General features: G+C 64.5%; 39 protein-coding genes. 20 read left to right on the forward strand and 19 right to left on the reverse strand.

What is annotated here, in order from left to right:
- Positions 1–43 precede the first annotated feature (43 nt).
- Positions 44–304 carry a hypothetical protein gene (locus LB519_RS22175; protein WP_013530709.1) on the forward strand — a complete coding sequence of 87 codons (261 nt, stop codon included), beginning with the start codon at positions 44–46 and terminating at the stop codon, positions 302–304.
- Between the two features lie 40 nt (positions 305–344).
- Positions 345–1349, forward strand: coding sequence for a zinc-dependent alcohol dehydrogenase family protein (locus LB519_RS22180; protein ID WP_224621192.1), 1005 nt, complete (start codon positions 345–347; stop codon positions 1347–1349).
- 63 nt (positions 1350–1412) lie between these two features.
- Here the strand turns inward: LB519_RS22180 and LB519_RS22185 are convergent, their stop codons facing one another.
- Together LB519_RS22185 and LB519_RS22190 are read right to left on the reverse strand one after the other, a co-directional pair.
- A complete protein-coding gene (locus LB519_RS22185; RefSeq protein ID WP_224621194.1) occupies positions 1413–2411 on the reverse strand; it encodes a bestrophin family protein in 999 nt (332 codons plus the stop codon).
- Between the two features lie 56 nt (positions 2412–2467).
- Complete coding sequence (locus LB519_RS22190; protein WP_224621195.1) at positions 2468–3088, reverse strand: TetR/AcrR family transcriptional regulator; 621 nt, start codon at positions 3086–3088, stop codon at positions 2468–2470.
- A gap of 287 nt (positions 3089–3375) precedes the next feature.
- On the opposite strand from LB519_RS22190, the gene LB519_RS22195 reads away from it, so the two are divergent.
- The 7 genes from LB519_RS22195 to LB519_RS22225 all read left to right on the forward strand — a co-directional run bounded on the left by LB519_RS22195 (position 3376) and on the right by LB519_RS22225 (position 11621).
- Positions 3376–3873, forward strand: coding sequence for a (2Fe-2S)-binding protein (locus LB519_RS22195; protein ID WP_013530705.1), 498 nt, complete (start codon positions 3376–3378; stop codon positions 3871–3873).
- Positions 3870–4928 (forward strand): FAD binding domain-containing protein, encoded by a 1059-nt coding sequence (locus LB519_RS22200; RefSeq protein ID WP_224621197.1) that lies wholly within the window; start codon positions 3870–3872, stop codon positions 4926–4928. The genes LB519_RS22195 and LB519_RS22200 overlap by 4 nt, the downstream gene beginning before the upstream one ends.
- Positions 4918–7176 carry a xanthine dehydrogenase family protein molybdopterin-binding subunit gene (locus tag LB519_RS22205; protein WP_224621199.1) on the forward strand — a complete coding sequence of 753 codons (2259 nt, stop codon included), beginning with the start codon at positions 4918–4920 and terminating at the stop codon, positions 7174–7176. Before LB519_RS22200 ends, LB519_RS22205 begins: the two co-directional genes overlap by 11 nt.
- A 232-nt stretch (positions 7177–7408) precedes the next feature.
- Positions 7409–7888: a (2Fe-2S)-binding protein gene (locus tag LB519_RS22210; RefSeq protein WP_224621201.1), complete on the forward strand. Its 480-nt coding sequence runs from the start codon at positions 7409–7411 to the stop codon at positions 7886–7888.
- Complete coding sequence (locus tag LB519_RS22215) at positions 7885–8868, forward strand: FAD binding domain-containing protein (protein ID WP_224621203.1); 984 nt, start codon at positions 7885–7887, stop codon at positions 8866–8868. The genes LB519_RS22210 and LB519_RS22215 overlap by 4 nt, the downstream gene beginning before the upstream one ends.
- A complete protein-coding gene (locus LB519_RS22220; protein ID WP_224621204.1) occupies positions 8865–11162 on the forward strand; it encodes a xanthine dehydrogenase family protein molybdopterin-binding subunit in 2298 nt (765 codons plus the stop codon). The genes LB519_RS22215 and LB519_RS22220 overlap by 4 nt, the downstream gene beginning before the upstream one ends.
- Before the next feature lie 123 nt (positions 11163–11285).
- Positions 11286–11621: a hypothetical protein gene (locus LB519_RS22225; protein WP_224621205.1), complete on the forward strand. Its 336-nt coding sequence runs from the start codon at positions 11286–11288 to the stop codon at positions 11619–11621.
- A 70-nt stretch (positions 11622–11691) separates the two neighbouring features.
- Here the strand turns inward: LB519_RS22225 and LB519_RS22230 are convergent, their stop codons facing one another.
- On the reverse strand, positions 11692–12753 hold the full coding sequence (locus tag LB519_RS22230; protein ID WP_164919907.1) for an isopenicillin N synthase family dioxygenase: 1062 nt from the start codon (positions 12751–12753) through the stop codon (positions 11692–11694).
- Positions 12750–13709 carry a LysR family transcriptional regulator gene (locus LB519_RS22235; protein ID WP_013530698.1) on the reverse strand — a complete coding sequence of 320 codons (960 nt, stop codon included), beginning with the start codon at positions 13707–13709 and terminating at the stop codon, positions 12750–12752. Before LB519_RS22235 ends, LB519_RS22230 begins: the two co-directional genes overlap by 4 nt.
- Between LB519_RS22235 and LB519_RS22240 the strand changes: the two genes are divergently transcribed.
- From LB519_RS22240 to LB519_RS22255, 4 genes are read left to right on the forward strand one after another with little or no spacing between them, the layout of a single operon-like run.
- A complete protein-coding gene (locus LB519_RS22240) occupies positions 13685–15046 on the forward strand; it encodes a BMP family ABC transporter substrate-binding protein (RefSeq protein ID WP_164919906.1) in 1362 nt (453 codons plus the stop codon). The genes LB519_RS22235 and LB519_RS22240 overlap by 25 nt on opposite strands.
- Entirely contained in the window at positions 15046–16596 is a 1551-nt protein-coding gene (locus LB519_RS22245; protein WP_224621206.1) for an ABC transporter ATP-binding protein, read from the forward strand. Before LB519_RS22240 ends, LB519_RS22245 begins: the two co-directional genes overlap by 1 nt.
- Entirely contained in the window at positions 16589–17647 is a 1059-nt protein-coding gene (locus LB519_RS22250) for an ABC transporter permease (protein WP_224621207.1), read from the forward strand. Before LB519_RS22245 ends, LB519_RS22250 begins: the two co-directional genes overlap by 8 nt.
- Before the next feature lie 14 nt (positions 17648–17661).
- Positions 17662–18585 (forward strand): ABC transporter permease, encoded by a 924-nt coding sequence (locus LB519_RS22255; protein ID WP_064993944.1) that lies wholly within the window; start codon positions 17662–17664, stop codon positions 18583–18585.
- A gap of 394 nt (positions 18586–18979) precedes the next feature.
- Here the strand turns inward: LB519_RS22255 and LB519_RS22260 are convergent, their stop codons facing one another.
- The 14 genes from LB519_RS22260 to LB519_RS22325 form a co-directional block, all read right to left on the reverse strand.
- A complete protein-coding gene (locus tag LB519_RS22260) occupies positions 18980–19690 on the reverse strand; it encodes an outer membrane protein (protein ID WP_224621208.1) in 711 nt (236 codons plus the stop codon).
- Positions 19691–19906: 216 nt separating this feature from the next.
- Positions 19907–20866, reverse strand: coding sequence for an AraC family transcriptional regulator (locus LB519_RS22265; protein WP_013530692.1), 960 nt, complete (start codon positions 20864–20866; stop codon positions 19907–19909).
- 205 nt (positions 20867–21071) lie between these two features.
- Positions 21072–21953 (reverse strand): EamA family transporter, encoded by an 882-nt coding sequence (locus tag LB519_RS22270; protein WP_127370727.1) that lies wholly within the window; start codon positions 21951–21953, stop codon positions 21072–21074.
- Between the two features lie 126 nt (positions 21954–22079).
- A complete protein-coding gene (locus tag LB519_RS22275; protein ID WP_063168595.1) occupies positions 22080–23576 on the reverse strand; it encodes a sulfatase in 1497 nt (498 codons plus the stop codon).
- A 91-nt stretch (positions 23577–23667) separates the two neighbouring features.
- Positions 23668–24636: an aliphatic sulfonate ABC transporter substrate-binding protein gene (locus LB519_RS22280; RefSeq protein WP_395316700.1), complete on the reverse strand. Its 969-nt coding sequence runs from the start codon at positions 24634–24636 to the stop codon at positions 23668–23670.
- Positions 24637–24663: 27 nt separating this feature from the next.
- The gene (locus LB519_RS22285) at positions 24664–25422 is read right to left on the reverse strand and encodes an ABC transporter ATP-binding protein (protein WP_127370138.1); all 759 of its coding nucleotides are present in this window, start codon (positions 25420–25422) and stop codon (positions 24664–24666) included.
- Positions 25422–26225 carry an ABC transporter permease gene (locus tag LB519_RS22290; protein ID WP_224621209.1) on the reverse strand — a complete coding sequence of 268 codons (804 nt, stop codon included), beginning with the start codon at positions 26223–26225 and terminating at the stop codon, positions 25422–25424. Before LB519_RS22290 ends, LB519_RS22285 begins: the two co-directional genes overlap by 1 nt.
- Positions 26222–27352, reverse strand: coding sequence for an ROK family transcriptional regulator (locus LB519_RS22295; RefSeq protein WP_027160785.1), 1131 nt, complete (start codon positions 27350–27352; stop codon positions 26222–26224). Before LB519_RS22295 ends, LB519_RS22290 begins: the two co-directional genes overlap by 4 nt.
- Before the next feature lie 224 nt (positions 27353–27576).
- On the reverse strand, positions 27577–28662 hold the full coding sequence (locus LB519_RS22300) for a sensor histidine kinase (RefSeq protein ID WP_063168598.1): 1086 nt from the start codon (positions 28660–28662) through the stop codon (positions 27577–27579).
- A gap of 143 nt (positions 28663–28805) precedes the next feature.
- On the reverse strand, positions 28806–30296 hold the full coding sequence (locus LB519_RS22305; RefSeq protein ID WP_224621210.1) for an efflux transporter outer membrane subunit: 1491 nt from the start codon (positions 30294–30296) through the stop codon (positions 28806–28808).
- A gap of 11 nt (positions 30297–30307) precedes the next feature.
- Complete coding sequence (locus LB519_RS22310) at positions 30308–33451, reverse strand: efflux RND transporter permease subunit (RefSeq protein ID WP_224621211.1); 3144 nt, start codon at positions 33449–33451, stop codon at positions 30308–30310.
- 3 nt (positions 33452–33454) lie between these two features.
- Positions 33455–34726, reverse strand: coding sequence for an efflux RND transporter periplasmic adaptor subunit (locus LB519_RS22315; RefSeq protein ID WP_318011949.1), 1272 nt, complete (start codon positions 34724–34726; stop codon positions 33455–33457).
- 245 nt (positions 34727–34971) lie between these two features.
- Positions 34972–35178: a hypothetical protein gene (locus LB519_RS22320; protein WP_013530681.1), complete on the reverse strand. Its 207-nt coding sequence runs from the start codon at positions 35176–35178 to the stop codon at positions 34972–34974.
- A gap of 161 nt (positions 35179–35339) precedes the next feature.
- Positions 35340–36020, reverse strand: coding sequence for a hypothetical protein (locus tag LB519_RS22325; protein WP_224621212.1), 681 nt, complete (start codon positions 36018–36020; stop codon positions 35340–35342).
- A gap of 239 nt (positions 36021–36259) precedes the next feature.
- Between LB519_RS22325 and LB519_RS22330 the strand changes: the two genes are divergently transcribed.
- From LB519_RS22330 to LB519_RS22360, 7 genes are all read left to right on the forward strand, one after another.
- Positions 36260–36988, forward strand: coding sequence for a response regulator (locus LB519_RS22330; RefSeq protein ID WP_224621213.1), 729 nt, complete (start codon positions 36260–36262; stop codon positions 36986–36988).
- Positions 36985–38226 carry an ATP-binding protein gene (locus LB519_RS22335; RefSeq protein ID WP_224621214.1) on the forward strand — a complete coding sequence of 414 codons (1242 nt, stop codon included), beginning with the start codon at positions 36985–36987 and terminating at the stop codon, positions 38224–38226. Before LB519_RS22330 ends, LB519_RS22335 begins: the two co-directional genes overlap by 4 nt.
- 424 nt (positions 38227–38650) lie before the next feature.
- Positions 38651–38797 (forward strand): hypothetical protein, encoded by a 147-nt coding sequence (locus tag LB519_RS22340; protein WP_224621215.1) that lies wholly within the window; start codon positions 38651–38653, stop codon positions 38795–38797.
- A complete protein-coding gene (locus LB519_RS22345; RefSeq protein WP_024501681.1) occupies positions 38797–39966 on the forward strand; it encodes an acyltransferase family protein in 1170 nt (389 codons plus the stop codon). Before LB519_RS22340 ends, LB519_RS22345 begins: the two co-directional genes overlap by 1 nt.
- The gene (locus tag LB519_RS22350; protein ID WP_224621217.1) at positions 39963–41069 is read left to right on the forward strand and encodes a glycosyltransferase family 2 protein; all 1107 of its coding nucleotides are present in this window, start codon (positions 39963–39965) and stop codon (positions 41067–41069) included. The genes LB519_RS22345 and LB519_RS22350 overlap by 4 nt, the downstream gene beginning before the upstream one ends.
- Positions 41070–41072: 3 nt before the next feature.
- Positions 41073–42107 carry a glycosyltransferase family 2 protein gene (locus tag LB519_RS22355; RefSeq protein WP_224621218.1) on the forward strand — a complete coding sequence of 345 codons (1035 nt, stop codon included), beginning with the start codon at positions 41073–41075 and terminating at the stop codon, positions 42105–42107.
- 9 nt (positions 42108–42116) lie between these two features.
- On the forward strand, positions 42117–43901 hold the full coding sequence (locus tag LB519_RS22360; protein ID WP_063168606.1) for an ABC transporter ATP-binding protein: 1785 nt from the start codon (positions 42117–42119) through the stop codon (positions 43899–43901).
- A gap of 288 nt (positions 43902–44189) precedes the next feature.
- Here the strand turns inward: LB519_RS22360 and LB519_RS22365 are convergent, their stop codons facing one another.
- A complete protein-coding gene (locus tag LB519_RS22365) occupies positions 44190–45656 on the reverse strand; it encodes a hypothetical protein (protein WP_063168607.1) in 1467 nt (488 codons plus the stop codon).
- Positions 45657–46051 lie beyond the last annotated feature (395 nt).

A 46051-nucleotide genomic window follows, 5' to 3' on the forward strand; every position in this document is an offset into this window, starting at 1 on the left:
GAGGAACCTGTCGTGACTGGCATGATCATCAAGGATCAAGGCGATGAGCGATATCCACACAGGTGCCGGCGGCACGATCCCAGAAGCCACCACCCTCGGGCTGGCCGACTGGGTTTGCCTTGCCGCGGCACCGACCTTCGCCGTGATGGCGCTGCTCACCTGCATCTTCAGCGGCGATGCGGCCATGCAGTGCATGGGCACCGACGCCTCGCCCCTCACGGGCATGGCTGCGATGTATCTGCTGATGAGCGCCTTTCATCTGGCGCCCTGGCTGCGGGTGATCTCCGGCCGGCAGGCCCGCTAGGCCCTTCCAATTCTAGACACCCCACACATCGGAGAAGACAATGAGACTGGTCAGGCTGAGAGCGCCGGGCGGCTTGGGCAATCTCGACCTGGTCGAGGAAGATCCGCCCCAGCCAGGGCCGGGCGAGGTGCTGGTCAGGATCCGGGCCTGCGCGTTGAACATGCGCGACGACTTTGCCGTGCAAGGCAAGATGCCTCTCGCCGACGGCCGCGTTCCGCTCTCCGACGGCGCCGGCGAAGTGATTGCCCTCGGCGACGGTGTCGATGCACTCAGGCCCGGAGACAGCGTCGTCAGCGTCTTCTATCCCTGGTGGCTGGGCGGTGACATGACGCCCTGCACCCGGCGCGATATTCCGGGAGACAGTTTCGACGGCTTCGCCAGCGAGTATGTCTGCATGCCGGCGCACGCTTTCACCAGGGCACCGGCAGGCTATACGCATGTCGAGGCGGCGTCGCTCACCTGCACGGGCGTTACTGCCTGGCGCGGCCTGGTTGTGTGCGGCAAGGTGAAGCCGGGCGACGCAGTGCTGGTCCTCGGCTCGGGCAGCGTATCGCTGTTCGCGTTGCAATTCGCCAAGGCCGCTGGCGCCCGGGTCATCGCCACCTCATCCGACGAGCAGAAGCTGGAAAGGCTCAAGCGCCTCGGAGCCGACGCCGTCATCAACTACAAGTCCGTCCCGGACTGGGGCCGCAAGGCCAAGGATCTGACGGGCGGGCGCGGCGTCGATCACGTGATCGAGGTCGGCGGACCCGCCACGCTGGCGCAGTCGATTATCGCCTGCCGCACGGGCGGTCACATCGCGCTGGTCGGCGTCCTGACCGGCTTTGCGGCGGAAGTGTCTATCCCAGCCCTGTTTTCCAACCAGATCCGCATCAGCGGCATTTCCATCGGCAGCCGGGCCGACCAGGAGGATATGATCCGCGCGATAGAGTCCAACAGGCTGAAGCCCGTCATAGACCGCCATTTTCCGCTGCAGGACATCGCCACCGCCTTCGCGCATTACGAATCCCGAAAGCATTTCGGCAAGGTCTGCCTTGACGTTTGAGCGTTCTCCGCCAGCAGCACGATGAAGGGGACCGCCGGGGCCGCGCCTTCGTCGTGATCCTGCCTAGGTCGCGATGTCGTTGACCGGCAGCAGGGACTTGGGAAGGTCGCTCTCGCCGAGCCCGCTACGCAACTCGATCTCGATGTCGCGGCAAATCTGCGAGATCGGAACGTCGTTGGCATTGCCCTCGAACGGGTTGGCGCTGCTTTCGCCGACCTGGTCGAGAGACATGTAGGCCCAGCCGAGCAGCGTGCTGAACGGGATCGTCAGCCAGATCGCTATCGACCCGAGCGCGCCACCCAGTTTGCCCATATCGGCAAAGACGGGAACGACCCCGAACGGCAACAGTGTGCAGAAGATCATGACGAACATCGAACTGACGATGGCGTATTGCCGGGGATAGGGATTGTTCTTGATGCGATCGCAGCGCGCCTGCTGGTCATGGAAGTCGCGGATCAGCTTGGTCAGTTCGCCATAAATCTGAGGAGGGAGCTTTGTGTCCTTGAACAGCGCATTGACCTGGACAGATTGCAGTTCGAGCAGGGCTATCGCCGGCTGGGGCGATTTCAGGACGTCCTCGGCCTGTTCGGCGAGCAGCGGACGCAATTCGTCGCCGACCGAGCTCGCATCCTCATGGATACGGTAGCGCCGCCGGTATTCGATATTGGCGGCCCGCGCCATGGACTCCCATGGCATCGGCCGGCGCAGGGAAAAGCGCAATGCCGTCATCCAGGCGATGTGGCGATAGATGAGCTGTCTGGCCGTCGGCGCGTCGAGGAAATCCCTGCAGAAATTGGACCACAAACGGCTGCTGGCCGTAATTTGCGTAAAAGCCTGCAGCGCGTCGCTGCTGCGGGTGAACACCTGCGAATTCTTGAACCCGGCGACGAGTGACACGGTGGTGCCAAGCACCAGCACCACCGACCATGGCACCGAAAACCCGGCGATGCCTGGAAGACGGTAGGCCGCCACGGCCAGACCGCTCACCACCACCATGTAGATGACGCTGCGCCGCGACCACAGCGCGAAATCGATCAGTTTGTAGGAACGGCCTACATACATCGTATCCCCTCAACTCATCGATAGGTCTGGTTTTGCACGGCCGGAATCTGGTCGCCTCATTGTGCCTTTGCAGCCCCGAACCGCAACCCGTCCATCAACAGCTTGACCAGCCGGCGCGAGCGGTCGCGCCATTCGGGGGTGTCGGGCGCTGAATAGATGCCGCCCAGCGCGTGCAGCACGTCGGAAGCGTCGACGTCGCCGCGGATGGTGCCGTCGGCCACCGCCGCCTCGACCAGGCGTCGCAAGGCTTGCGACACCCGGCCGAACGTGTCGGAAAACAGCGTCGAATTGGTGGTGAGCACAATGCGCAGGCTGGTCGCCAGGCCGCGCTTGGTGGCGATGTAGTCGACGAAGCGCTGCATCCACTGTTCCAGCGCGACATCGGACGGATGTTTTTGGGCAAGCTCGCCGGCGGCCGCGCACAGCGCCTCCACCTCACGACGATAGACCACCTCGACCAGATGCTCGCGCGTCGGGAAATGCCGGTAGAGCGTGCCGATGCCGACGCCGGCGCGGCGCGCGATCTCCTCCAGCGAGCCATTGATGCCGCGCTCGGCAAAGACTGACACCGCCACCTCGACCAGCCGGTCGCGGTTGCGCCGCGCATCGGCGCGCAGCGGCTTTGCGTCTACGGCCTCGGCCTTCTGTTCAGCAATGGCGGACGGCTCGCTGGCCAATTTTTTCTCCACATCGTGTCAGGGGGCTTGAACCCGGCAGGGTCAGCCACCACGTAATAAACGGAGGCGCCTCCGTTTTAGTGGAGCACCTTTATCATATAATCAGGGGAACCGGTATGTCACGTCTTTCGAACACGCAAGCCGACATCTCCCCTGCCCGCCTGCCTCGCGGGAGATCCGCCATCTCCGCTTTCGCCGTCAAGACCTGACCCAACGGTTACCTTGCCCTTCTGCGGCAAGGCACCAGTTCAATCCCATCCGCGTCAAGCAACTGGAGCCAGACGCCCATGACCAGCCTTCCCATTACCCTCACCATCAATGGCCACCGACACCAACTGGAGGTCGATCCACGCGTAACCCTGCTCGACCTGCTGCGCGAGCGGCTCGATCTCACCGGCACCAAGAAGGGCTGCGACCGCGGCCAATGCGGCGCCTGCACGGTGCTGGTCGACGGCAAGCGCATCAACTCATGCCTGGCGCTGGCGGTCAGCCATGACGGCGCCCAGGTCTTGACCATCGAAGGCGTCGCCAACGGCGAGGAACTGCATCCGGTGCAGGCCGCCTTCATCGCCCATGACGGCTTCCAGTGCGGGTTCTGCACACCCGGCCAGATCATGAGCACGCTCGGCCTGATCGCCGAGGGACAGGCCGGCGACGATCCCGAACGCATCCGCGAGGGGCTGAGCGGCAACATATGCCGCTGCGCGGCCTATGGCGGCATCGTCGAGGCCGTCCTGGAAGCCCAGCAACAGCTTGTCAAAGCCGACCGGAGGACCGCGGCATGAGAGACTTCGATTACATCAGGCCCGCCACCATTCCCGACGCCATCGCCGCGGCAGCCGAGCCGGGCTCGGCCTATCTCGCCGGCGGCACCAATCTGCTCGACCTGATGAAAGGCGGCATCACCAGTCCCGAGCGCATCGTCGACATCTCCCGGCTGCCGGAGCTCAACCGCATCGAACGGCTGGACGATGGTGGCCTGCGCATCGGCGCGCTGGTCCGTAACGCCGACCTTGCCTACGATCCGGCGTTCGCCAAATCCTATCCGGCGGTGGCCGAGGCGCTGCTGTCGGGTGCTTCGGCGCAGCTTCGCAACGCCGCCACCGTCGGCGGCAATCTGTTGCAGCGCACGCGCTGCAGCTATTTCTACGACACAGCCAGCGCCTGCAACAGGCGCGAGCCAGGCGCCGGCTGCGATGCGCTGGGCGGCGAAAACCGCCTGCACGCCGTGCTCGGCTGGAGCGACGCCTGCATCGCCACCCACCCGTCGGATTTCTGCGTGCCGCTGGTGGCGCTCGACGCCGTGGTCGAGATCGAAGGCAAGAAGGGCCGGCGCCATGTTTCGCTGGAGGAATTTCACCGGCTTCCCGGCGAAACGCCGCAGCGGGAGAATGCGCTGGAGCCTGGCGACCTGATCGTGGCGGTGCGCCTGCCGGCGGAGGCTGCCTCCTTCTCCGCCAATGCCCGCTACCTCAAAGTCCGTGAACGCACCTCCTATGCCTTCGCCGTCGTATCGGCCGCGGCAGCGCTTGTCGTCGACGGCGGCAAGATCCGCGCCGCAAGGCTGGCGCTGGGCGGCGTCGCGGCCAAGCCGTGGCGGGCACGCTCGGCGGAAGCCGTCCTGCTTGGCGCGGACGCCAGCGAGGCGACCTTCGCCAGCGCCGCGGACGCTGCCTTGGCCGATGCCAGCCCTTCCGGCGACAATGCCTTCAAGATCGAGCTTGCCCGCCGCATCGTGATCAGGGCGCTGATCTCTGCGCTTTCGGGAACGCCCGAGCGTCTGCCGGCCCTTCCTGCCTCCCCGTTCTCGAACATTCCTGGAGCGCGCCATGACGCTTGAACTCAGCCTCAACCAGCAACCCGCCCATGCCCGGCAAGGCTCCAGCATCGGCCAGCCGCTGACCCGCCGCGACGGCTTTCTGAAAGTCACCGGAGCCGCGCGCTATGCCGCCGACAACCATCCGCCCGGCATGCTCTACGCCGTGCTCGCTGTCTCTAGCATCGCGCGCGGCCGCGTCGCTGCGCTGGATGTCGAGGCGGCCAAGGCACACAAGGGCGTGGTCGAGGTGATGACGCCCAAGAACCGGCCAGCGCTCGCCGCCGATCCGGACGCCAAGGACCATCCCTTCATGTTCCGGCTCGACCTCTTGCAGAACGACCAGGTCCGCTACCCCAATCAGAGCATCGCCGTGGTGATCGCCGAGACGCTGGAGGCGGCGACCGAGGGGGCGGCGCTGCTGTCGCCGCGCTATGAAGTGATGCCGGCGCGCGTTGGCCTCGACGGCGCCGAAAGTATCGTGCCGCGTGCTGTCGGCGTCGGCGGTCCGGCCGTGCAGCACAAGGGCGATGTCGAGGCCGGCCTCAAATCGGCAAAGACGCGGATCGAAGCCACCTACGAGACGCCGGCCCAGTACCACAACGCCATGGAGCCGCATGCGATCGTCGTCGCCTGGGAAGGCGACACACTGTCGATCGACACACCGAGCCAGGGCCTTGCCATGGCGCAGGGCCGCATCGCCGGCCTGTTCGGCATCGCGCCGGAGAACATCCACATCCGCAGCCCGTTCCTGGGTGGCGGCTTCGGTTCGAAAGGCATGATCTCCGGGCCGCAGGTGCTCGGCATCCTGGCGGCGCGTCTCGTCGGCCGTCCGGTCAAGCTGGTGCTGCGACGTGAGCAGATGTACGGGCCGGTCGGCCACCGTGCGCCGACGCGCCAGACGCTGCGCATGGGCATGGATGGCGAAGGGCGGCTGACGGCGCTCGACCATCACGCCAAGACCGCGTCGAGCACGTTCGACGATTTCTTCGAACCGGCGGCGGATGCCTCGCACACACTCTATGCCAGCCCGGCCATCGCCACCTCGCACGATGCGGTGCGGCTCGATACCGGTACGCCGCTGTTCATGCGGGCGCCCGGCGAAGCCACCGGCTCGATCGCGCTGGAGAGCGCTATCGATGAGGCAGCCTACGCCTGCGGCATGGACCCGCTGGAATTCCGGCTGCGGAACTATGCCGAGGTCGAGCCGATGACCGGCAAGCCGTTTTCCTCCAAGGCGCTGCGCGAATGCTACAGGCAAGCGGCCGAAACGTTCGGCTGGGCGAGCCGCCCGCTTCAGCCTCGGCTGATGCGCGACGCCGACGGTTTCCTGACCGGCTGGGGCATGGGCACGGCGACCTTCCCGGCGATCATGTTCCAGGCCGAAGCGCGGGCGGTGCTGAGAGCCGATGGCAGCGGCGTGATGGAGACCGGCGCTCAGGACATGGGGCAAGGCGCCTGGACCGCCTTCGCCCAGATCGCCGCCGACGGACTGGGACTGGATATCGACCAGGTCGATTTCAGGGCCGGCAGCTCCGATCTGCCCAATGCAGGCATTGCCGGCGGCTCCGGCCACACGGCGACGGCCGGCATGGCGATCCACAATGCGGGCGCCGCCGTCATCGCCAGGCTCGCCGATCTCGCCACCGGCGACGAGGGCTCGCCGCTCTACGGCGCCGGCAATGAAGGCGTGCTGGCGCGCGGCGGTCGCCTCTATCGGCGCGACGATGAAAGCCGCGGTGAAAGCTATGCCGAGATCCTCACGCGCGCGGGCCTCACCGAGATCGAGGGCCACGGCAAGGGCGCTCCCGACCCGGCGTCTCAGGAGGCCTATGCCAAGCACGCGCACGGCGCCGTGTTTGCCGAGGTGAAGGTCGATCCGGATTTTGGCCAGATCCGTGTCACAAGGCTGGTCGGCGCGTTCGCCGCCGGACGGGTCATCAATCCCAGGCTGGTGCGCAGCCAGTATTATGGCGGCATGATCTGGGGCGTCTCGTTCGCGCTGCATGAGGAAGCCATCACCGACCGGCGCTCTGGCCGGATCCAGAATGCCAACCTCGCCGAATATCATGTCCCGGTGAATGCCGACGTTCCATCGGTCGAGGCGTTGCTGGTCCACGAGGACGACCCTCACGTCAACGCGCTCGGCATCAAGGGCGTCGGCGAAATCGGCATCACCGGCACGGCCGGCGCCGTCGCCAATGCGGTCTGGCATGCGACCGGCGTGCGGCCGCGGCGCTTTCCGGTCCGCATCGAGGACCTGCTGGGGTGAGGAGTGGTCCACCTAGCGGATGGGAAGCCAATTGCTGGGCTTCCCGAACGACGAATGGTGAAGGCCCGGTCCGCCTTCGGGCGCACCAAAAAGTCCAGTGGACCTTTTTAAGGGGCTGAACGCCCGAAGGCGGGGAGCGGCAGCGAAGGGCCGCACAGCCGGCGCCAGGTCCCCGCCGGCTGCCAAAGATGAAATCAACGACTTCGCGTCAAGCAACTGGAGCCCGACGCCCATGACCAAAACAACGATCCCAGTTCATCTCGACATCAACGGCCGTGATCACGATCTGCAACTCGAGCCGCGCGTCACGCTGCTCGATGCCTTGCGCGATCGCCTCGGCCTGACCGGAACCAAGAAGGGCTGCGACCACGGCCAGTGCGGCGCCTGCACCGTGCATATCGACGGCGAGCGCGTGCTGGCCTGCCTGACGCTGGCCGCACAAGTCGAGGGCCGCACCGTCACCACCATAGAGGGGCTTGCACGGGAGGGCGAAATGCATCCCGTGCAGGCTGCCTTCCTCGAACAGGACGCCTTCCAGTGCGGCTATTGTACGCCGGGCCAGATCATGTCGGCGGTCGCCTGCATCCGCGAAGGCCATGCCGGCTCCGACGAAGAAATCCGCGAGTATATGGCCGGCAACGTCTGCCGCTGCGGCGCCTATCCGCACATCGTCGCCGCTGTCCGCCAGGCAGCATTGGAGGCCGCATCATGAGGGATTTTTCGTATGTGCGCGCCAATTCGCTCGATGCGGCACGCCAGGCGGCCGCCCTGCCCGGCGCCATGCTCTTGGCCGGCGGCACCACGCTGATCGACCTCGCCAAATGCGGCGTCGCCGAGCCCGAGACGCTGGTCGACATCGCTCATCTCAAAGGGTTGGACAGGATCGAGGTGAACGAACGCGGCGCCACCATCGGCGCGCTGGCCAGGATGAGCCATGTCGCCGACCATGCCGACATCAAAAGCCGCTTTCCTGCGGTATCGGAAGCCCTGTGGCAGGCGGCTTCCGCGCAGATCCGCAACATGGCGACTATCGGCGGCAATCTGATGCAGCGCACGCGCTGCCCTTATTTCCGCGATCCTGCGAATTTCCCAGCCTGCAACAAGCGTGAGCCCGGCTCTGGCTGTTCGGCGATCGGCGGCGTTACCCGTGGCCATGCGGTGCTTGGCATCAGCAACGCGTGCATCGCCATGTATCCGGGCGACCTCGCCGTGGCGCTGGTCGCCTTCGATGCGATCGTGCATCTGGGCGAGCGCCACATCCCGGTCGACGACTTTTTCCTGCTGCCCGGCACCACGCCGGACAGGGAGCACGCGATCGAACCGGGCGAGATGATCACCGCGATCGAGATCCCCGGCTCGGCCTCTGCCCGGCGTTCGACTTATCTCAAGATCCGCGACCGGCAATCCTATGAGTTTGCCGCCGCGAGCGCGGCGGTCGGCATAGAGTTCGAACCCGACGGCCGAACGATCCGCGATTTGCGCGTCGCGCTTGGCGGCGTCGCGACCAAGCCGTGGCGTGCGCGGGCCGTGGAAAACGCGCTGAAGGGCAAGGTGCTGGAGCCGGACACTGTGCGCGCCGCCAGCCTGCTCGCCGTCGAAGGCTCTGTCGATCATGGCGCCAACCACTACAAGGTCGAACTGGCGCCGCGCGTCGTCGCCCGCGCCATCCGCAAATTGGGAGAGACGGCATGACCGTTCACAACATCAGGCATGGGGATGCGTCCGACGGCGCTTTTGCCGAAGCCGTCGGCGGCCGGCTGTCGCGCATCGACGGCCCGGCCAAGATCACCGGTGCGGCGAAATACGCCGTCGAGCAGCAGCTCGAAGGCCTCGCCTACGCCGTCCTGGTCGAGAGCACGATTGCATCGGGCAAGGTGCGCGCGATCGACACCACTGCCGCCGAGGTGGCGCCCGGCGTGCTGCAGGTGCTGACGCCGGACACCATCATCAGCCTGAAAACCGCGGCGGACTGGTTCGGCACGCCGCCGCCCGACAAGCCGTATTGCCCGCTCGCGCGCGACATCACCTTTTCGGGTCAGCATGTCGCCGCCGTGGTCGCCGAGACCTTCGAGCGGGCGGTCGCGGCGGCGGCACTGGTCAAGGTCAGCTATGAGGAAACGCCTGCCATCGTTGACCTCAGCGACGGCAAGGCCGGCGATGGCATCGCGATCGACGCCATGACCAAGGAGTGGGGCGACGCGCAAGGTGCGTTTGCCTCGGCGCCGGTCCGCATCTGCGCCGCCTACAACACGCCGCGCGAGTACCAGGCGCCGATGGAGCCGCATGGCCTGATCGCCCGCTGGGAGGGCGACCGGCTCACCGTGTGGGAGCCGAGCCAATGGCTGGACGGCATGGCGCGCACCTATGCCGAGTGGTTCGGTGTGCCGTTCGAGAACGTGCGGCTGGTGTCGCCCTATATTGGCGGCGGCTTCGGCTCCAAGGCGCTGGCGCTCAGCCATGGCGCGGTGGCCGCCTGTGCGGCCAAAATGCTCGGCCGGCCGGTGCGGCTGGTGATGACCCGGCCGCAGACTTTTACCGGCTATGGCGGCCGCGCGGCGACGCGCCAGACGGTGACGATCGGCGCCGACGTGCAGGGAAAGATCCAGTCGATCGTGCATCGCGGCGTCAATGAAACATCCATCGACGGCATGTGGGTCGAGCCGCTCGGATCGGTCACCTCGATCATGTACACAACGCCGAATTTCTCCTCGAAGCAGAATGTCGTACGGGTCAATTCGGTGGTGCCGGGCGCCATGCGCGCGCCGGGCGAAAACCCTTCGGCCTTCGGCATCGAAAGCGCCATCGACGAGCTTGCCTACGAGGTCGGCATCGATCCGCTGGAGATCCGGCTCCGAAACTATGCCGAGCAGGATCCACATGCCAAAAAAGCCTGGTCGACCAGGCAGTTGCGCGAGGCTTTTGCTGCAGGCGCCGAACGCTTCGGCTGGTCCAGGCGCACACCCGAACCGCGCTCGATGCGCGACGGCAACCAGTTGATCGGCTGGGGCGTCGCCGCCGGCACCTATCCGGTGCGACGCGCCTATGGCGAGGCGCTCGTGCGCATCCTGGCCGATGGTTCGGTCGAGGTCGAAAGCTCCTCGATCGACATGGGCCAGGGCACCTACACGATCCTGGCGCAGACCGCCGCCGAAACCGTCGGCGTACGAGCTGACGACGTGGTGGTGAAGCTCGGTGACTCCCGCTTTCCGCGCGCCGGCGTCACCGGCGGTTCGCGGCTGGCCGGCGTGATGACGGGTGCGGTCTACAAGGCGGCAACCTCGGCCCTCGACCAGTTGGTGGGCCTCGCCATCAGCGATCCACGCTCGCCCTTCCACGCGTTGCAGGCCAACACGCTGGTCGTCGCCAATGGCCGTATCGCTTCGCCGCGCGGCGACGGCCCCGATGTCTCCGTCGCCGAACTGCTCAAGAGCGTCGGCCGCGACCACATCGAAGCCACCGGCGACACCATGCCGGCCAATTCGACGCCAGAGGATCGCTACAAGAACTACACCACCATCGCCATGTCGGTGCCGCACACCGAGGGCGACTATTCCCGCCACTCCTGGTGCGCGCATTTCATCGAGGTGCGCGTCGACGAGGACTTTGGCACGGTGCGTGTATCGCGCGTGGTGTCGGCGCTGGATTCGGGCCGGCTCTACAACCCGAAACTTGCCGAAAGCCAATGGAAGGGCGGCATCATCATGGGCATCGGCCAGGCGCTATTGGAAGAAGGCATCGTCGACCGCCGCCACGGCCGCATCGTCAATGACAACCTCGCCGACTACCTCGTGCCGACCAATGCCGACATCCCCGACATCGAGGTGATCTCGGTCGGCATCCCCGACCTGCATTCCTCGGTGCTCGGCGGCAAGGGCGTTGGCGAACTGGCCATTGTCGGCGTGGCGCCGGCGATTGCCAACGCGGTGTTCCATGCGACGGGAAAGAGGATCAGGGATCTGCCGATCACGCTGGAGAAGCTGATTTAAGGGCGGTGGCCGATCTCCCCCTTGAGGGTCCCCTTGTGGGGAGGCCAGGCCGCAGCTTCGGGCGGTGGTGCTCCCTCCACACTTTCACCTTCAGCACTCGCGCAACCATCAAGGGGTAAGACCATGAGCGACATCCATTTTGGCACCGGCAAAATGCCCCCTGAAAACATTACCCCCCTCAGCATCGCCGACTGGCTGTGCCTTGCCGCGACCATAGCCGAAACCGAGGCCCGCCACGCGATCCGAAAACCGCTGACCCGGACGACGAGCCGTGACTTCCTTATGCAGGTTTTCTGCTCCGTTGCTGCTCAAAGCCCAAATCGGCAAGACCGCGCTCCACCAAGCCCTCAAAGCCGAAAAATTAGCCACATCCACCGTCAAACCGAAATGGGTTCTTCTGGTGACGCCATGGCTAACCAGTTAACCCGACGCTACCCATCGAGGGTGCTATCATATTGATCTCGGTCAACGGACGGCGGGTATGCGATGCGCGGCCACAGGAGCGGCCGCGCATGACAGGATTATCCGCTTAAGCCGCGGTTTCGGCGCCGGCCTCGCTTTGCGCGGCATAGTGCGCAAATGTCGCCTTGAAGCGGCCGTTGACGTATTCGCCCGACGTGATCGGAGGGTACTTCGCAGGATGATCCTCATCAATGCAACTGGGAAGCACCTCGATCACGGCATCATAGTTTGGACCGAAGAAGAACGGGATCGAATAGCGTTCTTTGCCGGAACGGTTCACCGCGCGGTGGACGGTCGAGGCGAAAAGGTCATTGGTCCAACGCGCCATCTGATCTCCCACATTGACGACGAAGCAGCCGGGGACGGGATCGGCCGCAATCCACTCGCCAGTTGCATTCAGTACCTGCAAGGCTGAAATACCATCCTTCTGGGCCAGGATCGTGAAGCACTCATAGTCCGAATGCGCCCCAATGCCGATCTGGCGGTCATCGATCTCGCCAAACTGCGGTGGATAGTGGAGCACCCGCAAAGTTGCGAGCGGCTTGCCGACCAGCAGGTCGAAATATGTCTCCTCCAACCCAAGAGCCAGAGCAAAGGCATGGAGCAGGTGGCCACTCAGCGTCAGCATCTCGGCATGGTAGGCTTCCAGTGCCGTTCGGAATTCCGGCCTGCCCGCTGGCCACTGGTTGGGACCGTAGAGTACTTTGCCGGCCTTCACGTCCGGATCGTCGGCTGGCACATCCAGCGCAATATCATAGGATTCGTGCAGGTCTCCGCGCGCGGTCGGATCCGTATTCTCTTCCAATATTGCCGCATAACCGCGATTATTCTTTGACTTGGAAACGTGATTCTCCATCTTCACGTCATCGGATTCGGCGAAATACACCTCCGCCACCCCAAACGTGGCATCGATGACATCCTTCGGAACGTGATGGTTCTTGATATAGAGGAAGCCGACTTCCGTGCAGGCCTTGCGTAGTTCCTGGGCGAGCTTTCGCTTGGCCGCCTCGTTGCCTGCGAACATGGGCTCGAGATCGATGATCGGGATCTTGTCGAAGCTGACACGCTGCGGGTCGAGCCCTCCCCCTTTCATTGCACGCGCGCCATTACCGGTTTCAAGGACCTTCATTTTTCTGTTCCCTTTTCTTGCTGGCTTGCGTCGAAGATTGTTTCGACGTAGTAGCGCGGCCCCGTGAAAACGAAGCCGGGCGAGAAGTAGCGGCCGCAGACATCCATGAACGCGGTCATCTTACGCGATGGGGCGTGCGGGCGCGATATGCGGATGCTGACCCGCTTTTCCGCGGACTCCCATGTGTCGAGCAACGGAATGAGGTGGCCGCGTTCACACTCGATCGTGGTGAAGAAGTGCGGTAGATAGGCAATGCCCTCGCCCGCAACGGCGAAGTACTTGATAGTCCAGTATTCGTTGGCGATCAGGTTGCTGCGCGGCAAGATACTTTCCTGCGCGGTACCTTTCTGTAGCCGCCAGTGCTGCAGGCCCGCCGAGGTGCGATAGACAATGCCCTGGTGTTCCGCCAAATCGGCGGGTTTTCGTGGCATCCCGGCACGCTCGACATAACTCTTGCTGGCAAAGAGTGCGAATTTTGCGGTGGAGAGCGTTTCGCCGACTTCGATACCTTCGTCCCATGAAATCACGGCGTCGAGCATATCGAGGCTCTCTGGCGCGTAGAGAACGTGCGGCGAAAAGAAGGTGAGTTCGATTTCCACCTTGGGGTAGAGCTTTCTGAACGCCATGAGCATCTGCGTGTAGTAGGCCGTGCCGAACTCCCCCGTGGCGCCGATCCGCAAGGTTCCGGTCACGTCGTCGCTCAGTTCCGTCACGGCGGCCCGCGCCGTATCGCAGCTTTGCAGGATCTGCCGCGCGTGCCCGAGCAGGGTTTGCCCTGCTTCCGTGAGCAACAGGACACGGCCGGAGCGCTCGAACAGAGCGACCTTCAGATCGTCTTCAAGCTGCTTGAGCCGGAGACTGAGCGTGGATTTGGGCAGGCCGTACAACTTCGCCGCGGCCGACAATGACCGCAGTTCCGCGATTTTTACAAATGATGCCAGAGCATCGGTGTTCATTTGATCGTTCACATTTCTGCACAAAGTGCCCAAAAAATGAGCATGATTATTTTTGTTGCATGAACGAACGTAATCGGCTGTTATGCACTGCACAAGAGCCAATTCGCTTTTGCCAAATCAAAAAAGACGCTCCGGCGGCAATCGTCACCGTGCAGGGAAGCTGCATGGGCGCGGCGTGCTTCCGGCTGAGAAAATCAAAGAAAAACAAGGGGAACCACGAAATGAAAGAGCGCAACACGAAGCCGTCCGACTCGGTTCGCCTGTTCGCGGCGGCGGCCACGGTTTTCGTATTCTGTGCTACGTCCGGCGCTTATGCCTTTACTCTGGAAGGGGCGCCCAAGGTCGCGTTCATCTACGCAAGTTCAGCGCAAGACGGCGGATGGAACGAAGCCCTCGAGGCCGGGCGCAAGGCCTTGGAGGAACAGCTACAGGTGCCCGTCTCGGTGACGGAGAACATACCGGAAGAGGCCACGAAGCTGCGCGCGGCGATCGATCTCTACGTCAAGCGCGGCTTCAACATCATAATCGGCACCACCTATGGCTACAGCGCCCCAATGGCCGAAGCGGCCAAAGCCTATCCGAATGTGGCGTTTCTCAGTGCTTCGGGCACGGAGAATGGGGCCAACATGGAAAGCTTCTATGCCCGCACTTACCAGGGTTGGTACCTTGCAGGCATCGCGGCAGGACAGGCGACGAAGACAAAGAAGATCGGCATCCTCGCCGGCTTTCCGGTCGGCGTGGTGAACTGGGATATCAACAGTTTTGCACTCGGGGCCCGTTCGGTCGATCCTACGATCGAAACGGTCGCGGTCTTCGCCAACTCCTGGTGGGACCCGGTGAAGGAAGGGCAGATCGCCCAGGCCATTCTCGACCAGAAGGCCGACGTGCTCGCCACGAATCTGAGCGCGACCTCGGCGCTCGACGCCGCCGAAAAGGCAGGCGTTCCTTCGATAGGCTTTCAGCTCGACATGTCGCATGCCGCGCCGCGGACGATCCAGACCTCCGTCATCTTCCGCTGGGAGAAATATCTTGTGCCGACGATCAAGGAGATCATCGACGGCAACTGGAAACCCGAGGAATACGGCGCTTTCGAAGGCCTTGAAACCGGCGTGGTCGAGCTTGCTCCTTTTGGCCCCTCGGTTTCCGAGGAGACCAAGGCAAAGGTCGAGGCAGCAAAGCAGGAGATCATCGCCGGCAAGCTTGATCCATTCCAGGGCCCTCTGAAAAAGCAAGACGGCACCATCGTTGTCGATGTCGGCGGGAAGGTCGACGATGCGGCGCTCTGGTCGATGGACTATTTCGTCGACGGTGTCATCGGCACCATGCCGGCGAAGTAATGACGACGGCGCTTCAGCAAGCGGGCGACATGCGACAACCGCTGGGCACGCCGGCGGCTCTGTTGATGCGCGGCATAGGCAAGTCGTTTGACGGCAAAGCCGCGCTCCGCGATGCGTCCTTCTGTCTCGAATGGGGGGAGGTGCATGCCATTGTCGGTGAGAACGGTGCAGGCAAGTCCACTTTGATGAACGTGGCGGCCGGCGTCTATGTAGCAGACGGGGGCGACCAATCGATCGACGGCGAAGCGATCAGTTTGCGCAGCCCGCTGGAAGCCGCCGCCGCCGGTCTCGGCATGGTCCATCAGCATTTCCGGCTGGTCGAGAGTTTTACGGTTGCCGAAAATGTTCTCCTCGGCTTCGGCCGCAAGGCTGCTGTGAAAACGCTGACCGATGCGGCGGCGATCGTTTCCGCCAAGTCGAGCGAGATCGGCCTGCCCGTCGATCCGCACAAGCTGGTAGCGAATCTTTCGATCGCCGAACGCCAGCGCGCCGAGATCATCAAGGTCATGCTTCTGGGCGCCCGAATTCTGGTCATGGACGAACCGACGGCGGTGCTGACCGACGAGGAAGCGCGCACGCTCCTCTCTTTTGCCCAACGATTGTCGAGGCAAGGTCACGCCGTGGTTCTGATCACGCACAAGTTCCGGGAGGTTGCCGCTTTCTGCGACCGGGTAACGATCATGCGGCACGGCGAGACCGTACTTGAGGGTGCGCGGGTTGCGAACGTCACCGAAGCGGAGGTGGCGCGGTTGATGGTCGGCGATGCCTTGACGGTTGCGGGCAGGCCGTTATCTCGGCCGGGTGATGTGTGTCTGAGCGTGGAAAGGCTTTCCGCACGGGCGACCGCTCACGGGCAAAGCCTGAACGATCTCGGGTTCGAGCTGCATGTAGGCGAAATCCTTGGCATCGCCGGCGTCGGCGGGAACGGGCAGGAGGAACTCGTTGCCTGCCTTCTCGGACTCGACCGTGCCGGCGCCGGCGCGATCGTACTGGATGGCCAGGACATATCCACCGCCAAGCCAGACCAGCGCCGCGAGGCCGGCTTGCGCGTCATCCCCTCCGACCGCTTTGACAGCGGGTTGATCCGGGAGCTTTCCATTGCCGACAATCTCGCGCTCACGACCGTCGCCAGCGGTAGCTTCGGCGGCCCGTTTCTCCTGAGCCGGCGGGCGATGCGCGAGAAGGCCGCCGAGGCCATCGATGCGTTCGATATCCGCGGCGCGACGCCGGAACGGCCGGCCTCTTTGCTCTCGGGAGGAAACGCGCAGAAAGTGTTGCTCGCGCGGGAGCTCGATCACGGCCTGAAGGTTCTCATAGCGCATTCCCCTTCTCGCGGGCTGGACATGAAAGCGGCCGAGTTCGTCCGATCGGCGATCCGCGGAGCTGTGGAAGCCGGCGCGGCTTGCCTTCTGATCAGCGAGGATCTCCAGGAGGTCATGTCCCTGTCCCATCGGGTGGCCGTCATGAACAGAGGAAGGATCGCCGGCTGCCGTCAGACCGGCGACGTCACGCCTGAATGGATAGGAGGCCTTTTAGCAGGCCATGCTTGACACAGCTTTCCTTGTTCGCAGGCAAAATCCCGGCTTCTTGTTGACCAGTCTCAGTTATGTTGGCGGACTGTTGGTCGGGCTGACGGTTTCGGCGGTGCTGCTCGTGCATACGGGCGTGCCGGCAAGCGCTCTTGTGGATGAGTTCCTGATTGCAACTTTTCTGACCTCGGACGGCCTCTCCCAGACGGCGACGGCCGCTTTACCGTTGGTGCTAGTCGGCCTCGCCTCCGGCGTTGCCATGCGCGTGCGGTTTTGGAACATCGGCGTGGAGGGCCAGCTATGGCTCGGCGCGATCGCGTCAACCTGGGTGGCGCTGAACGGCAGCGGGCCTGAAGTGCTGAGGTTGCCGACGATGTTCGTTCTGGCGGCGCTTGCGGGAGCCGCCTGGATTGCGATTCCGCTTTTTCTGAAACTCAAGTGGGGCGTTAACGAGGTTATTTCGACCCTGCTGCTGGGAAGCGTCGCGTTTCTGCTCGTGCAGCATCTTCTGTTCGGGGTCTGGAGAGACCCTTCCAACAGCTTTCCCGTGACCGCCACCTTTCCCGAGGCGAGCTGGTTTCTCGTTCTGGGATGGGGGCAGTTGCATGCCGGAATCTTCCTGGTCGCCGTTATCGCATTGTCCATCTGGTTCGTCATGGAACACAGCCGGGTCGGCTTCTACGCGGATGCTGTAGGTTTCAACGCCAAGGCCGCGCTCGCCACGGGCCTGCCGGTGCTCAGCATAGCCGTGGGGCTCGTGCTGCTCTCCGGCGCTCTCTCAGGCGTTGCCGGCATGATGATCGTGGCGGGGACGGAGCACCGCCTCAACCAGTCCGTCGGCAACGGCTATCTCTTCAGCGCGATCGTGATCGCCTACCTGGCCCGCGCGAAGCCATTGTGGGTGGTCGTGATCTCTTTCGCGCTCGGCGCGGTGTTCACCGCCGGGAATGTCCTGAAGGTTTTCTACTCGATCTCCGAAGCGATGATCGTGCTGATGCAAGGCGCGGTACTGATGTCGATTTTGATGGCGCAGTTCTTCAGCTCCTATTCGCTCAAACGGCCCAAGAACTAGGAAGGGACAGTTGCATGGATTTTCTGATCGGCTGGATTGCCATCATTCCGAGCTATGCGGCACCGTTGCTGCTGGCGAGCCTCGGCCTCATTATCTGCGAAAGAGCCGGCGTTCTCAATCTTGGAGCGGAAGGGCTCATGGCGATCAGTGCTATGACCGGCGCGATGACGGTGCTTTCCGGAGCCGATCCTTGGGTTGGTCTTGCCGCCGGCTCAGCGGCCGCGATGGCTCTCGCTCTGCTGTTTGGAATATCGACAGTCGCCTTGCGCGCCAATCATACGCTCGCCGGCCTAGCCGTCGTCGCAATCGGACTGGGCATCACCGGGGTCGTGGGGCGACCCTACGTGCAGAAGACCTTTTCTGGCATTTCCACACTTGGCGACCTCTTCGGGATAGACCGCGGTTCGGCATTCGGCCGCATTTTCGCGGTGCAGGACCCGGTTACGCTGGCGCTGCCGACCCTGGTCGGCGCGCTCTGGTGGTGGCTTTCCAAAAGCCGACATGGCCTCAGGTTGAGGTCCGTCGGGGAAAACCCGGCCGCCGCGGATGTCGCGGGTATCGACGTGCAACTGGTTCAGTTCGGGGCTGTCCTGGCGTCCGGGCTGTTTTGTGGTCTCGCCGGAGCCTATCTCTCAGTCGCCACAAGTCATGTCTGGGTGGAGGGAATGGTCGCGTCGCGCGGCTGGATTGCCGTTGCGCTCGTCATCTTTTCGCGCTGGAACGCGGCTCGAGCTCTCTGGGGTGCGCTTCTTTTCGGAAGCGCGGATGCGCTTGTGCCTAGACTACAAGCCATAGGCGCCGACGTTCCTGTCTATCTCATGATGACTTTGCCGTACTTGCTGACGCTTGTCGTGCTGGTGGCAGGCTCATTGGGCGGCCGGCGCTCCGGCGAGCCGGCGTTCCTCGGCAGGGTCTATCTACGACAAGACAAACAATAAGGAACTTGCCCGGTTCATGAGCCGCGCCGCCCGCATCCTTCTGGACTTCGCGGATTTCATGGACAAGCATCAAGGATCGCCGTTGTCTGTGCCGTCCCCCCCTCGCCCGGCGCTGACCCTGCGGCTCCGCTCGACGCCTATTCGCGTGCCACTAACCGTGAGATCAAGAACAAAGCGCCGCGGAGACGACAGAGGGGGTCGCCGCGCGTAAAGCGCCAACGTCATCCGCAACAGCAGGCCGAGCCCAGCCGGACCGCCCCCTCTGGCCTGCCGGACCCGGCCCTTCGCTTTCGCTCCAGGCGTTCGTCGTTCGGAAAGCCAAGCGATTGGCTTTCCGTCCGCTGCGCGGACCACTCCTCACCCCCCTCAAGGGGAGATCAGCAGCTTCAGCGGATCAGAACTTGTAGCTGAGCCCGACCCGGATATCCTGTGTCTGGAGGTCGACATGGGTTTCCGTGGGCAGGCCGGCGGCCACCGAGAGGTCCTGGCTGCCGAAGTCCGAGTAGCGATATTCGGCTCGAGCGATCCACCTGTCGGTGAAGGCGTGCTCGATGCCGGCGCCAACGGTCCAGCCGACATGGCTGTCGCTGTGGAGCGTTACTTCGGCGGCAGGGCCACCGGCGCTGACCGCAATCAGTTCATACTTGGCCGCGGCGACGCCGGCGGTGATGTAGGGCAAGGTCCGATCGAAAGCATAGCCGGCCCGCAGCCGCGCCGACCCGGACCATTTGAGTTCGCTCTTGAGCAACGTGGTGACGCCGCCGCCGCCGGCGTCGAGGGCCGTCAGCCCATCTATATTGCTGTACATGATGTCGGCCTCGGCGCCGATCACGAAGCTGTTCTCCATCTGGTAATTGGCGCCGATATGGACACCGCCGATAAATCCGTTCGGATCGGTGGAGACATTGAGATCGGTGGCCCCGCCCAGTCCGCCGCCGGCGATGAACAGATTGGATTTTCCGGCCGCGTAGCCGATGTCGACGCCGGCATAGAGTCCGGACCAGTCGTAGCCGGATGCAACAGGCGAAACCTCATTGATATCAGCCGCACACGCCGCACCGAGCGGCGCGAGAATGAAGGCCGTTGCGAGAAGAAGAATTTTCATTGTTGTCTGCCGCCCCAAAATTGTCGTGGTCGCCGCCGCGGATGCCAGCGGAGGACCAGCTGTTGTCGAGAAATCCGGTGTTGCATTGTCCGCCGGCCGCGTCTTGGGCTGGGCCGCACCCGAATTGTCGGGGAAAGCACCACGGCGCTTTCCCGGTCGGTGTGGCTTTTCAGCCTCAGTCGATCGGCGCGCCGTGCATTCGGTGGCTGTCGGAAACTATCTGGCGCTGCCCGGCGTCGAGCCGAAGCGGCGGCGGAAGCAGCGGTTGAAATAGGACACGTCGGAAAAACCGCTGAGCAGCGCGATCTCGCTGATCCGCATGCGGTCGTTGCGCCTATCGGACAGCATCCGATGCGCCCTTTGCAAGCGCAGTTCGAGAATGCGCTCGGCAAAGCTCACCCCGGTTTCCTGCAGCAGGTCATGGACATAGCGAACGGAGAGCCGCAATTGCCCGGCAACGCCCTGCGCCGAGATGGCGGGATCGGCGAAATTGTCCCGCATCTTCTGCAGTATGGCCTGCAGCCTTGCCGCGCGCAGACCGCGCAGGCCCGCCAGTTCGGCCGCTTCGCCCTTGGCGCCGGTCGCCAGGCCGATCAGGTCGACGATGGTTTCGGTGGCGTGGCCGATGAGGTCGGGCGAGACCAGGGCCGGGCCTGCTTCCAGGAAGCTGCAATAGCGCTTGAGCATGCCGAGCGCCTCATTGTCGGCGCCGACGGTCAACGCCAGCCGATCCTCTATATGAGCGAAGGCATTTTCCAGCACGGCACGGGGAAGCACCACATTGGCCCAGACATTGTTGTCGCCGCCGGTCATCTGCAACGCTTCCGAAGCCGAGACCAGGGCGGCCTCGCCTTTGCCGACGTGATAATCGCGGCCAATCTGCGTGCCGCTGAGCACCGTATCGCCATTGTTGACCAGCAGCAGATAGCCGTCGCGACCGTCGGCGGCGATATTGCCCGCCTTGCGGCTGGCATGACGTATCGTCCCGGCCATCTGCCCAAGCACAAGCGACCCGACAGCGGTGGCTTCGATCGCGGCTTCGAACGACAGTCTTTCCGAAATCGTGTATTCGACCGACCATATCTCGGCGACATGGATGTCCTGCCAGAGCGCGAAGCGTGCGCGATGATCCAGATGCGGCGGCAGATCCGCCGATGAGAAGACGTTCTTTTGCAAGGGACGACCGGCCTTTTCTACAATCGCGTCTTCATTTCGACACGCACCGTATTGGACCAGATCACGGTCTGTCCAGAGCCGGAAATACTTGTGCGCCAGGCGACAATTTCAGTGCCGTCCTGGACAAGGATTGGCCTGATTTCGCGGATCTGGCTGGCTGAATTTCGGATTACTCGAAAATACCCAGTGCCGACGAATCGTTCCCCTACTCCGGCGATGGAACCGGCGGCCGTGATGTCAGCGCCGTGCCGAAGGCGGCGACAACAACGGCAGCGATCCCGGCCAGTTGCGTCGCGGTCAGGCTTTCATGCAGGAACAGGAAGCCGGCCAGTGCACCCAGCCCAGGCTCCAGGCAGGTCAGCGTGCCGTAGATGCGCGCCGGCATGCGGGTCAGCGCCACCATCTCCAGGAAGAACGGCAATGCGCTGGAAAACAGGCCGACGAGCAGCGCGCTGACCAGGATCGACGGCGCCAGCAGCGCGGATCCCGCCTGGGCGACACCGAAGGGCAGCACCAGCACGGCGGCGATGGCCATGCCGTAGGCGGTGGTGCGGGTGCCAAGCTCCGCGCCGGCCTTCTGGGCCAGCACGATGTAGAGCGCCCAGAAGCCGCCGGCCGCCAGCGCCAGCATCACCCCGATCGGATCAAGCGGCGCGAGGGAACGAACGAAGGGCGACAACAGCAGGATGCCGGCCACCGCCAGCGCGATCCAGGCAAAGTCGCTGGCGCGCCGCGAAGTCAAGGTCGCCACCAGAAGCGGGCCGGTAAACTCCAGCGCCACCGCGATGCCGAGCGGAATCCTGGCCAGCGCTGCGTAGAACAGGAGGTTGAGGGCGGCGAGCGTCACCCCATAAGCGACCAGCCACGGCATGGTGGCACGCGAGGGCCGCATCTGCCAGGGCCGCAGCACCGCGATCAGCATCAGCGCACCGATGACCAGCCTGAGTGTCGTCGTGCCTTGCGCGCCGATCTGCGGGAACAGGCCTTTGGCGAAGGTGGCGCCGATCTGGATCGACACCATGGCGCCCATCAGTGCTGCGACAGGCAAGGGCGCCGCTTCGCGACGGGCAATCGGCGTCGATGTCACGTGATCCCATCCTCCATATCGCCGGGTCCAAACCCGACCGGCGGCATGGAGATAGGGCGAACCGGCCGGCCTGTCGTGAGGCAGCGGCAACTGGCTGCTAGGGCACGGCCAAGTGCCGCCGGCCGGTCAGTTCAGGGATTTGCGCCGTGGCGGCGGTGCCGGGTGGCGCTGCTCGAGGGCCGCAGCCGCATCGGTGCGGCCGGTCCGGCGCAGTCTTTCGAGATAGGCCGGCAACTCGCCAAGGCAATGGAACGGCCCGCCTTCCCGGATCACCGTCACCAGCGGGTCGACATCGCTGTCGCTGCGGATGGCCATGGCGCTGCGCCAGTCCTCGAGCAGCCGGCTGGCATGATCGACCACATCGCTTCGGGAGCCTGAGAGATCATGCTGCTCATGCGGATCCTCACTCAGATTGAACAGGCTGACCGGGCCGAAATCCTTGTAGCCGTCATGATAGGTGCGCAGCATCAGCCAGTCGGCCCCGCCGAGCCGGAACCGCACGCCGCGCTGTACCGCCCACGCACCCTGGCTCAGCACCAGGAAATCGCGGCCACCTTCCTCCTTCGCGGCAAGCGCCGGTGCAAAGGAGCGCCCGTCCCAAAGCGCCGGAACGTTGCCGCCGAGCCGGTCGATCAGCGTGGCGGCCCAGTCGAAATGATAGTGAAGGCCGCCATTGACGCCGCGCATGTCCTCGGCGCCGGGCCAGCGGATGACCAGCGGCACGTTGCAGGTGAATTCGTCGGCCGTCTGATGATCACCCCAGACGTTGAGCTCGCCGAGGTTTTCGCCATGATCGGCGCCGATGACGATGATCGTGTCGTCGAACAGGCCTTGCCGCTTCAACTCCTCGACGATGAGACCGACATGATAATCGGCATAGAGCACGCCGGTGTCGTAGCCGTCGAACCAGGCCTTGACGGTGTCCATGCCGCTGATCGGCGACGGCATGCGCCGGTATTTCGATCCCCCCGGCTCGACGTCGAAGCCCGAGGGTTCCTGCGGGCTGTGCGGGCCGTAGCCGGCATGGCTCTTCTCGAACACCGCCCTGGTCATCCAGTCGGGAAGCGGCTGGTCGGCGAAGGGGTCGCCGAAAGCGTCCGGCGCGCGATAGGGCGTGTGTGGGTCCCAGACATTGACGTGCAGGAACCATTTTTTTGCCGAGCCATTGCGCTTCAGCCAGTCGATCGCCAGGCCCGAAACCTCGTCGGCGTTCTCCATGCCGGCCTTGCCCGGATTGATGATCTCGTTGAAGCCGGCATACCAATGCCAGCAGCCATGCCGTTCGCCAAAACTGCTGATGGTCGTGGTGTGGTAGCCGAGATCGCGCAGCGCCCGCATCCAGCCTTCCTCGTAGAAGGTGCCGGCCCAGGCTCGCTCGGCGCCTTCGCGGAACGGCTCGCAGGCGGTGCCGCCATGGCCGACCACGCCGGTCCGCATTCCGTGGCGGCCGCTCCACAGCGCCGTGCGCGACGGATGGCAAGGCACATCGGACACATAGACGTTCTCGAAGCGGATGCCCTCGCCGGCAAGGCTGTCGATGACGGGAGAGGTGTTGCGATGATAGCCGTAGCAGCCGAGGTGGTCGCGCCTGAGGCTGTCGATGTCGATATAGAGAACGTTCATGGATGGCTCGTCGCTGCTGTGATTGTCAGGAAACAGGCCCCGGTTCGCTGCCGGGGCTTGCGGTTTGCAAGGGGCGATTTCAAGAAGGCCGTCAGGCCGAAATGTATTGATCGCCCAGATAATAGTCCTTGGGATCGAGCGAGGTCTCGAGCTTGCCGAAGGTCTTGAACAGGTCGTTCATCGTCGAGAACCAGCCGTTCACGGTGCCGTCCTTGGTTAGCTTGATCAGTTCGGCCGAGGTCATGAAACGGCCATAACCGGCTTCCGTCTTCAGCTGGTCGGCAGGAATGCCGAGCAGCTTGGAGGTGATCTCGATCGCCTTGTCCTGGTTGGCGGCGCGAAAATCCTGCGCGTCCTTGATGGCGCGCACCACGTTGCGGACGAGATCGGGATTGCCCTCGACCAAATCGTTGCGGGCAATGAAGACGCTCGGAAATGTGGTCTGCGGATAAAAGTCGTCGTTCTTGGCCAGTTCCATCAGATCGGGAACGCTCTTGTGGATGATGCCGACGAACGGATACCAGATGCCGGCCGCGTCGACCTGCTTGGAGGCGAAGGCCGCCACGATGGTGCTCGGGTCCATCTGCACGATGTCGAGGTCGGTCATCGCCATACCGGCCTTGCGCAGCGCCAGCCGCAACAGCATGTCGCCCGAGGTGCCGGCCGCGATCGCGACCTTCTTGCCCTTGAGGCCGGCGATGGACGTGATGCCGGCTTGGGCGATCACCCGGTCCGAGAAGCCGACATCGTTGACGGCGATGATCTTGGCCTTGCCGCTCGCCGGCAGCCACAGCGCGCCCGGTCCGAGATAGCCGAATTCCAGGCTGTTGGCGCCAAGCGCCTGGACCTGGATGGGGCCGTTGGTGAAGACCTTGATATCGGCATCGACGCCGTGCTTGGCATAGAAGCCCTGGTCGGCCGCGACGCCGGCCACGCTGGCGCCCCAGAAATCGCCGTTGTAGCCGATGCGTGCCGCCGTTCCCGCCGCTCCGGCACGGATGCCAGAGGCAGCGAACGCGGCAAGTGCCGCCGATGATGCGATGAGGTTACGTCTTGTCAGTGTCACCATACTCTCCTCCTGTCACTGTTACTGGTGGTAAACGGCTTGCCAGACGCGGTTGCGGATGCTCATGAACTCCGCCGAAAGCCGGATTTCCTCGGTTCTTGGGTAAGGCAGGCCGACTTCGATGATCTCCTGCAGCCTGCCGGGCCGCGCCGCCATGACGATGACGCGGTTGGCGAGGTAGACCGCCTCGTCGACATCGTGGGTGATGAACATCACGGTGCGCCGCTCCCGGCTCCAGGTGTCGAGCAACTGGTCCTGGAGCTGCACGCGGGTCAGTGCGTCGAGCGCCCCGAAGGGCTCGTCCATCAAAAGGATCGAGGGATCGACCGCATAGGCCCGGGCGATCGCGCAACGCTGCTTCATGCCGCCCGAAAGCGTCTTCGGCAGCGCGTCGGCGAAGTCGCCAAGGCCGACGAGATCGATGAAACGCTCGGCGATCTGCCGGCGGCGCGAAGCTTCCTCGCCCTTGATGCGCAGCCCGAACTCGACGTTCTGGCGTACGGTGAGCCAGGGAAACAGCGCGTATTGCTGGAAGATCATGCCGCGCTCCGGACCCGGCCCCTCGACCGCCTTGCCATCGACCAGCACGGTGCCCTCGCTCGGCTTCAGCAGGCCGGCCGCGATGTTGAGCGCGGTCGACTTACCGCAGCCGGACGGACCGACGACGGTGACGAATTCGCCGTCGGCGATGTCGAGCGACAGCCGGTCAAGCGCGACGAAGGCATTGTCCTTGAGGTCGAACCGGCGCGTGACCTTGTCGAAGACGATCTTGGGCGGCATCACACGCGCTCCTGCCAGACGGTCAGCCGGCGCTCGATCACCAAAAGGATACGATCCATGGCAAGGCCGAGAAGGCCGATGGTGATCAGGCTGACGAAGATGGTCGGCAGGTCGTAGTAGAGTTGCGCCTGCTGCATGCGGAAACCGAGGCCGGTCTGCGCGGCGATCAGTTCGGCGGCCACCAGCGTCGCCCAGGCCGAGCCGAGGCCGATGCGCACGCCGACCAGGATGAACGGCGTCGATGCGGGAATGATGACGCGCAGGAAGATGGTCATGTCCTTGGCGCCGAGCACGCGCGCGGCGTTGATCATCATCTTGTCGACGCTGATGACGCCCTGATAGGTGGCGACGACGCTGGCCAGGAAGGACGCCAGGAAGATGACGAAGACCTTCGGCGTCTCGTCGATGCCCATCGTCACGATCGCCAGCGGAATGATGGCCAGCGGCGGGATCATGCGGAAGAACTGCAGATACGGCTCGATAAGCGAGCGCGCGACCTTGTACCAGCCCATGACGAAGCCGACCGGGATCGCCAGGATGACGCCGAGGAGAAAGCCGGTCATCACCCGAGCAAGGCTCGACATGATGTCGGTGGCGAGCTGCCCGTTTGCGATCAGATCGATAAACCTGGACGCAACCTGTGGCGGTAGCGGCAGGCCCACCGCGCCGCCCGCCGTCAACACCCACCAGATGGCGATGCCGGCGACGAGACCGCAGAGATTGAGCGCGAGACCGCGATAGTCGATACCCCGATCCTCGTTCGAGCCGCCGCCGGAGCGTGTCGTCTTCGACGCTTCGCTCATCGCGACACCCCCGAATAGAAAAAATGGTCGAGCGCCGCCGCAGCAGCACCGATGGCGCCGGCACCTGGGCCAAGGCTCGACCGCTCGACCCGCAGCACGTCGCGCATCGGCGGCAGGACGCGTGGCGGAACGCCCCGCCTTATATGATCGATGAAGCTTTCCGGGGCTTCGGCCAGGTGACCGCCAAAGACGATCAGATCGGGATTGAGCAAATTGGTCGCCGTCGCTATGGCCGTCGTCAGATGCCGGAGCGCCGCGTTCCAGACGTCGGGATATTTCTCCACCGCGGCCAGCAGGCGCCTAGGATGAGGCGTGTCGATATGGGCGGCGCGGGCCAGCGCGCGTTCGGACAGGAATGTCTCCAGGCAGCCCACATTGCCGCAGGCGCAACGCTCGCCATCCTCGACCACCTGGACATGACCGAGCTCGACGGCCCCGTAGCCGCCGGGACGGAACGGCATGCCGTTGATCACCAGGCCGGCGCCGAGGCCGGTGCGCAGATAGATGTAGAGCAGCGCGGTCGTGTCGCGCCCGATGCCGTAGCGCGATTCCGCCAGCGCCATCGCGCTGACATTGTGCTCGACCACCACCGGCATGCGCAGCGCCGTTTCGAGTTCGTCGGCGAACGGCACGTCCTTCCAGTCGTAATTGACCGACTGCAGGTTGCGGCGGCGCTTGGTGTCCACCGGTCCCGGCACGCCGAGCCCCAGGCCGATCAGGCGCGAACGGTCGACTCCGGTCTTCTTGATCAATTGCTCGACGATCCGCACCACCATGCCGATCACCGCGGCGGGTTCGCTGGTGGCGGTGTCGAAATGCTGCGAGGCCATGGCTTTCGAGGCGGCCCTGAGGTCGGTGATGGTCGCGTCGATCGTTCCCGCGCCAATGTGCACGCCAACCACGGACAGGGCGTCGGGCACCAGCGCGACGCCGATCGCCGGCCGGCCGACGGGTGCATCGCCGGCAGTGGCCTGGTTGAGCTCGACCACGGTGCCTTCCCGCAAGAGATGGGCCGTCAGATGGGTCAGGGCGGTGGGCGACAGCGAGGTGCGCCGCGCCAGTTCGGCGCGCGACTGCGGACCGTCGTCGCGCAGGATTCGCAGGATCGCTCCGTGGTGCGCGCCCATTCTTCCTCCCTATTATTTTCTAATGTTAATAAATTAATTAAGCCTGTCAAGCACGGCAAAGCGCGGCTTGCGACTGGCGTCGATGCACCTGGGTTTCACCCTCCCCTGCCGCTGGAGTAGGGGCATTGGCGCGAAGGGAGATAGCGGGGAAGGCAAGGCCGGCATGAGTAGGTCGAAGATCAGCCAAGCGGAGACGGCCACCTATGCCGCTTGGCTCCCGCGCGCTAAGGGGCGGTGGCAGCCGAGCGCTTGAACAGGATGGTCACCCGCGTGCCCTCGCCGGCGCTCGACGTCACGTCGAACTCCGCCTTGGCATTCTCGGTCAGCGAGCGGGCGATCAGCGCGCCGAGTTTGCCGCGCTTGGGCCAGCTCTCGCCGTCCGGCAGGCCAATGCCGTCATCGGCGATCACGATGCGGCAGCCATCGCCGTCAACGATGCTGTGCAGCGTGATCGTGCCGCCGTCACGTCCCTGGAAGGCATGTTTGAGCGCATTGGTCAAAAGTTCGTTCACCACCAGCCCGGTCGGCATGGCGACATTGATCGACACCGGATAGGTGTCGACCTTCATGTCGAGGCGGATGCCCTCGACCGCATGCGAGTTCATGACCGCCGACGCGATCTGGCTGAGATAGACACCAAGATCGACCTCATCCTTGCCATCGTCCCCCGACAGCGTCTGGTAGAGGATCGCCAGCGCATCGACGCGCCCCGCCAGCCTCTCGAAACGCTTCTGGTCCGGTTCGGCCGCGTTGCGCGTCTCCATCCGGATCAGCGCGGTGATCATCTGCAGATTGTTCTTCACCCGGTGCTGCAGTTCGCGCAGCAGCGTGTCCTTCTCACGGATGCGCTCGTCGATCGATCGCGCATCTTCGGTTTCGCCATGGGCCGAAACGTCGACCAGCGCCACCAGCCGGAAGCAGGCCTTGCCATTGTCGTCCTCGATGACGTTGGAATAGACGTCGACGATAGTCGGTTGGCCTTCCTTCCGCTCCAGCCGGAACGTGCCGATGAAATCAGTGTCCTCGACCACGGCCTCGAACAGCGGCCGGTCCTTCTGCTTGTGCAGGCCGGTGCCGGAAAGCGCCGCCCAGTGTTGGCGAGCGAGCATCGCCGCCTTGAGGCCGGACAGTTTCTCGAATTCCGGATTGGCATAGACGACACGCTCCTTCGAACCCAGGTCCGAGACGGCAATGGCGATCGGTACCTGGTCGAGGAACTTCTTGAACTGTTCGCTTTCGAGCGCGCTGGCAAGGTCCGGCGTTTCGAGCAGCTGCCCGACCGCTTCGGCCTTCTGTGTATCGGATGTCATCTGCGGCGCCTGTGCTGTGTGGGCACCATCAATAACAGCGATGCGATCACCCCGCCATCGCCAAACATGGAGTCCGCATTTTCACGCCCCGCATCGGCGATGGCGGCGTGTCTGCCGAATTGACGCCGCTGCCTGAGAGTGCCTCAGGAGGCCGGCTTCGACGCCAGCCGTGGACCGGTCTTGACGTCGACGATCTCCGGCTTGGCGCTGTCGACCGCGCCATCCCAGCCGCCGCCGAGCGCCTTGTTGAGGGCGATGTAGTTGGTCGCCAGCAGGACGCGGCTTTGCAGCAGCGAGTCCTCGGCCGAATAGAGCGAGCGCTGGGCGTCGAGCACGTCGAGGAGGCTTGTCTCGCCGGCCTTGTAGAGCGAGCCTTCGAGACTTGCCGCCTCGCCATAGGACTTCGCGGACGAGGCGAGCTTGGCGATCCGGATGCGCTCCTGCGACAACAGCACCAGCGCGTTCTCGACATCCTCGAGCGCCGTCAGCACCGAAGACCGGTAAGCGATGAAATACTGATCGCGTTGCGCCTTGGCGACCTCGACGGCCGCCTGCAATTGGCCGGCATTGAACAGCGGCACACTCAGCGTCGGCCCGAACGACCAGCCGATCGACGAATTCTTGCCGAGATCGCCAAGCTTCAGCGCCGCCGTGCTGATGTCTCCCGTCAGGCTGACCGAGGGATAGCGGGCGGCTTCGGCCTGGCCGATCTTGGCGGTATATTGCGCATATTGGCGCTCCGCCATGCGCAAATCGGGCCGCGATAGCAGGAGGTCGGCGGGAATTCCGGTGGGCATCGGCAGGCGCGGTGCAGGAATGGGCGCGACCCGCTTCAGCCGCTCGTTGAGCGAGGCAGGCGGCCGGCCGGCCAACACCGCGAGACGATGCACGGCCTGCGCATAACTTGCCTCCAGCGTCGGAACGGCGGCTTCGGTGCTCGCTGCCTGCCCCATCGCCTTGGCGACATCGGCGGCGGTCGCCGTGCCCGCCTGCGCCATGGTGCGGGTAAGTTCGGCGGTCTGCCTTTGCGACGCGGCCGAACGACGGGCGAGCGCGATGCGGGCCTGGTAGCCGCGCGCCTGGGTATAATAGGATGCGACATCGCCGACCAGGGTGAGAAGCGTCGAGCGCAGTTCCTCCTGCGAGGCGTTCAGCCCGTAGCGCGCGGCCTCTACGCCCCTCCGGTTGGCGCCGAACAGGTCGAGCTCCCAGCTTGCATCGAAGCCGTCCTGGTACTCGCTGTAGGTGGCGTCAGAGCCTGATGTGGTCTCGGCCGACTTGTTGCGGGAGGCCGAGCCGGAGCCGTCGGCCGAAGGAAGCAATGTGCCGGCACTCTGGCGATAGCTGGCGCGCGCCTCGCGGATTTTTGCCTTGGCGGTGGCGACATCGAGATTGCCGGCAACCGCTTCCTCGACAAGCGTGTTCAGCTCGGGATCGCGTAGCCGCTGCCACCATTTTGACAGTCGTGCCGGCTGGGCAGGCTTTGTCGGCTTCTGGCCGCTCCAATTCGCCGGCATTGCCATTATCGGTGTCTGATAATCCGGACCGACGACGCATCCCGCGAGCAGGACAGCGGTGAGCATAGGCGCAAGAAGCCGCCTCGCGGCCACCGAGCCACGTTCCAAACCTGTCATGTGAAGTTTCCTTATTGCTGGGTGGCCGTCACCGGCGTCTCGCCCGTATCTGGTTTGGCCGCCCTGCCCTTGAAGATGCGCCGCACCGTGACGAACAATAGCGGCACCAGGAAGACGCCGATCACCGTCGCCGCGATCATGCCGCCCATCACGCCGATGCCGACCGAGTTCTGCGCGCCCGAGCCCGCACCGCTGGCGATCGCCAGCGGCAGCACACCGAGGATGAAGGCCAGCGACGTCATCAGGATCGGCCGCAGCCGTTGTCGCGCCGCCTCCAGCGTCGCCTCGACCAGCCCCATCCCGGCGGCTTGCCGCTCGATGGCGAACTCGACGATGAGGATGGCGTTCTTGGCGGCGAGACCGATCGTGGTCAAAAGGCCGACCTTGAAATAAACGTCGTTGGACTGGCCGAACAGGCTGGCCGCCAGCAGCGCGCCGAAGATGCCGATCGGCACCGACAGCATGACCGCGAACGGGATCGACCAGCTCTCATAAAGTGCGGCCAGGCACAGGAACACCACAAGTGCCGAAATCGCATAGAGCGACAGCGCCTGGTTGCCGGAAAGCTTCTCCTGGTGCGACAGCCCGGTCCACTCGTGCGAATAGCCGGCGGGCAGTTGCGCGACGAGCTTGTCGATCTCGTCCATGGCGGCACCCGAGCTGACGCCCGTGGCCGCCGCGCCCTGGATCTCGACCGCCGCCGAACCATTGTAGCGCTCCAGCCTGGGCGAGCCGAATGTCCAGTGGCTGGAGGCAAAGGCCGAGAACGGCACCATGGCGCCGCTGGCGTTGCGGACCTGCCATTTGTCCAAATCTTCCGGCTGCATGCGGAAGTTCGGGTCCGACTGCAGATAGACCGGTTTCACCCGCCCGCGATCGATGAAGTCGTTGACGTAGTCGCTGCCCCAGGCGGTGGAAAGCGTGTTGTTGATGTCGGCCAGGCTGACGCCCAGCGCGCTGGCCTTCTCCTGGTCGATGTCGACCGAGAATTGCGGCTGGTCTTCCTGGCCGTTGGGCCTTGTGTTGGCGAGCACCTTGCTCTGCCCGGCCAGGGCCAGAAGCTGGTTGCGCGTCTGGATCAGCGCGTCATGGCCGGCGCCGTTGACGTCCTGCAGGTAGAAGTCGAAGCCGTTGGTGTTGCCGAAGCCCTGGATGGCGGGAGGCGCGAGCGCGAAGACCTGCGCGTCCCTGATCTTCGAAAACGCGCCCATCGCCCGGCCGGCGATGGCCTGCGCGGCGGAAGCCGGCGATTTGCGCAGGTCGAAATCCTTCAGCCGCACGAAAGCGATGCCGACATTCTGCCCTGCGCCGCCGAAGCCGAAGCCGGAGGCGGTGAACACCCCGTCGACGACGTCCTTCTCCTGGTTGAGATAATGGTCGGTCACTTCTGCCAGCACGCGCTCCGTGCGATCCTGCGTCGCGCCGACCGGCAGCTGCACGCTGGTGATCAGGATGCCCTGGTCCTCTTCCGGCAGGAACGAGCTCGGCAGCCGGGCAAACATCCAGCCCACGGCAACGACGATGGCCAGGAACATGACGAGGAAGCGCCAGGATCGGTTGATGATGCCGTGCGAGCCGTCGCGGTAGGCAAGCGTGCCGCGGTCGAAGACACGGTTGAACCAGCCGAACGGGCCGGTCTGCGTCGCATGGTCCTTGGGCGGCCGCAGGATGGTGGCGCAAAGTGCGGGCGTCAGCACAAGGGCGACCAGCACGGACAGCACCATCGCCGAGACGATGGTCACCGAGAATTGCCGGTAGATGATGCCGGTCGAGCCGCCGAAGAAAGCCATCGGCACGAACACGGCCGAAAGCACCGTGGCGATGCCGATCAGCGCGCCGGTGATTTCGTGCATCGACTTGCGCGTCGCCTCCTTCGGCGACAGGCCTTCCTCCTGCATCACGCGTTCGACATTCTCGACGACGACGATGGCGTCGTCGACCAAGAGGCCGATGGCCAGCACCATGGCGAACATGGTCAGTGTGTTGACGGAATAGCCGAACAGCGACAGCACGCCGAACGTGCCGAGCAGCACCACCGGCACGGCGATCGTCGGGATGATGGTGGCGCGCAAATTCTGCAGGAAGATGAACATCACCAGGAACACCAGCACGATCGCTTCGGCCAGCGTCTTGACCACTTCCTCGATCGACAGCCGCACGAAAGGCGAGGTGTCGTAGGGATAGACGACCTCGACCCCTTGCGGGAAAGTCGAGCTCAGCCGGGCGATCGTCGAGCGCACCGCTTCGGCGGTGTTGATGGCGTTGGCGCCGGTCGCCAAATTGACGGCGACGCCCGCCGCCGGCTTGCCGTTGTAATTGGCCTGCGTCGTATAGCTTTCGGCGCCGAGCTCGACGGTAGCGACATCGTTGAGGCGGACCAGAGAGCCATCGGTCTGGCTCTTCAGGATGATGTTGCGGAACTGTTCGGCGGTCTGCAGCCGGCTCTTGGCCGTCACCGTGGCATTGAGCTGCTGGCCCTTGCGCGCCGGCAGGCCGCCGAGCTGGCCGGCCGAAACCTGCGTGTTCTGCGCCTCGATGGCGGTCGCCACATCGCTCGGCATCAGGGCATATTTGGCGAGCTGGTCCGGATCGAGCCAGATGCGCATGGCATAGCCGGAGCCGAACAGCTGCGTCGAGCCGACGCCTTCGACGCGCTTCAGCGTGTCGTTGACGGTGGCGTCGACATAGTCGGCGAGATCGGTCGAGTTCATCTTGCCATCGGTCGAGACGAAGCCGATGACCATCAGGAAGCCGGTCGAGGATTTGGAGACGGTGATGCCGTTGCTCTGTACCACCTGCGGCAGCTGCGACTGCACCAGCTGCAGCTTGTTTTGCGTCTGCACCTGGGCGGTGTCGGGATCGGCCGCTGTGGTGAAGGTCAGCGTGATCGAGGCCGAACCGGTCGAGGTCGACGTCGCCGTCATGTAGTCGAGATTGTCGATACCGGTCATGCCTTGCTCGATGACCTTGGTCACCGAGTTCTCGACCGTCTGCGCGTCGGCGCCCGGATAGGTGGCGCTGATGTTAACTGTCGTCGGCGCAATCTGCGGATATTGCGAGATCGGCAGCGAGGTGAGCGCCAGGAGACCGCCCAGCATGATCACGATGGCGATCACCCAGGCGAAGATCGGCCGGTTGATGAAGAATAGTGACATCGCTCAGTTCCCGGTCGCGGCGGCAGGCGCCGGTTTGGCAGCGTTGGACGCGGCCGGTGCGGCGGACGTGCTCTGCCCGCGGTCCTTGACCTCGCCGGTCGTCTCGTCGATCGTCACTTCGACACCCGTCGCATCGCCGCCGGGGCGCACCAGTTGCATGCCCTCGACGATGACGCGGTCGCCGTCGCCGACACCCGAATCCACCAGCCAGTTGTTGCCGACGCTGTTGCGCACGGCGAGCACGCGCGTCTCGACCTTGCCCTGCGCGTTGATGACCATCGCCGTGGCCTCGCCCTTGGTGTTGCGGCTGACGGCACGCTGCGGCACCAGGAAACTGTTCTGGGCAACGCCCTCCTCGACCAGTGCCCGCACATACATGCCGGGCAGAAGCAGGCGGTCCGGATTGGGGAACTCGGCCCTGAGCGCAAAGGTGCCGGTGGTCTGGTCGACATTGGCGCCGGCGAATTCCAGCTTGCCGGTCTGCGTGTAGATGGTGCCGTTCTCGAGCTTCAGCTTCACGCTGACATTGGGCCCGCTGAACTTCAGCCGCCCTTCCGAGATCGCCTGCCGCAGATTGAGCAGGTTGGTGCTCGACTGCGTGACGTCGACATTGATCGGATCGAGGGCACGGATGGTGGTCAGCACCGTGTCCTGGTTCGCGGTCACCAGCGCGCCCGGCGTCAGCGTGGACTTGTCGATGCGCCCGGCGATCGGTGCCGTGATGGAGGTCCGGTCGAGGCTGATGCGCGCGGTCTCGGCACTGGCCTTGGCCGAGGCGACATCGGCTTGCGCCTGCGCCAGCGTGGCGGCGGCATCGTCATAATCCTGTTTGGAAACAACGTTCTGCTTCAACAGGCCGGCATAACGGTCGAACTTTGCCTGCGCCGTAGGCACCGCCGCTTCCGCCTTCTGCTGTGCGGCGACCGCGCTGTCATAGGACGCCTTGTAGCTCGCCGGATCGATGAGGTAGAGCGGCTGTCCAGCCGCCACCTCGCTGCCCTCCTTGAACAGGCGCTGCTGGATGATGCCGTTCACCTGCGGGCGCACTTCGGCAACCAGCGAGGCCGCCGTGCGTCCCGACAGTTCGGCGGTGATCGCCACCGATTGCGGATGCAGGGTGACGACGCCGACTTCCGGTTTGCCGGGCGCGCCCATACCGGCGGGGGCGCTGCTCTCCTGCGAACAGGCGGCCAGCAGAAAGGTGGCTGCGAACATCGCGGCCCAGGGCGCCAGACGGCGTGCCGGCTGCGGAGACGGGCTAGACTGGATAGACATGGACTGAATGATCTTTCGCTGGAGTTGCGGGCGCGGGCAATCGACCGCTTGGTCGAGGCATGCCGGCCGATATCTTGATGGTGGGCCGCGCCGGTCTGCGGGCGGCGACGAGCAATGCTTCGAAGCGGCTCATGTCGCGCTCCTTCTCGGCGGCCAGAGCTGCTCGAAGGTCGAGTAGCCGGCCGCGATGCCCACCAACATCATTATGCCGATCAGCGAGGACATGCCAAGCGCCTTGCCGGAATTCACGCGATCTTGCGGTCATCATGCCCATGGTTGTCGAGCGGCTGCGACAGCGGGAGCGACAACCGCCAGCCGGCGAAACTCAGGCGGATCGCGCCCTTCAGCGTGTCGGCCGGCGGGGCCAGCGGCATGCCTCGCCCGACAGGACCGAACGAGAGCCTCGGGCTGGCGGACGCGAGCAGCCGCAGCATGATCATGGCTTCCCACATTGTCGTGCTTCCATTGCAGGGTTCGAATTGGGCATGGTTCCGAATTGGCGCGATTCGAACTGGGCGTGATCGAAACGAGGATGGCGGAGATACGCCCGCCATCCCCGGAGAACCGGCCGACCCGAGAACAGGTTGGGTACCGGGCCGGCCGGTGCAGTCGGTCAGAGTTGCTCGTCGTTCCCGGGCTGGGGCGGGAGCTGCCTGCCATCGTTGGGCAGGCCTCTGGGGCCGGCTGCATCGTTCGGCGGACCGCCCCAGGGACCGGGGGGTGATCCATGGGCACGTTCCGCCGAAGCGAGGAGTTCGAGTTGTTCGGGCGTCAGCTTGGCGCGCAGTTCAGAGATCGCCTCCTTCAGTCTGCCGGCCGAAACCGCGCGGGCGGTAACGTCGTCGGCCAGCTTTTCCTGGAATGCGAAGGGATCGGGCTTGCCGCCCGGGCCTGCTGCGTCGGGGTCCTTCGCTTCAGCACCAACGGGCCGCCCGCGGTCAGGCCGAGGCTGCGAAAGCACCGCCTGCAGCGCGCTGGTGTAGTCGCGCCAGGCGTCGAGTTGTTCGGTGCGGATGCCGACGCGGGTCTCCAGCGCAGCGAGCCGGGCGGCCAGCATGAATTCCGGCGGCGGACCCATGCGGCGGGGGCCAAAGCCTTGCGGGCCGAAACCCTGCGAACCAGGTCGCATCGGTCCATGCGGGCCGGGTCCATTCCGGCCGTGGCCTGCCCCATCCTGCATGGCCATGACAGGGGACGGCTCACCGGGTCCGGCGCCGGGGTCGGGCTGCGCCGCCAGCGCGGGGTGAATTGCGGCGACGGAAAACAGGCCGAGCGCAAGAAGTCTGCTTGGCATAAAGATGTTCCTTTCTCTCATGCTTCGGACGGTTCAGAGGATAGGAAGCGTCTTTGTCCGCTTCGCGTCGGCGTGTTGCCGAAGGTTTCCGCAAAAGGGCAATTTGTTTCCGAATGTTTCCCATGGCCCGCCGGAAACGTTCGGTTGCAATTTTCCACGCCGCTCGGGCGCGGCTCTCCTATAATCGCGGCAAGCCCCTGCAATCACGGGTCCCAATATTCATCGGCAACGGCACGGTCATGCAGTCACAACCCCATATCCTCGTCGTCGACGACGACCGCGAGATCAGGACGCTTCTCCAGCGTTACCTCGACAGCCAGGGCTTTCGCGTCACGGCGGCGGCGGACCGGCGCGAATGCGAGCAACGGCTTGGCTCCGGCCAATTCGACCTGATCGTGCTCGACGTGATGCTGCCGGACGGCTCGGGGCTCGATATCTGCCGCGGTTTGCGCGACCGCAAGCCGCACACCCCGGTCATCCTGCTGACTGCGCTGAAAGAAGATGTCGACCGCATCATCGGCCTGGAACTCGGCGCCGACGACTATCTCGGCAAGCCGTTCAACCCGCGTGAGCTCATTGCCCGCATCCGCGCCGTGCTCAGGCGCTCGACGCCCGAGGATGCGCCCGCGCCGCCGCGCGCGCGCATCTACCGCTTCGCCAGCTACAGGCTGGAGCCGGACACCCGCAAGGTCACGGACGCGCAAGGCGCGGCCGTCGACCTCACCGGCGCAGAGTTCGACCTTTTGCAGGTGTTTCTCGACCGCCCCGGCCGGCTTTTGTCGCGTGACCAGCTTCTCGACCTGACGCAAGGCCGCGAGCGTGACCCGCTCGAGCGTTCGGTCGATGTGCTGGTGAGCCGGCTGCGCCGCAAATTTTCCGACACCGGCGACGGGCCGCTGTTCAAGACCGTGCGCAATGGCGGCTACCAGCTCACCGCGCGCGTCGAGACCGTGGAGAGCCACCCGTGAATTCGCTGCGCCGTCGTCTCATCCTGCTGCTGGTCGCCTCGATCGTCGGCGTCGTCGGCCTGGCGACCGCCGCCGTCATCAGCGTGCGCGGCGGCGGACCGCCGCCGGAACTGACCGTGCCCTGGATTGCCCAACAGATGGAACTGGTGGTGCGGCTCTTGCCGGGGCCGATCCCCGACGTCCTGCGGGTGCAATTCGCCGACCATCCGGCGGGCGGCAAGGTGGCTCGTGCCGAAACGGCGATGCTCAACGACATCCTGCACCGCCGTGGCCTCGACTTTCCGGCGGTCGTCAACGAGAAGCCGGACGAACCCGGCCAGATCGCATCGATGCACCTGCCTGACAGCCGCTGGGCGATCATGGAGGTGCCGCACCTCAAGCCGCCGCGGCGCGAATGGCTGGTTCTGGCCGGCTGGATCTCGCTGATCGTGGCCGGCGCCACGGCGGTGTCGGTCTATTTCACCTCGGTGCTGATCCGCCCGCTTGAGATGCTGGAGGCCGCCGTCTCCAAGATCGGATCGGATGGCGTGCTGGCGGCGGTGCCGGAAGTGGGTTCGGCCGAGGTCAAGGCCACCGCGCATGCGCTGAACCAGCTCTCGTCGCGGCTGCGGACCGCCATGGAAAGCCGCATGCGGCTGGTCGCGGCTGCCGGCCATGATCTGCGCACGCCGATGACGCGCATGCGGCTGCGCGCCGAATTCCTGGACGACGAACGCGACAAATGGCTTCACGACCTCGACGAACTCGATCGCATCGCCGACAGCGCCATCCGCTTGGTGCGCGAAGAGGTCAACCAGGACGCCGTCGAAGCGGTGGACCTGGCAAAGACGGTGCGCGATATCGAAGCCGAGATGGTGTCGCTCGGCCATGCCGTCTCGATCGGGCACCTGGAAAAGGTTTGCGTGCGCGCCGGCGCGCTCGGCCTGCGCCGCGCCTTGCGCAACCTGATCGTCAACGCCGCCACCCATGGCAAGGCGTGCCGCATCGACCTGGCCGCGGCCGACAATCGCGCCGTGCTGACCATATCGGACCATGGGCCGGGCATCCCCCCGGAACTCCTGAACAAGGCGTTCGAGCCCTTTTTCCGCGTCGACCCCGGCCGCCTGCAATCGATCCCCGGAGCTGGTCTTGGCCTCGCCATCGCCAAGGAAATCATCGAGCGCTACGGAGGCACGGTAACACTGGAAAACCGCCGGGGCGGCGGGCTGGAGCAGACGGTGGTGTTCGACGCGGTGTGAGGGTTGGCGGTCAGCCGAGTAATGGGCGTTGCGCGTGGCAACGACGAAAAACAGAGACGATGCTGCACCGCGCAAAGCTAATGGTTCCAAATCATTTCTTCACGGAGCCAGGGCCGGATCCATATAGATAAAATATAGATTACGGAATTTCCTGTGATCTAACAAAGAACTAGGCTCTCAAGCCACGAGCTCGCAAATCAACCGAGGCGGGAACATCGGCAAAATTTAAACCACAGCGTTAAGTTCTGAGAAAAACCGCCAGAATTGACGAGAAGCGCTCGGTTTTCTCATTTTTTTAGCACTTGCTCACATAAGTATTTCAGCTGGGTAGATTTTTTGTGTTGCGCCGCACAATGCCGTAGCCGAACGATCTCCTGGGGGACTCGTTTGCGACTGGATATGCGCCGTGGAGGATCCCGCCAGGTTGACCAGCTTGAGCCACCCGTCCGTCGATTTCGAGCGTAGGTTCGACGATGCCTGCGCTCTGGCGGGTCTCGCCCGCCTTGGCCTGCCGCTCGAAACGGCCGGCTGGCGGCTTGGTCGCGGCCATCACGCTGGCGGATGCCGCTGATGGGAAGCGCCCGCGACATCCAACTGGATGCGTTGAGAGCCATCGCCGTGACGATGGTGTTGTATTCCCATTTCTTCGCCGCTGGAGGATCTTCATTCTGGGGCCATATCGGCGTGCGGCTGTTCTTCGTGCTGAGCGGCTTCCTGATCACGCGCCTGCTCCTGGAAGCGCGTTCGGCCGCCGAATTCGAGACCGGTCCTGCGCTGCGATCCTTCTATATCAGGCGGGGCTTGCGGATATTTCCGCCCTATTTCGCCGTCCTGGGTTTCGTCTGGCTGGTCGACCTGGACCAATCCAGGGGATCGCTGGTCTGGCATGCGCTTTACCTGTCGAATTTCTGGTATGCGCTGCGCAATGACTGGAACCCTTGGGTGCTGTGCCATTTCTGGAGCCTGAGCATCGAGGAGCAGTTCTATCTTGCCTGGCCGCTGGTCGTCCTGCTGGCCCCGCGCCGCCGCTTCGAACAGATCTGCATCGGCGTCATCGCACTGTCGCTGGCCTATCGCTTTTACTGGCCGCTCACCGCCAACACGACGCTGGCGCGCGACCTGCTGCCGCCGGCATCCATGGATGCGCTGGCGACGGGCGCGCTGCTTGCCTGCTGGCGATCCAGGGGCGCGGCCCTGCCGCACTGGATGCGGCTCAGCTGGCCTGCCTTCGCGGCCGCATTCCTTGTCATCGAGTGGTTTGTGCCTGCGCCCGCCGATCCGATGCTCGAATGGACCCATTGGCTGGTGCGGCAAGTCCTGCCGCTGGTGCCGCTGATGGTCATCGTCGCAGCCTGTTCGCGCGGCCTTGGCGGCACTTTGGGAAAGCTTGCCGAACTGCCGCCGCTGCTTGGCCTCGGCCGCATCAGCTACGGCGTCTATCTCTATCATCCGATATTGCTGTCGCTCGCCGTCAAGGCGCAACCCTGGATTCCGCTCAACGTCTCGGAGCAAGGGCCAGGGCGTTTCCTGGTTGCGAGCGCCGCCACGATTGTCGCGGCCTCGATTTCCTGGGTGGTTTTCGAGAGGCCGCTCAACAGCCTGAAGCGCCACTTCCCCTATGTCGCGCGCACCCGCTCCGCACAGGGCAGTCATGGCGGCTGGCTCGCGACGGCGGCTGGCGGATCGCCCGATGGCCGCACACCGGCGCTCGAACTCCAACGCACGGATGCCAGACGATGACCGCCGCACCGCTCGTCTCCGTCCTGTTGCCGGTCTACAATGCCGGTCCCTATCTCGCCGCCGCGCTGGGAAGCATCCTGCGGCAGGATCACAGTCGCCTGGAGATCATCGCGATCGATGACGGTTCGACCGACAATTCGCTCGAGATACTCGAGCGATGCCAAAAGGCCGACAGCCGCATTTCGATCATCTCGCGCGAAAACCGTGGCCTTGTCGCGACGCTCAACGAAGGGCTGGCGATCGCCCGGGGCGAACTGGTCGCGCGGATGGACGCCGACGACGTCGCCTATCCCTGGCGTTTGTCGCGCCAGGTGGCGCTGTTCGAGCGGCGGCCCGAACTGGGCTTCTGCGGCGCCGGCGTCGACATGTTGATCCGCGGCCGCATCGCCAGGGGCAGGCCCGATCCGGTCTTCCAGTTCGGCCGCATCCCTGTATTGGCGATGTTCTTCACGATCTTCATGCACCCGACGGTCGTCTATAACAGGAAGGTCATCGACGACAGCGTTCTCCACTACGACCAGGCCTACCGGCATGCCGAGGACTTCGATCTTTTCAGGCGGCTGGCCGGCCGTTACCCGGCAGCCATGATGCCCGAAAACCTGGTCGTCTACCGCGTCCATGAGGCAAGCGTGACGAGCCGGCACGTCAAGGAGATGCGCAGGACGCATTTGCGGATCGTGGCTGAGAACCTCGAGCGCGAGGGCCTGGCGCAGGCCACGCGGGACCTGCGCGACATTGGCGATGCGGTCAGCCACGGCACCGTCGCCCGTGCGGCCGACTTCATCGTCGCGCTGGAGGAGGAGATCCGGTCGCTGCCGGCGGCGACGCGGCCGAGCTTCGAGGCCGGCGCGCTGAACCTGTTCTATTTCCTCTACCAGCTCGTCGCCGACGAAAAGCAGCCCGCGCTGACGCATGAATTGCTGACGCGCACTGCGAAATGGAACGTCATCCGGCGCCGCGAACAATATGCGCTGCGGCCCGGCGCCTGGGCGCCCTGGCTCAGCCGCGCCTCGCTGTCGGCCGCCAGGCAAGCCGATGCCATGGCATACTTCTTCAAATCCGCGCCCGCCGCGGCGGTTCTGGCACCTTATCAGGCGGGCTGAGGCATGATCGTCAAAGCCAACCAACCCCTGCAGCGCGATCGTTCGACGGCGCTTGGCCCCGCCCCGGCCGGTCCCCGCCCGGAACGAGCGGCGCCGGAAGTCAGCTTCATCATCTGCACGCGCAACCGCGTCGCCGTGCTCGATGCCTGCATCAAGTCGGTGCAAGCCGCATGCCGCGCACATGCCGGCTTCGCCGCCGAACTCGTGGTCGTCGACAACGGTTCGAGCGACCGCACGGCCGAACGCCTGGCCAGCATCGCGGCTGCGTCGGACATTCCGTTCACGCCCGTTTGCGAGCCGCGCCCCGGATTGGCGGCTGCGCGCAACGCCGGGCTGAGGCGCGCGCGCGGCCGTGTGCTGGTCTTCGTCGACGACGACTGCGCGCTCCATCGCGACTATCTGCGCGATCTGGAGCGACACTATGCGTCCGGGGAACAATGGCTCATCCGGGGCGGCCGTGTCGAGCTTGGCGATGCCAGGGATTTGCCGTTCACCATCAAGCGGTCGTGGGCGCGCGAGCGGCTGACGCCAGATGTTCATCCCGGCGGTTTCGTGCTGGGCTGCAACATGACGATGCACCGCGATGTAGCGGCCCGCATCGGCTATTTCGACGAACGCTTCGGCGCCGGCGGACCATTGCGGTCGGCCGAGGATACCGATTACCTCGTGCGCGCGATGCTGCTCGGCATCGCGGTCGAGTATGTGCCTGACATGACGATTTTCCACCATCACGGCCGGCGGGATCGCAAAGCCATCGAAAAGCTGCATCGCGACTACAGCCTGGGCAATGGCGGGCTCTGCCTGAAGCATGTTCGCCACGCGCCCTGGCTGCTTCGCCATTTCTACTGGGCCGCAAGAGGGGCTTTCAGGGAATTGGCGGGAGGACCCGCCTTCGATCGTGAACTCAACCTGCCGCACTGGCCGATCGTCGCCATGAATTTGCTCGGCGCGGCCAGGTTCGCGGTTCTCCTGCTGGTCAGACGGCCGCGGGCCGAACCGGTGCGGCAAGATCAACAAGCCAATGCCCAGGCGAGGTGAAACGCTGTAATGCCAATGCTGCCGCCAAACCTGCCGATGCTGTTCCGGGCGTTCGGAAAGCGGCAACTGCGCCTGCTTCCGGCGGTGGTGATTCTCGGCCTGGTCAGCGCCGTCCTCGAAGGGTTCGGCATCGGCCTGATCATCCCGTTGCTGGGCATCATCATGGGACACGGGGATGCCGCCGGAATGGCAGGCTTCTCCGCCGTCCTCCAGCACGTCGGATCGGGCTTGAGCGAGCGCGACCGGCTGATCGTCATTTCGGCCGCCATCCTCGGCTCGATCATCCTGAAGAACGTCTTCGCCTTCGCCAACACGCTGCTGACGACCTTCATCTCCGGCAAGGCAAGCCATTCCATCCGCAGCGCCCTGTCGGAGCAGCTGTTGCGGGTCGGCTACCCGTTCTTCCTGCGGCAGAGCCCCGGACGCCTGCTCAACATCATCTCCAACGAATCCTGGCGGGCTTCCGATGCGATCCAGATCATGCTGTCGGCCATCGTCAGCGCATCGGCCGCCATCATCCTCCTGGCTTTCCTGCTGCTGCTTTCGTGGCGCATGACGCTTTTGGTCACGCTCGGACTGGCGCTCGTCCAGATCGCGCACGCCATGCTCTCAGCCAATCTGAAGGAGCCAAGCCGCAGCGTCGCCTCGCGCAACGGCCACCTCGCCTCGCAGATGCTTCACCTTGTGCATGCCGGACGGCTGATCCGCATCTTCGGACAGGAGAACCGGGAAAAGGCGATGTTCGACACGGCGTCGGATGCGGTTCGCCGCGCCTCCTTCGCGCTGCTCGTGCGCCAGGGAGCGCTGCCGCCGCTGACGGAGGTTCTCCACGCCATGCTGTTCCTGGCGGTGGTGATCGGCGCCTGGCTGGCGCAGGTGAGTTTCCCGCTGATCATCGCCTTCGTCATCCTGCTCTACAGGCTGCAGCCGCATATGCGGGCCCTGCAGGGGTCGTGGAGCCAGCTGCAAGGCCTGAGCGGATCGCTTGAGGAGGTGACTTGGCTGCTGGATCCCACAGGCAAGCCGCAACCGCCGCAAGGGGACGGGCCATTCCACGGCCTGCGCCAGGGCATCAAGTTCGACGATGTGACATTCACCTACTCCGGCACGGACCGGCGCGAGGTGGTGCTGCACGCGGCGACATTCGAGATCCGCGGTGGCCGCTCGACGGCGCTGATCGGCCGCTCGGGCGCCGGCAAGACGACGATCGTCAATCTCCTGTGCCGCTTCGTCGAACCGGACACCGGCAACATCCTCGTCGATGGATCGCCGCTCGACCGGATCGATGCCAGCCAGTGGCGCCGGCACATCGCCCTGGCCAGCCAGGAACTGGAACTGGTCGACGGCAGCATTTTCGAAAACATAACCTACGGCCAGGATGCCGCGACTGCCGGCGATGCCGAGGCCGCCGCAAGACTGGCCGAAGCGCATGAATTCATCGAAAGGCTGCCTCAGGGCTACGAGACCCTGGTTGGCTACAGGGGCATCAATCTGTCGGCGGGACAGAGGCAGCGCATCGCCTTGGCGAGAGCCCTGGTGCGCGATCCCGATCTCCTCATCCTGGACGAGGCCACCAATGCCGTGGACGGGCTGTCGGAAGCGGCCATCGTCGAGACCCTGAAGTCGAGAGCCGGCCGCCGCACGACCATCGTCATCAGCCATCACCACAGCACCATCTCGTTCTGCGACGACGTGGTCATCCTGAGCGGCGGCCGCGTGAAAAAGCAGGCCCCTTTCGGCGCCCTGGCCTCGCTCAGCATGGACGAGCTTTACCAGCACGAACCGCTCGACTGAGAAGGCGCCGGGCCGGCCCGCGATCTTATCCTGGGCGTGTCTGCAGCCTCCGGCCGGCGGGTCGTCGCAAGGGTTCGAATCACAAGCCAGGGGAATTGCCGCTGGCACCTTCCGTGATCGCACCAATGCCGTGCGGGACCGCGGCGCGCTACCTTGTCTGTGCGGCGGACCTGTCGATCCGCCTGGCCGGTGCCCCATTGGACTTACTCTCCGGGTGAGGTGCCGGCCTCCCATGCACAAAAGAAGGATCTGAAGCGGGTCGCCTGAATCCTTCAGGCGCGACACGCTTCAGGTGGCGGCGCCGACATTCCTGCGCATGCGCCGCCTGCCCGTCGTCCGTGCTTTCTTCGCCATCGCCCCGGCCATCTCGACCACGCCGTCCTCGCGCGGCCTGCCATTGGTGGCCTTGTGGAGCCGCTCATAGGGCAGCAGTTCCTTGATCCGGGCATTGAGCGAGGCGATTTCGGCCTTGAGGTCCTCGCACTCCTGCCTCTGCACGTCGAACTGTATCTGTTCGGACGCCTGTTGCAGCGTCAGCTGAGAAAGGTTGGCGTTCACCTTGGAAAGACTCATCTTGTCGCTTTCGCTCTCCTGGCTCAGCGCGGACAATCTTTCATCGGCGATCTTCTTTTCGGCCAGAGCATCGTTCAGTTCGCTCTTGAGCCTGGCGATCTCGCCCGCGGCTTCGCCGTTTTCGCTCGACACCTGCTCAAGCCGCGATTGCAGGTTCTGGATCTCCGAGCTCAACCCGCGCATTTCCGCCTGGCTGCGAGCCAGCTCGGCTTCCTTGTCGCCTTCCATCATGTGGGCCGCTTCGGTCGTTTCCGACAGTTTCGCCTGTGCCGCCTCGAGCGACTTCTGCAGCCGCATCTCCTCTTTCTCGCTCTTGCCGAGCGCCGCCAGCAGCTCCGCCAGCCGCGCTGCTTCGGTGGCATGGACCGCCGACAGCTCGTCGAGCCTGTGGCGCGCTTGCGATTCCCGCTTCAGCGCCTTGTCGAGTTCGATCGACAGGTTGACGTGCTTTTCGCGCAGCATCTTGCTCTCGCGCAAGCGCCTGTTGGCCTCGACCGTCCTGGCGGTCAGCCGCTTGGCGATGTCGCCGAACTCCGCCTCGCGTTTGGCGCTCGCATTGGCTGTCTCGACGAGTTCCAGCCTGACCGCGGCAAGTGCCGCACGCAGCGTCTCCCGGTCCTGGACCAGACTTGTCTCGCGCTGCTGCAGCGCTTCGAAAGCGCCGTCACGCTCGCGCAGCTTTCGCGTCGCGTCGTGCAGCTTTTCCGACAGAGCCCTCTGTTCGGCGGCCAGGGCGGCATTGGCAACCTCCAGCTCGTTGGCGCGCAGGATGTCGCTGTGCAGGATGTTGAGGAATTCGCGCGTCAGATGGTGTGAGGTACCGATCTCCGACAGCTTGTCGTTGATCTCCTCCAGATAGTCCCTGGCGTCGTGGAAGAGTCCCTCGAAGGCGCTCAATGCAGCCAGCCGGGTCTGTGTATGGGCGGTCAGTCTTGGCGCGGTTTCGGAACTGTCCGCAGCGCCCGCATTCTCGGCATTCCCGGCATTGTCGTCATTTGCCGCATCGGCCTGGGGTGGCCCGTCATCGGGTGCCGCCTGGGCATCCGGCACATCGTCGCTCTCTGGCGGCGCCAGGTCGTCGGCGTCGAGACTTGCATCCAGCGCGTCCGCCAAATCGATCTGCAGGTCCTGGATCGCTTTATCCACGTCTTCAGCACGCTTGATCAGGCCTCTGAAGTTCATCGCCAAACTCCCCTTACGCATACCTCGCTTAGAACTTAACAAATTGCTAATATATCCTTACATCCGCTGCTTGCGCAGGGGAAGCCCCGTCGGCACAAAGGTAAATTTGGGACATTTTAGGGGTTTGGACGGCGCGAGCGATGCGGTGCGAGGGTGCGAAGCCGGTTCTGCCGGCGGGACAGCGCCCCCTCTGTCCTGCCGGACATCTCCCCCACACGGGGGGAGATTGGAGGTCATGCGGGCTTTCGCCAATCGCCAACGTTGCAAGAAGAACTGAAGCGCAGAAATTGCCAATCTCCCCACTTGTGGGGGAGATGTCCGGCAGGACAGAGGGGGGCGCGAAGGATCGCGGCTCCCTAAGTTGCCCTCACCCCGCCATGGCCAGCGGCACGGCG

The sequence above is a fragment of the Mesorhizobium sp. AD1-1 genome, from assembly GCF_020164655.1.
GTDB classification, from domain to species: Bacteria; Pseudomonadota; Alphaproteobacteria; order Rhizobiales; family Rhizobiaceae; genus Mesorhizobium; species Mesorhizobium ciceri.

Bases quoted from the DNA above. Each gene is read 5' to 3' on its own strand.
- LB519_RS22175 (WP_013530709.1), top strand. From the start codon at position 44: ATGAGCGATATCCACACAGGTGCCGGCGGCACGATCCCAGAAGCCACC.
- LB519_RS22180 (WP_224621192.1), top strand. From the start codon at position 345: ATGAGACTGGTCAGGCTGAGAGCGCCGGGCGGCTTGGGCAATCTCGAC.
- LB519_RS22185 (WP_224621194.1), bottom strand. From the start codon at position 2,411: ATGTATGTAGGCCGTTCCTACAAACTGATCGATTTCGCGCTGTGGTCG.
- LB519_RS22195 (WP_013530705.1), top strand. From the start codon at position 3,376: ATGACCAGCCTTCCCATTACCCTCACCATCAATGGCCACCGACACCAA.
- LB519_RS22200 (WP_224621197.1), top strand. From the start codon at position 3,870: ATGAGAGACTTCGATTACATCAGGCCCGCCACCATTCCCGACGCCATC.
- LB519_RS22205 (WP_224621199.1), top strand. From the start codon at position 4,918: ATGACGCTTGAACTCAGCCTCAACCAGCAACCCGCCCATGCCCGGCAA.
- LB519_RS22210 (WP_224621201.1), top strand. From the start codon at position 7,409: ATGACCAAAACAACGATCCCAGTTCATCTCGACATCAACGGCCGTGAT.
- LB519_RS22215 (WP_224621203.1), top strand. From the start codon at position 7,885: ATGAGGGATTTTTCGTATGTGCGCGCCAATTCGCTCGATGCGGCACGC.
- LB519_RS22220 (WP_224621204.1), top strand. From the start codon at position 8,865: ATGACCGTTCACAACATCAGGCATGGGGATGCGTCCGACGGCGCTTTT.
- LB519_RS22225 (WP_224621205.1), top strand. From the start codon at position 11,286: ATGAGCGACATCCATTTTGGCACCGGCAAAATGCCCCCTGAAAACATT.
- LB519_RS22230 (WP_164919907.1), bottom strand. From the start codon at position 12,753: ATGAAGGTCCTTGAAACCGGTAATGGCGCGCGTGCAATGAAAGGGGGA.
- LB519_RS22240 (WP_164919906.1), top strand. From the start codon at position 13,685: ATGATGCCAGAGCATCGGTGTTCATTTGATCGTTCACATTTCTGCACA.
- LB519_RS22235 (WP_013530698.1), bottom strand. From the start codon at position 13,709: ATGAACACCGATGCTCTGGCATCATTTGTAAAAATCGCGGAACTGCGG.
- LB519_RS22245 (WP_224621206.1), top strand. From the start codon at position 15,046: ATGACGACGGCGCTTCAGCAAGCGGGCGACATGCGACAACCGCTGGGC.
- LB519_RS22250 (WP_224621207.1), top strand. From the start codon at position 16,589: ATGCTTGACACAGCTTTCCTTGTTCGCAGGCAAAATCCCGGCTTCTTG.
- LB519_RS22255 (WP_064993944.1), top strand. From the start codon at position 17,662: ATGGATTTTCTGATCGGCTGGATTGCCATCATTCCGAGCTATGCGGCA.
- LB519_RS22260 (WP_224621208.1), bottom strand. From the start codon at position 19,690: ATGAAAATTCTTCTTCTCGCAACGGCCTTCATTCTCGCGCCGCTCGGT.
- LB519_RS22275 (WP_063168595.1), bottom strand. From the start codon at position 23,576: ATGAACGTTCTCTATATCGACATCGACAGCCTCAGGCGCGACCACCTC.
- LB519_RS22285 (WP_127370138.1), bottom strand. From the start codon at position 25,422: ATGCCGCCCAAGATCGTCTTCGACAAGGTCACGCGCCGGTTCGACCTC.
- LB519_RS22290 (WP_224621209.1), bottom strand. From the start codon at position 26,225: ATGAGCGAAGCGTCGAAGACGACACGCTCCGGCGGCGGCTCGAACGAG.
- LB519_RS22295 (WP_027160785.1), bottom strand. From the start codon at position 27,352: ATGGGCGCGCACCACGGAGCGATCCTGCGAATCCTGCGCGACGACGGT.
- LB519_RS22300 (WP_063168598.1), bottom strand. From the start codon at position 28,662: ATGACATCCGATACACAGAAGGCCGAAGCGGTCGGGCAGCTGCTCGAA.
- LB519_RS22305 (WP_224621210.1), bottom strand. From the start codon at position 30,296: ATGACAGGTTTGGAACGTGGCTCGGTGGCCGCGAGGCGGCTTCTTGCG.
- LB519_RS22310 (WP_224621211.1), bottom strand. From the start codon at position 33,451: ATGTCACTATTCTTCATCAACCGGCCGATCTTCGCCTGGGTGATCGCC.
- LB519_RS22315 (WP_318011949.1), bottom strand. From the start codon at position 34,726: ATGTCTATCCAGTCTAGCCCGTCTCCGCAGCCGGCACGCCGTCTGGCG.
- LB519_RS22320 (WP_013530681.1), bottom strand. From the start codon at position 35,178: ATGTGGGAAGCCATGATCATGCTGCGGCTGCTCGCGTCCGCCAGCCCG.
- LB519_RS22325 (WP_224621212.1), bottom strand. From the start codon at position 36,020: ATGCCAAGCAGACTTCTTGCGCTCGGCCTGTTTTCCGTCGCCGCAATT.
- LB519_RS22330 (WP_224621213.1), top strand. From the start codon at position 36,260: ATGCAGTCACAACCCCATATCCTCGTCGTCGACGACGACCGCGAGATC.
- LB519_RS22345 (WP_024501681.1), top strand. From the start codon at position 38,797: ATGGGAAGCGCCCGCGACATCCAACTGGATGCGTTGAGAGCCATCGCC.
- LB519_RS22350 (WP_224621217.1), top strand. From the start codon at position 39,963: ATGACCGCCGCACCGCTCGTCTCCGTCCTGTTGCCGGTCTACAATGCC.
- LB519_RS22355 (WP_224621218.1), top strand. From the start codon at position 41,073: ATGATCGTCAAAGCCAACCAACCCCTGCAGCGCGATCGTTCGACGGCG.
- LB519_RS22360 (WP_063168606.1), top strand. From the start codon at position 42,117: ATGCCAATGCTGCCGCCAAACCTGCCGATGCTGTTCCGGGCGTTCGGA.
- LB519_RS22365 (WP_063168607.1), bottom strand. From the start codon at position 45,656: ATGAACTTCAGAGGCCTGATCAAGCGTGCTGAAGACGTGGATAAAGCG.